The organism is Streptomyces sp. NPDC048258, assembly GCF_043201995.1.
GTDB lineage: Bacteria > Actinomycetota > Actinomycetes > Streptomycetales > Streptomycetaceae > Streptomyces.
The window spans coordinates 1-57,671 of the sequence record NZ_JBICZH010000031.1 but is presented as its reverse complement, the minus strand read 5'-3'; the positions used below and the strand labels follow the sequence as shown (position 1 = coordinate 57,671).

The following is a 57,671-nucleotide window of genomic DNA, read 5'->3' as shown; positions in this document are numbered from 1 at the left end:
CCCCGCCCCCGCCGCGGGGGGCCCCGGCGGGGGGGGGGGGGCGGGGGGGGCCCGGCCCCCGCGCCCCTTCGTCGTGTCTGCGGGGGTTTCGCGCTCTCAGGAGGCCTCTACGGCTACGACCAGGCGGCGACGAAGTACCCCACGCCGTACGGCGCGGCCTCGTACAGCAGGCGCCCGTCGAGGCCCGCGCCCTCGGCGGCGCCGGCCAGCACCTGCCAGGGGGCCCGGCCGGCGGCCTGGAGCTCGGCCGCGAGCTGTGCGTCGCATGCGGCGAGCGCGGCCACGTCGGCGGCGCCCAGGGCGCGGGCGGCGGCGTCGTCGAAGGCGGCGGCGCGCTCGTCGAGGTAGCCGGGGGCCTTCAGGGTCCGGCAGGCGCTGCCGTCGCCCATGACCAGCAGGGCCACCCGGGCGTCGCGCGCGGCGATCTGCCGGCCGGCTTCGAGGCACCGGGCGGTCTCCAGCGGCTCCCCGACCCCGAGCCCCTCGACGGGGGCGGCGCCCCAGCGTGCGCGGCGCAGCAGCCAGGCACCCACGGCGAGGGACGGGGGCAGCAGGCGCGGCCCTTCCTCGCCCTCCCCGAGCCGTACGTCGGCGTCGACGCCGAATCCGTGGAAGGTGCCGCGGGCGCCCTGCGGGTAGGGCCCGCGGTGGTCCTGGTCGGCGGCCCCGACCACGACCAGCAGGTCGGGCCGGGAGGCGGCGAGCACCGCGAGCGCGTCGGAGCAGGCGGTGCGGGCGTCGCCGAGTTCGGCGGCGGCCCCCGCGGCGACCTCCGGCACGAGCAGCGGCGGGGCGGGACAGACGGCAGCGGCTACGAGCATGATCCGCAGCCTAGCCGTACGCGTCCGTGGGGGGTCAGTCGATCGCGCAGCCCGAGGTCGCCGCCGGCAGCGGAGCCGGGACGCCCAGGGTCGGGATGCCGAGCATGACGCCCGCCGGCTGGGCCGGGGCGGCGTTGCGCTTCTCCCAGGCGTCGCCCGCGCGGGTGCGGCGTACGGTCAGGGTCGGCCCCTCGGCCAGCAGGTGGTGCGGAGCGGCGTAGGTGATGTCCACGGTGACCACGTCACCGGGGCGGACCTCCTGCTCGGGCTTCGTGAAGTGGACCAGGCGGTTGTCCGCGGCGCGGCCCGACAGGCGGTGCGTGGCGCCGTCCTTGCGGCCCTCGCCCTCCGCGACCATGACCTCCAGGGTGCGGCCGATCTGCTTCTTGTTCTCCTCCCAGGAGATCTCCTCCTGGAGGGCGACCAGGCGCATGTAGCGGTCCTGCACGACCTCCTTGGGGATCTGCCCGTCCATGTCGGCCGCGGGGGTGCCGGGCCGCTTGGAGTACTGGAAGGTGAAGGCGTTCGCGAAGCGGGCCTCGCGCACGGTGTGCATCGTCTGCTGGAAGTCCTCCTCCGTCTCACCGGGGAAGCCCACGATGATGTCGGTGGAGATCGCGGCGTGCGGGATGGCGGCACGGACCTTCTCGATGATGCCGAGGAACCGCTCCTGCCGGTACGAGCGGCGCATCGCCTTCAGGATCGTGTCCGAGCCGGACTGCAGCGGCATGTGGAGCTGCGGCATCACGTTCGGGGTCTCCGCCATCGCCGCGATCACGTCGTCCGTGAAGTCGCGCGGGTGCGGGGAGGTGAAGCGGACCCGCTCCAGGCCCTCGATCTGCCCGCAGGCGCGCAGCAGCTTGCTGAAGGCCTCGCGGTCGCCGAGGTCCGAGCCGTACGCGTTCACGTTCTGGCCGAGCAGGGTGATCTCCGAGACGCCCTCGGCGACCAGGGCCTCGACCTCGGCGAGGATGTCGCCGGGACGGCGGTCCTCCTCCTTGCCGCGCAGCGCCGGGACGATGCAGAAGGTGCAGGTGTTGTTGCAGCCGACGGAGATCGAGACCCAGGCGGCGTACGCGGACTCGCGGCGGGTCGGCAGCGTCGAGGGGAACGCCTCCAGCGACTCGGCGATCTCGACCTGCGCCTCCTCCTGGACGCGGGCGCGCTCCAGCAGCACGGGGAGCTTGCCGATGTTGTGCGTACCGAAGACGACGTCGACCCAGGGGGCCCGCTTGACGATCGTGTCGCGGTCCTTCTGGGCGAGGCAGCCGCCGACGGCGATCTGCATGCCGGGGCGCTTGGTCTTCATCGGGGCGAGCCGGCCGAGGTTGCCGTACAGCTTGTTGTCGGCGTTCTCGCGGACGGCGCAGGTGTTGAACACGACCACGTCGGCGTCGCCGTCGGAGCCCTCGGGCGCGCGCGTGTAGCCCGCGTCCTCCAGCAGACCGGACAGCCGCTCGGAGTCGTGCACGTTCATCTGGCACCCGTAGGTGCGCACCTCGTATGTTCCCTTGACGTCCACTGCCGTGCTCCGGTCGCTGCTGCTGGTCATGGAACAAGGGTAGGCGGTACCCGGGAGCCCTCCGGTCCCCTCGTCCCGTGACAGGACGGCGGGCGGGTGGCAGGATCGCGGCCATGCCTCTCGTACCGCCCCGGATCAGCAGGCGCCAAGCCCTGCGGGCCCTGGTGGCCGTACTCGCCGTGCTCGGCGTCCTGCTCTGGTGGCTGAAGCCCTTCGGGCAGCCCGAGCTCAAGGGCGAGCTGACCTTCAGCACCGGTGTCAGGACCGGGGTCTACCACCTGTACGGGCAGCTGCTCGAGCCGGAGCTCAGGCGGGACATGCCCGGGGTGAAGGTCCGGCTGGAGACGAGCGAGGGCTCGCAGCAGAACCTCCAGCGGCTGGCCGCCGGGGAGGCGGACTTCACGGTGGCGACGGCGGACGCGGTCGCCAAGTACCGGCAGGAGATGAAGCCCGGGGCGGACGACCTGCGCGGATGTGCGCGGCTCTACGACGACTACGTGCAGCTCGTGGTGCCGGCCGGGTCTCCGGTGCAGTCGGCTCGGGACCTGCGCGGCATGCGGGTGGCGGTCGGCCAGGCGGGATCCGGCGTGCGGCTGATCTCCGAGCGGCTGCTGACGGCGGCCGGGCTGGATTCGGCCAAGGACATCACCCCGGTGTCCATCGGCATCGACACCATGCCGGCCGAGCTGGAGGCCGGCCGGATCGACGCGTTCTTCTGGTCCGGCGGGCTCCCGACGAACGCGGTGCGCGAGCTGTCGGAGCGGTTCGACATCCGGCTCGTGCAGCTCGGCGACCTGGTGGAGGCGCTGCAGGCGAGCGGAAGCCCGGCGCGCTACTACCGGGCGGCGGTGATGCCGCAGGACGCGTACACGCGGGCGCGCAACACCAGCGCGGTGGCGACGCTGGCGGTGCCGAACCTGCTGGTGACCACGGAGAAGACCGACCCCGAGCTGACGGAGCGGTTCACGCGGACGGTGATCCTCAGCCGCGACCGCATCGGGCACCAGGTGCACGCGGCGCAGCTCGTGGACCTCCGGACGGCCATCTACACCGACCCCCTCGCCCTGCACGAGGGCGCGCGCCGGTACTACCGCTCGGTCAAGCCCTGACCTTCACGCCCTGACCGCTGCGCCCTGGCTTCACGCCCTGACCGACACGCCGTGACCGACACGCCCTGACCGTCACGAGGACGGCAGCAGCATGGTCGCCGCGGCGGCCGCGCCGATCAGGCCCGCGTGCGTGCCCAGGCTCGCCGGGACCACCCGCAGGTCCTGTACGAAGGACAGCGTGGCGTAGGCGGCGAGGTGCTTGCGGATCGGGGCGAAGAGGGTGTCGCCGGAGGCGGCCACGCCGCCTCCGATGACCGCGATGTCCGTCTCGACGAGGGTCGCGGTGGCCGCGATGGCAGCCGCCAGGGCGCGGCCCGCGCGGTCGAAGGCGGCCCGGGCGACCGGGTCGCCGGCCCGGGCGGCCTCGGCCACGCCCGCCGCCGTGGCGTCGCCACCGGGCTCCGCGGGGGTCCAGCCCTGGGCCAGGGCCCAGCGGGCGATGGCGGTGCCGGAGGCGATCGACTCGACGCAGCCGTGGCCGCCGCAGACGCACGGCTCCCCGTCGAAGGCGACGCTGATGTGGCCGATGTGACCTGCGTTACCGGTGGGGCCGGGGTGGAGCTGGTTGTTCAGGATGAGGCCGCCGCCGACGCCCGTGGAGACCACCATGCACAGCGCGTTCGCGTGGCCCTGGGCCGCGCCCAGCCAGTGCTCCGCCGCGGTCATCGCCACGCCGTCACCGGCCAGTACGGTCGGCACCTGCGCCCCGTCCGCCCCTCGTGCCCCGCGCGCCGCGAGCTCGGCCTCGACCCGGGCCTGGACCGGGAACTCCCGCCACGCCCCGATGTTGACGGGACTGACCGTGCCCCGGGAGGTGTCCACCGGGCCCGCGCTGCCGATCCCGCAGCGGACCGCGGACGACCACAGGGGCGAGCGGGACAGGTCGGCGACGACCTCGGTCACCGCCGCCATGACGGCGTCCGCGTCCGCGCCGCGCGGGGTCGGGCGACGGGTCGTGGCCGACATCGTGCCGTCGGGGTGCACCAGCGCCCCGGCGATCTTGGTCCCGCCGATGTCGATCGCCACCGTGAGGCCTGCGGTCGCGGCGCCGGCTCGCGGTGGGGCGAAGGGGGCGGTGGGAGTGATCACGGTGGCGGCTCCAGGAAGGGGTCAGGATTCAGTATGCGCCGCGGGCGCCGCCGTACTCTCGCGAGGCTCCAGCCGCGGCTGCTCGCTCTGACGCACCCCGGCCGGCCTTCCCGCGAGGACGGCGAGGAGTTCCTCGGCGGCGAGGCGGCCGAAGCCCGCGGTGTCCCGGACGAGGGCGGTGAGCCGGGGGTGGGTGACCCGGCAGAGCGCGGAGTCGTCCCAGGCCACGATCGAGAGCCGGCCCGGTACGGGGATGCCCAGCTCGGCGGCGACCGCGATCCCGGCGACGGCCATCACGTCGTTGTCGTAGACCAGCGCGGTGGGGGGCTCGGGCTCGGCGAGGACCCGGCGGGTGGCCGCCGCGCCCTCGGCGTCGGAGTAGTCGGTGACCACGGAACGCACCCGGTCGGGTCCGAGGCCGCGCCGTGCGGCCTCGGTCCGCAGGGACTCGATCCGGCGGGCCGTGTGGGCGAGGCCGGGGAGCCCGGCGATGTGGACGATCCGGCGGTGGCCCAGCCCGTGGAGGTGGTCCAGGACCTGGACCATGGCCCCGGCGTCGTCGGCCCGGACCGAGGAGAGGGGGTCCGCGGGGTGGGAGGGATCGTCGGAGGGGCCGCGGGAAGGGCCGTGGTGGGAGGGCGCCTCGCCCACCATGACGGCCGGCAGGGCCAGCTTCCCGAGGAGCTCCGGGCGCGGGTCCGTCGTACGGGGGTCGACGACGAGGACGCCGTCGACCCGCCGCTCGGCCCACCAGCGGCGGTAGACGGCGCATTCGGCGTCGATGTCCTCGACCACCTGGAACAGCAGGGCGGTCCGGGCGGCGGAGAGGACCTCCTGTACGCCGGAGACGAGCTGGAGGAAGAAGGACTCGACGCCGAGCGTGTGCGCGGGCCGGGCGAGGACCAGTCCGACGGCGCCGGAGCGCTCGCCGGACAGGGCGCGGGCGGCGCTGTTGGGCTGCCAGCCGAGCTCCTCGGCGACGCGGCGGATCCGGGCGCGGGTGTCCTGGGAGACCCCCGGCCGGTCGTTGAGCGCGAAGGACACGGCGCTCTCCGACACCCCGGCCTGGCGGGCGATGTCCTTGATCGTGGGTCTGCGGGCCATGGCCAGACCGTACGCGATCCCGCCCTGACGGACCGCCATGACTGGAATTCCGCTGTCCATTTCCCCGCAGTTCCCGGTGTCCGGCCACAACTAAAGCGCATTAGTTTCCCCAGGTTCCGATGAACAGAACCCTTGTGTCAACAGGGCTGAAGCGCATAAGTAGACGGGCTGGAGGCCCTGTTGACTTTCCCCATCCACACCGGCAGGTTGTGGCCCACCCGGTGAATTCCTCAGAACTCCAGGACGCCTTGTGCACGAACACGAGCTCCGATTCGGTGCCAACTACACGCCGTCCCGCGGCTGGTTCCACCACTGGCTGGACTTCGACCTCGACGAGGTCAGGGCCGACCTCGACTCGATCGCCGCGCTCGGGCTGGACCACATCCGCGTGTTCCCGCTGTGGCCGGTGTTCCAGCCGAACCGGACGCTGATCCGGCCGCGCGCGGTCGAGCAGCTCGTCGCGCTCGCCGACGCGGCCGCCGAGCGCGGGCTCGACGTCAACGTGGACGGTCTGCAAGGCCACTTGTCGAGTTTCGACTTCCTGCCCGCCTGGACCCGGACCTGGCACCGGCGCAACCTCTTCGCCGACCCGGACGTGGTCGCCGGCCAGGAGGAGTACCTGCGCGCGCTGGCCGCCGCCCTCGCCGACCGGCCGAACTTCCTGGGCATGACCGTGGGCAACGAGATCAACCAGTTCTCCGGCGCCCCCCACCCCGACCCCGACCGGATCACCCCGGACCAGGCGGCCCGCTGGCTGGAGCGGATGCTCGCCGCCTGCGAGGAGGGGGCGCCCGGACGGTTCCACCTGCACGCCGAGTACGACGCCGCCTGGTACCAGGACGGGCACCCCTTCACCGTCGCCCAGGCCGCGCGGCTGGGCGCGGCCACCGCCGTGCACTCCTGGGTGTTCAACGGCACCGCGCAGCGCCACGGCCCGGCGGGGACGGCGACCGAGCACCACGCGGCGTACCTGATCGAGCTGTCGAAGGCCTGGGCCCTGGACCCGCACCGCCCGGTGTGGCTCCAGGAGGTCGGCGCGCCCGCGCCGCTGATCGGGCAGGAGCGCGCGGCGCGGTTCACCGAGGCCACCGTGGCGAACGCCCTGGACTGCCCGGACCTGTGGGGCGTGACCTGGTGGTGCTCGCACGACGTGTCCCGGGAGCTCGCGGACTTCCCGGAGCTGGAGTACGGCCTCGGCCTGCTCACCAACGACCGCCGGACCAAGCCGGCCGGCGCCGCCCTCGCGCGGATCACCGCGGAGTGGCGGGGCCGCGAGCACCGGCCGCCCGTACGGTCCACCGCGCTGGCGGTCGACGTCGGCGGGGCCGGGACCGCTCCGCGGCGGTCGGTGTGCGCTCCCGGCGGCGTGTTCTTCGAGGCCTGGGCGGCGCTCACCGCGGACGGGGTGCGGCCCGCGGTGGTGCTGGCCGAGCTCGCCGAGGACCCCGCGCACCTTTCCGCGCGCGGCATCACCGAGGTGCTGCGCGTACCCGACCTGACCTGACGCCCCTTCCGGAGGAGCCCGCATGTCCGAGACCGGCAACGGAGTCGACCCTCGTACGGCCGTGCCCGCGCCCGCTTCCTCACGGCCGCCGACCCGCCGCGCGGTGCTGGCCGCCGGGGCCGGGGCGGCCGCGCTGCTGGGCGCCCCGGCCCTCGCGCCCGCCGCCTGGGCCGCGCCCTCCGCGTCCGCCGCCCCGACCCCGCCGACGTCGGCGACGTCGCCGACCCCGGCCGACCTGGCCCCGTACGCCTCCTACTGGTTCCCGGACTCGCTCCCGAAGGGTGCCCCCGGCCCCGGGATCGTGTGGCGCTCGCTCAAGCGGTGGACCCCCGAGAGCGACCCGGACCTCGCCCACAACATGGCGACCGTGCCGCTCGCACCGCGCTTCACGCCGGTGCCCCCGCACCCGGGCGCCCGCGCCGGCCAGGCCCGGATCGCCTCCCTCGTCTCCTTCGGGCCCACCGCGCGGAACCCGTCCCAGGGCTCGGCCACCGCCGACTACTACGCGCTCACGCACTGGGCGTACATCGACGAGCTGGTCTTCTGGGGCGGCTCCTCCGGCGAGGGCATCGTGCTCGCGCCGAACGCGCCCGTGGTCGACGCCGCCCACCGCAACGGCGTCCGCGTCCTGGGCAACGTGTTCCTGCCGCCCGCGCCCTACGGCGGCGAGCTCCAGTGGACCCGCGACCTGGTCCAGCGGGACTCCCTGGGCCGGTTCCCGATCGCGGAGCAGCTGGTGCGGGTGGCGACGGCGTACGGCTTCGACGGCTGGTTCGTCAACGCCGAGACCGACGGCGGCGACAGCGAACTCGCCTCCAGGATGCGGGAGTTCCTGCGGGCCCTGCGGGCGGCGGGCGAGCCGCACGGTCTGCGGATCACCTGGTACGACGCGATGGACACCACCGGCCGGGTCGGCTGGCAGGGCGCCCTCAACGAGCTCAACCAGGAGTTCTTCGAGGACCGTGCCGGGAAGGTCGCGGACACGATGTTCGTGGACTTCCGCTGGACGCCGCAGACCCTGGCCGCCTCCGGCGCGCTCGCGCAGCGCCTGGGCCGCTCCCGCCACGAACTGTGGGCCGCCGTGGACACGGAGGCCAACGGCTGGAATTCCGCCGTCCGCTGGGACGCGATCATCCCGCGCGAAGGTGAACACGTCGTCAGCTACGGCTTCTACCGGCCCGAGTGGACCCGCAACCACCTCACCGACCGCTCCCCCGGCGCCTTCCACCGGGCCGACGACCGGTTCTGGACGGGCGAGTCCCTGGACCCCGCCCGGCCGGCGCCCGAATCGGGCTGGCGGGCCCCCGCCACGGCCGTCGCCGACCGGTCCACGGTCACCGCGCTGCCCTTCGCCTGCGCGTTCAACACCGGGCACGGGGAGCGCTGGTACCAGGACGGCCTGGCCGTCTCCGACACCCCTTGGAACCACCTCGGGCTCCAGGACCGGCTGCCGGGCCGCCGCTGGGTCGTGGACACCGCCGGGGAGCGGCCCTCCGTGACCCTGGACTTCGCGCGCGCCTGGCGCGGCGGCTCCAGCCTGCTGGTCGCGGGCGCCCTGACCGCCCCGGCAGCCGTCGGACTGCACGCCACCCGGCTCCCCGTCACCCGCTCCACGGTCCTGGAGCTGGTGCACGCCACCGAGTCGGGCCCGGTCGCGGTGGAGGTCGGCGTGGCCACCCGCGAGCCGGCCGCTCCGGGCGAGCCGGTCCCGTACACCTGGTTCCGGGCGGACACCCTCGGCACGGGACAGGCCTGGTGCCGGGCGCGGGTCGGGCTGTCGGCACTGGCGGGGAAGACCGCGTACGGACTTGCCGTACGGATCACGGGGCTCGGGAAGAGAGCCGTGGCGTGGCGGCTCGGGTCCTTGTCGGTACGCGACCGCGCCGCCGGTCGGCGGCCGGCGTCTCCTGCCGCCCTGACCGTGGACGCCTCGGCCCGTCACGAGGACCGGGCGTGGCTGCGCCTGTCGTGGCGCCGGGCGGCCGGGCCGGTCCGGCACTACGAGGTGTCCCGCGTCCTGCCCGACGGCACCCGCCGGTTCCTCGGCGGCACCTGTGGCACCGCCCTCTACCTGGCCGCGGTCCCGCGCGCCGGCCGGGAGCGGGCGGCGGCCTTCGAGGTCCGGGCGGTGGACGAGCTGTACGCGCTCTCGGCCCCGGCCCGTACGGCCCTCGCCTGGTAGCGGCCCTCGCCCGGCAGGGGTGTCAGGAGGTGTGGGGGTCGGTGCGGGGCACGGACACCGTCACCCGCAGCCCGTGCGGCGGGTTCTTCTCGTACGTGAGGGACCCGCCGCCCGCGGCGAGCAGGGCTCGGGAGATCGACAGGCCGAGCCCGGAGCCCTTGATGTTCTGGTGGCGGCCGCTGCGCCAGAAGCGGTCTCCGACGCGGAGCAGCTCGTCCTCGGTGAGGCCGGGGCCGCGGTCGGCGACGATCACGCGGACGGTGCGCCCCGCCGCCTCGACGGACACCTCGACTTCCTCACCCGTGGGGGTGAACTTCAGGGCGTTGTCGATGACGGCGTCGAGCGCGCTGGACAGGGCTATCGGGTCGGCCCAGCCGGCGACGGCGGAGCGGCCCGCCTCCGTGAGCCGTACGCCCTTCTCCTCGGCGTACGGGCGCCAGGCGGCGACCCGCTCGGCGGTCAGCGCCCCGATGTCGGTGAGGCTGATCTCGGCGGAGGCGTGCTCGGCCAGCGCCAGGTCCAGCAGGTCGTCCAGGACCTGCGTCAGACGCTTGCCCTCGGCGCGCACGGAGGCGATCTCCTCGTTGCCCTCCGGGAGTTCGAGGGCGAGCAGCTCGATCCGCAGGAGCAGCGCGGCGAGCGGGTTGCGCAGCTGGTGGGAGGCGTCCGCGACGAACGCCCGCTGCTGCTCCAGTACCTCTTCCACGTTGTCGGCCATCTCGTTGAACGACCGGGCCAGGCGCTGGAGTTCCGGCGGCCCGCCGGCGGCCGCGACGCGCGAGTTCATCCGCCCGGTGGCGATCCCGTGCGCGGCGGCGTCCAGGGTCTGCACGGGCTTGAGCACCCAGCTGGTGAGCCTCAGGGCGGCGCCGAAGGCGACGAGCATGGCGGCGGCGAGCCCGCCCGCGATGAGCAGCCAGCCCCTGAGGATCCGGCCGCGCATCAGATCGGTGGGCGACTCGGTGGCGACGACGGCGACCACGTCCCCGTCGAGGACGACCGGGGAGGCGACGAGCAGTTTGCCGTGGGTCTGCCAGGGCCACACCTGCGGCGGGTCGTGGCTGCGCCGCCCGGCGAGCGCCTCCTCGAAGGCGCGGCGGCCCTCGCCGTCCTCGGGGAGCTCCCACCAGCCCGGTGAGCGGGCCATGGCGTTGTCGTCGCGCAGGAAGATGCCGACGCGGATGCCGTACAGCTCCTGATAGCGGGCGAGTTCGTGCTGGAGGGTCTCCTGGCGCTCGTCGGCGCCGGTGGAGCCGGAGCCCCGGGCGTCGACGACGAACTGGGCGAGGGCGGCGAAGCGGGCGCTGTCGTCGATGCGGTCGACGACGACCCGCTGCTGCTGTCCGGCGGCCAGGCTCACCGCGAGCGGGAAGCCGAGTGCGAGCAGCGTGCCCGCCATCAGGATGACGAGCAGCGGGAGGAGCCGGGCGCGCACGACAGGGCCCGCTAGGGGGCGGCCGGGGCGACGAGCCGGTAGCCCACCCCGCGGACGGTCTCGATGAGGGCGGGCATGCGCAGCTTGGAGCGCAGCGAGGCGACGTGGACCTCCAGGGTCCGCCCGGTCCCCTCCCAGCTGGTGCGCCACACCTCGCTGATGATCTGCTCGCGGCGGAAGACGACACCGGGACGCTGCGCGAGCAGGGCCAGCAGGTCGAACTCCTTGCGGGTGAGCGGTACGTCGGTGCCGTCGACGCTGACCCGGCGGGTGGGCAGCTCGATGCTGACGGGGCCGAGCCTGACGACGGCGGGGGTGCCCGTCCCGGTGGCGGCGGCCTCCTCGGAGGCGCCGGTGCGCCGGGCGACGGCGTGGATGCGGGCGAGGAGTTCGCCGGTGTCGTAGGGCTTGGTCACGTAGTCGTCGGCGCCCATGTTCAGGCCGTGGATGCGGGAGCGTACGTCGGCCCGCGCGGTCACCATGATGACGGGCGTGGCGGTGCGCTTGCGGATCTTGCCGCACACCTCGTAGCCGTCCTGGTCGGGCAGGCCGAGGTCGAGCAGGATCACCCCGTAGGGAGTGACGTTGGGCCGGGCTCCGGCGGGCAGCAGGGCCTGGAGGGCCTCCTCGCCGTTGCGGGCGTGGGTGACCTGGAAGCCGTGCCGGGCGAGGATCGCGGACAGGGCGGCGGCGACGTGGTCGTCGTCCTCGACGAGCAGCAGTCTCATGTCGTCCCCCTCTCCTTCTCTCGATCTTCGGATTCCGTACGTTGCAGGGCCACCCTGCATCCACGCCGATGCGGACGCCCACGTCAAGGGGGTTCCGCTCCGGCGCGTCTTCCGTTATCCACCCGGTACGACCGCACCGGGGGCCACGCCGGTGCCGCGCACGGAGCGTATCCGGGTGAGGCCGGATCGTTATGCTCAATTCTCCCTCAGATGTGATGACGTTGTGCACGTCACGTCACTACTGTCCTCCCAACCGAGGAGGACGGAGCAAGAAGCCGATGAGCGGAGTATCAGTGACCAAGGACGTGCAGGACGCGGCCGGTGCCGCGGACGACCTGGTCGTACTGAGCAACGTCAACAAGCACTTCGGCGCGCTGCACGTGCTTCAGGACATCGATCTGAGCATTGCCCGCGGTGAGGTCGTCGTCGTGATCGGTCCTTCGGGATCGGGCAAGTCCACGCTGTGCCGGACCATCAACCGGCTGGAGACCATCGATTCCGGCACCATCACGCTCGACGGCAAGGAGCTGCCCTCTGAGGGCAGGGAACTCGCCCGGCTGCGCGCGGATGTCGGCATGGTGTTCCAGTCGTTCAACCTGTTCGCGCACAAGACGGTGCTGCAGAACGTCATGCTGGGCCAGGTCAAGGTCCGCAAGACGGACCAGGCTGCCGCCCGCGAGAAGGCCGTGGCCCTGCTGGACCGGGTGGGTGTCGGTTCTCAGGCGGACAAGTACCCGGCGCAGCTCTCCGGCGGCCAGCAGCAGCGCGTGGCGATCGCCCGCGCGCTGGCGATGGAGCCGAAGGTGATGCTGTTCGACGAGCCGACGTCGGCGCTGGACCCGGAGATGATCAACGAGGTGCTGGAGGTCATGCAGCAGCTCGCCCGGGAGGGCATGACGATGGTGGTCGTCACGCACGAGATGGGCTTCGCCCGCTCTGCGGCCAACCGGGTCGTCTTCATGGCCGACGGAAAGATCGTCGAAGAGGCCACGCCCGAGCAGTTCTTCAGCAACCCGCGCAGTGACCGCGCCAAGGACTTCCTGTCGAAGATCCTGCACCACTGAGGGTCCGGTCTGGTAGTCATCCGGTGACGGACCACCGCCGGGCCGGTCTCCGCCGCCCCCGCATGCGCCCGTAACGCGTCGCTCGTCGTCAACAACGTCTCATCCGAGGGAAGTTCACCATGAAGATCTCCAAGGCCGCCGCGGCCGCGGCCGTCGCCGTAGCCCTTGCCCTGACCGCGACCGCCTGTGGCGGCAGCGACAAGGCCGCCAGTGACGGCGGTGCGTCCGGTGACGCCAAGAAGGACAAGGTCGTCATCGGCATCAAGTTCGACCAGCCGGGTGTGGGTCTCAAGACCCCCGACGGCAAGTACTCGGGCTTCGACGTCGACGTCGCCACCTACGTGGCCAAGGAGCTGGGCTACCAGCCCGACCAGATCGAGTGGAAGCAGGCCATCAGCGCCGAGCGCGAGAACCTCATCGCCAACGGCGACGTGAAGTTCGTCGTCGCGAGCTACTCGATCAACGACAAGCGCAAGGAGAAGGTCGACTTCGCCGGCCCGTACTTCCTCGCGCACCAGGACCTGCTGGTCCGCGCCGACGACTCGTCCATCACCAAGGCCGAGGACCTGAACAAGAAGAAGCTCTGCTCGGTCGCCGGCTCCACCTCGGCGCAGAACGTCAAGACCAAGCTGGCCCCCGAGGCCGACCTCAAGGAAGCCGCTGGCTACTCCGAGTGCCTCACCGGCCTGGAGAACAAGGCCATGGACGCGCTGACCACGGACAACTCGATCCTGGCCGGCTACGCCGCGCAGGACAAGAACAAGGGCAAGTTCAAGCTGGTCGGGCTGAGCCTGAGCAACGAGAACTACGGCATCGGCCTGAAGAAGGGCGACAAGGACCTCCAGACCAAGATCAACGCCGCGCTCAAGAAGATGGTCGCGGACGGTGCCTGGGAGGCGGCCGTGAAGAAGAACTTCGGTCCGGCCGACTACAAGGCCGAGCCGGCCCCGCAGATCACCGAAGGCAGCTGATTCACCGGTGAGGAGCGTCGCCGCCCGCCTGCCGCGGGCGGCGGCGCGCCTCACCGGCCATCCTGGGGAGAGCGCAGGGCATCGTGTTCGATTTTCTTGATTCCGGGCAGTACGACGTGCTCGGAGCCTTCTGGGTGACGGTTCAGCTCACCCTCTACTCGGCGGCCGGGTCCCTGGTCTGGGGCACCGTCCTGGCCGGGATGCGGGTCAGTCCGGTCCCGCTGCTGCGGGGCTTCGGCACCGCGTACGTCAACGTCGTGCGCAATACGCCGCTGACTCTGCTGATCATCGGCTGCTCGCTGGGCCTCAGCGAGACACTCGGCATCACGCTGGGCGGCGACACGTTCAAGGAGACCGGCTTCCGGCTCGCGGTCCTCGGACTGATCGCCTACACCGGCACCTTCGTCTGCGAGGCCCTGCGCTCCGGTATCAACACCGTGCCCGTCGGCCAGGCCGAGGCGGCCCGCGCGCTGGGGCTGAGCTTCTTCCAGGTGCTCACCCTGATCGTGCTCCCCCAGGCCTTCCGGGCGGTCATCGCACCGCTCACCAACGTACTGATCGCACTCACCAAGAACACCACGGTGGCGGCGACCATCGGCGTGGCCGAAGCGGCCCTGCTGATGAAGGAAATGCTCGAGAACGAGGCGCAGGCAGTCTTCGCCGTCTTCGCGATCTTCGCCCTCGGCTTCGTCCTGCTGACCCTGCCCACCGGCCTGCTGCTGGGCTGGGTGGCCAAGCGAGTGGCGGTGAAGCGATGACCTCCGTGCTGTACGACGCCCCGGGCCCCAAGGCCAAGGCGCGCAACTGGATCTACAGCGGGATCTTCGTCGTCCTGTTCGGGCTCGTCCTGTGGTGGGCGCTGTCCCTCATGGGCGAGAAGGGCCAGCTCGACGCCGACAAGTGGTCCCCCTTCGTCACTGACAGCCAGGTCTGGACCACGTACCTGATCCCCGGCCTGACGGAGACCCTCAAGGCCGGCGCGCTCTCCATGGTGATCGCCCTCCCGCTGGGCGCACTGCTGGGCATCGGCCGGCTGTCCGACCACGCCTGGGTGCGGGGGCCGGTCGGCGCGTGGGTGGAGTTCTTCCGTGCCATCCCGGTGCTGATGCTGATGCTGTTCGGCTCCGCGCTGTACGCACCGCAGTTCCTCGACGTCCCCTCCGAGATCCGGCCGTTCTACGCCGTGGTCACCGGCCTGGTCCTCTACAACTCGGCCGTCATCGCCGAGATCGTCCGGGCAGGCGTGCTCTCGCTGCCCAGGGGCCAGACCGACGCGGCCAAGGCGATCGGCATGCGCAAGGGCCAGACCATGGTCTACGTGCTGATCCCGCAGGCCGTCACGGCGATGCTGCCGGCCCTGGTCAGCCAGCTCGTGGTCATCCTCAAGGACACCGCGCTCGGCGGCGCCCTGCTCGGCCTCGCCGAACTGCTGTCGATGAACCGGCTGATCTCGGCGAACTACAGCAACACAATCGCGACCCTTGTCGTGATCGCGCTGATCTACATCGTGGTGAACTTCGCCCTCACCACCTTCGCCTCCTGGCTGGAGCGCTGGCTGCGGAAGTCGAAGAGGGGCACCGGCGCGTTCGTCGCCGCGGACGTGGCCGAAGTCGACGCGGGCGGCGCCGCCGGCGTGGGCGAGGCTCCCTGACGCCCGGTCAGTACACTGGCGTGACACCTGTGGTGCGGCGGGACTCATCCGCCGCACCACACGGCGTTGTCGCGGCCGGCGTCACTTGACGCAGGCACCTCCAGTGGGTTGCATACGTTCTGTGATCACATACCGGACACCGGGAGCCACATCATGGACCCGGTGATCGTCGTCGGCGCGGGGCCCGTCGGACTGTCCCTGTCCCTCGCCCTGGCCGGCCAGGGCGTGCCCTCCGTCGTGCTCGACGAAGGGCCCGGCAAGGAGGAGTCCCGCCCCGCCCGTACCGTCGTCCTGCACGCCGACACGGCGGCCATGGCCCACCGGCTGGGCTGTACGACCCTGCGCTACGAGGGGGCGTACTTCGCCGCCTGGCGCACCATGCGGCGCAGCCGCCCCGCGCAGCGCAGCACCTTCGACGACGGCCCGGCCCCGCTGCACCTGCCGCAGCACGCCCTGACGCGCGGGCTGCGCGAGGCCGCCACCGCGCACCCGCTCGTCCAGCTGGTCACCGACAGCAGGCTGGACTCCGTGGAGCAGGACGACCGCGGGGTCACCGCGCACACCCGGGGCGCCGAGACCACGTGGTGGCGCGGGAGTTACCTGGTCGGCTGCGACGGAGCCCGCTCCACCGTGCGCAAGCTGCTCGGCATCCGCTTCCCCGGCCGGACCGCCGTGGAACGCTACGCCGTGGCCGCCCTGCGCACCGAACTGCCGTGGCCCGGCGAGGCCTTGCTGCACCGCAACCCGCCGTCCGGACCCGAGGAAGTCACCTCCCGACCGCTGCCCGACGGGGTGTGGCGCCTCGACTGGCTGCTCCCGGCGCGCGGAGAGCTCGTCACCCCCGACGCGCTGGTGACCCTCGTCCGGGACACCCTCGCGGTGTGGTGCGGGGGCACGACTCCCCCGTACGACCTCATCGACACCGGGGTGTACACCCTGCACCACCGCCTCGCGCGGCGCTGGCGCGACGGCCGCGCCTTCCTCGCCGGGGACGCCGCGCACCTGCTGGGCGCCCTCGGTACCCAAGGCGTGGAGGAGGGACTGCGGGACGCCGAGAACCTCGCGTGGAAACTGTCCCTGGCCTGGCACCAGGGAGCCTCCGAGGAACTGCTCGACAGCTACGAGGGCGAGCGGCGCACCGCGGTCGCCGCCCGGCTGCGCGCGGCCGATCAGGCGCTGCCGGCGCTGCGGGCCGGGGGCGGCCTGCGCACCTACCTGCCCGGCTCCTCTCGGTCCGCCGAATCCCTGCTCACCGACGGCCATCTGGGGCGGGGGCCGCTGGGCGCGGCGCCGACGTACGCGCCGCCATTGGCCGTACGCGAGGTCCCGACCGCCACGGAACCGGGTGGTGCGGTGGCGAACGTACCGGTGACCGCGCCCGACGGGGCGACCGTGCCGCTGCGCGACCTGCTGGGGAAGGGCCGGCTGCTGGTGGTCCTGGTCGCGCCGGGCACCGGGGTCTGGGACCGGCGCCACTGGCTCGGGGCCGGGCTGATGCCCCGTCTCGCGGCGGCGGTGAGCGCGCTGCCGGTCCGCACCGATCTGCTGGTCGCGGACAGCTACCCGGGGGCCCCGGCGCACACCGTGCTCCTGATCCGGCCGGACGGGCACCTGGCGGCGACCTTCGCGGGCGTGCGGCCGGCGGAGCTGTACGAGGCGGCGGACGCGGTACGGGCGGGCGCGCCCGTGTCCCGGGTACCGGCGCCCTCGTCCGCCACGACACCGGCGGCGGTGATCGATTGACCGTTTTGCGGTCTCGTGGTTCACTCGCGGACATGACCGGCAACGACGTACGCCTGTGGCGGAGGGTCCATATGGACCTGCTCCGCTACGCGGGCTGCGTGTGTCGCCCTTCCTGCTGATTCGCCCTTTGCCCTGCGCGCCCCGCGCCGTCACCGGCCCGCGCGCACTTCCGCGAACCCCAGGAACGGTCCACTTCCATGTCTGCACCCGCGTACACCCCTGAGCCCGTACTGGCCGGGGGCCCTGGCCCTACGTCCGCCGAACTCCTCGACTTCGCCCTGCGCACCGCGGCCGACGCCGAGATCGTCTCCTCCCTGCCGCTGGACCCGCGGGGCCGCACTTGGATCCGGCTGGACGGCCCCTCCGGCAGCGAGGCGTGGCTGATCGGCTGGCCGCCCGGCACCGGCACCGGCTGGCACGACCACGCCGAGTCGCGGGGCGCGTTCGCCACCGCGCGGGGCCGCCTCACCGAGCACTCGCTGGCCGTACGCCTGCCCTCGGAGGGCTGGCAGTCGCTGCACCTCGCCCCGGACCTGGACCGCAGCCGCAGCCTGGGCGCTGGCACCGGGCGGGCCTTCGGCGAGCACCACGTGCACGAGGTCCTCAACGAGTCCCCGGCCGAGCACGCGATCTCGGTGCACACGTACTACCCGCCGCTCCCCCTGATCCGCCGCTACAGCCGCACCGGCCCGCTGCTGATCCTGGAACACGTCGAGCGTCCGGAGGACTGGCAGTGAGCGCCCCGACCGGCATCGACGAGCTGCTGGAGCGGGTCCGCGAGGGCTACACCCGGATCGACCCGCAGGAGGCCTACGCCGCCTCTCGCTCCGGCGCGCTCCTGGTGGACATCCGCTACCAGGCCCTGCGGGACCGCGACGGCCTGATCCCGGGCGCGCTGGTGGTCGAGCGCAACGAACTGGAGTGGCGCCTGGACCCCCGGGGCAGCCACCGCGCCCCTGAAGCCACGAGCCACGACCTCCAGGTGGTGGTGATCTGCAACGAGGGCTATGCCTCCAGCCTCGCGGCGGCCTCCCTCCACGCCCTGGGCCTCCACCGCGCCACGGACCTGACCGGCGGCTTCCAGGCCTGGAAGGCGGCCGGCCTCCCGGTGGCCGTTCCTTCCTGACGCGCCATTCTTGACGCGCCTCCTTCCTCACGCGCCGAACTCCGTTCCCGCTCCGGACGGGCCGGGAACGGAGCCTGGGGCCGAGCCACCAGGATCCGGGTGGAGCCCGGGTCCTGGCCGGGGGTCAGCCCTTGGCCGTGGCCACGTCCACCGGCGGGACCCGGAGCGCGACCCGGCCCGGGAGGGCGGTGGCCGCCAGGGCCAGCAGCCCGGCCACCCCCACGACGACCGCGTACGCCACCGGCAGCACGGCCGGCGCCGCCACCCCCGTCATGCCCACGCTGAACGCGGTCAGGACGGCCAGCGCGATCCCCGACCCCAGCACCACCCCGATCAGCACCACGGCCACCGCCTCCGCACGCAGCATCCGCAGCACCTGCCTCCGCTTCGCCCCGGCCAGCCGCAGCATCGCGAACTCCCGGACCCGCTCGGCCGTCGACATCGCGAGGGTGTTCACCACCGCGACGGCGGTGAAGGCCAGTACGAGTCCCATCGCCAGCAGGTTGATCTCCGCCCCGGCGTCCTGCCGCTCCGCCCGTACCTCGTCGGCGTCGCGCGCGGACAGCACCGCCACCCCGGGGTAGCCCCGTACCGCCGAGGCCAGTTGCTCCCGCCCGACTCCCGACTCCGCCGCCACCAGGACACTCCCCGCCAGCGGATTGTCCACGTGCGCGGCCACCAGCCCGTGCGGCAGCGTCAGGTCTCCGAAGCCCAGCCCCCGCGCGTACACGGCCGAGACCGTCAGGGTGACCGGTGTCCCGTCGCCCAGCGTCAGCCGCAGCGGGCTGCCCGGCTCCAGCCCCAGCTGGTCGGCGGCGAGTTCGCTGACCGCCGCGTTGCCCTCGCCGAAGCCGGCCAGGCTCCCGGCGGTGACCCGGGGATCCCACGTCCGGGTCAGCCCGGCCGGGGTCACGCCCTGGGCTCCGTACTTCACCAGCCCCACCCGTACCGAGGTGTGCACGATCTCGGTGGCCGCCTCGACCCCCGGGGTCCGGCGGATCCGCTCGGCGGCCTCCGCCGTGACGCCCGGTCCCTGCGCGGCCAGCACCCATCCGGCCCGGATCCCGTCGCGGGCCTGCGCCCGGGCCGCGTCGCCGAGGGTCGGGGTGACGAAGAGCACGGTGCACGTCATGCCGACCAGCAGCGCGAGCGGGGTGACGGCGGAGGCCATCCGGGTGGCGTTGCCGCGCAGGTTCGCGGTGGCGAGGTGGCCGCCCGCCCCGGCGAGCCGCAGCGGACCGGCGAGGAGCGCGGTGGCGCCCCGTACCAGCAGTGGGCCGAGCAGCGAGACCGCGCCGGCCAGGACCACCACGGCGAGGAACGTGACCGGGGTCGACGCCGGTTCGGTGCGCAGCGAGGCGAGCACCACGACCAGCACCGCGCCGCCGGCCAGCAGCAGCATCCCGAGCGCGGTGCGGATCCAGGACGGCCGACGCGGTTCGAGCGCGGCTTCGGCGAGCGCCTCGGCGGGGCGGATCCGGGCGATCCGCCGCCCGGTGATCCGCGCGGCGGCCCAGGCTCCGAGCAAGCTCGCGCCGACGGCGGCGAACATCGGGAAGATGCCGGCGGTGCGCTCCAGGGCCGTGGGGACGACCCCGCTGTCGACGAACCGGCCGTACAGCCAGGCGGCGAGCGGCAGCCCCGCGAACGCCCCGGCGAGCCCGGCGGCCAGGCCGACGAGCAGAGCCTCCCGGCCGATCATGCGCCGCAGTTGCCGGGGGGTGGCGGCGATGGCCCGTAGCAGGGCGAGTTCGCGGTGGCGCTGCTGGACGGAGAGGGCGAAGGTGCCGACGACCACGAGGATCGCGACGAGCAGCGAGGTGCCGCCCATCGCGCCGCCCATGGAGACCAGCTTGATCCGGGCACCGGCGGCGTCGAGGAACTCCACCGGCCCGCGTTCGTCACCCGTCGCGACCTGCGCGGTGTCCGCCGTGGTGCCCTTCAGCGCCTGCTCGACCCGCCCGGCCAGGTCACCGGCGTCGACGCCGGGCCGGGGCAGCACCCCGATCGCGCTGACCTGCCCGTCGCGTGCGGCGAGCCGCTGGGCCTCGGCGTCGCTGAAGAAGAGGGAGCTCTGCTGGGCGAGGTCCCCGTGCGGGGTCGTCGCCACCCCGCTGACCCGGTAGGTCTTCGGCTCGCCGGTGGACTGCACGGCGAGCTCGGAGCCGGGCTTCAGCGCGGCGCGGGCTGCCAGCGCACGGTCGACGACGACCTCGCCGCCGTCCTGCGGGGCGCGGCCCTCGGCGAGCGTGAAGGGGGTGAGGGCGGCGGAGGTCCAGGCGTGCCCGTACGTGGGCTTCGAGCCGTCGGCGGCCTTGACGAGGGGGACGGCCTGGAAGGTGAGCTCGGGCACGGCCCGCTCGACACCGGGCACGGACCGTACGGCGTCCAGGGCGGCGGCGGGGAGCCAGGCCCGCTCGGCGACGGGCTTGGCCTTGTGCTTCGTCTTGGTCTTGCCCTTCTTCTCCTTGACCGTCGTCTCGTGGACGTTCTGGTCGGCGGAGACGAGGACCGGCGTGGCCGCGTAGCGCTCGGTGCCGATTTTGCCGCGGAGTCCTGTTTCCAGGAGCGTCCCGCACGCGGTGACGAGGGCGGCCGCGCACAGCAGCGCGACGAAGGCGCCGAGGAAGCCGGCCTTGCGGTCTCTCAGGGTCTGGAGGGCGTAACGCAGCATCATGCGGCCAACTCTGCTGCCGGGCCTGCCTCTTGGCATTGGCGTACCCCGGCGTGTGCGGCCGGGGGATAGCCCTACCCCGGGTACCCCGGATCGTCGGCGTCCTCGCCCTCCGTCTCCAGCGCGCGGCGGACCACCCGCAGGGCCATGCCCTCCGGGTACCCCTTGCGGGCGAGCATCCCGGCGAGCCGCCGGATCCGCTTGTCGCGCTCCAGGCCCCGGGTGGCGCGGAGCTTGCGCTCCACGAGCTCCCGGGCGGTCTGCTCCTCCTGGTCGGAGTCCAGCTGCTCCAGAGCCTCCTCCACCAGGGTCGCGTGCACTCCCTTGGTCCGGAGCTCCTGGGCGAGCGCCCGCCGGGCCAGGCCCCGGCCGCGGTGCCGGGACTCGACCCAGGCCCCGGCGAAGGCGGCGTCGTCGATCAGGCCCACCTCCTCGTACCGGGAGAGGACCTGCTGCGACACCTCCTCGGGGATGCCCCGCTTGGCCAGTGCGTCCGCGAGCTGCCGCCGGGTGCGCGGCATCCCCGTGAGCAGGCGCAGGCAGATCGCCCGCGCCTGCTCCTCGGGGCTCTGGGGCGGCAGTTCCTGGCGGCGCTCACGGCCGCTCCGGTTCTCACCGCCCCCTTCCTGCTCCCGCACGGGTCAGCTCTTGGCCACGGCGGCCTTGGCCGTCGTCTTGGCCTTCGTCGCAGGGGCGGGCACGGCGGCGGCCGTGGCGTCGGCCGCTGCGGCACCGGCCTCGGCGGTGGCCGTCTCGGCGTCCTTGCGGACCCCCACGCCCAGCTTCTCCTTGATCTTCCGCTCGATCTCGTCGGAGAGGGCGGGGTTGTCGCAGAGGAACTTCCGCGCGTTCTCCTTGCCCTGGCCGAGCTGGTCGCCCTCGTACGTGTACCAGGCGCCGGCCTTGCGCACGAAGCCGTGCTCCACGCCCATGTCGATCAGGCCGCCCTCGCGGCTGATGCCGTGGCCGTAGAGGATGTCGAACTCGGCCTGCTTGAACGGCGGCGCGACCTTGTTCTTGACCACCTTGACGCGGGTGCGGTTGCCGACCGCGTCCGTGCCGTCCTTGAGGGTCTCGATGCGGCGGATGTCCAGACGCACGGAGGCGTAGAACTTCAGCGCGCGGCCACCGGTGGTGGTCTCCGGCGAGCCGAACATCACACCGATCTTCTCGCGGAGCTGGTTGATGAAGATCGCGGTGGTCTTGGACTGGTTGAGCGCACCGGTGATCTTCCGGAGCGCCTGGCTCATCAGGCGGGCCTGGAGACCCACGTGCGAGTCGCCCATCTCACCCTCGATCTCGGCGCGCGGCACCAGGGCCGCCACGGAGTCGATGACGATCAGGTCGAGGGCACCGGAGCGGACGAGCATGTCCACGATCTCCAGCGCCTGCTCGCCGGTGTCCGGCTGCGACAGGATGAGGTTGTCGGTGTCGACGCCGAGGGCCTTCGCGTACTCGGGGTCGAGCGCGTGCTCGGCGTCCACGAAGGCGACGGTGCCGCCGGCCTTCTGCGCGTTGGCCACGGCGTGCAGGGTCAGGGTCGTCTTACCGGAGGACTCCGGTCCGTACACCTCGATCACGCGGCCGCGGGGCAGCCCGCCGACGCCGAGGGCGATGTCCAGCGCGGTCGACCCGGTGGGGATGACCTCGATGGGGTCGTTCGGCTTGTCGCCGAGGCGCATGACCGCACCCTTGCCGAATTGCCGTTCAATCTGTGCGAGCGCGGCGTCGAGAGCCTTCTCGCGGTCGGTGCCTGCCATGGGTTCCACCCGGTTTGCTTGAGTCGATCGCTTCACGCCATTGACGCTAATGCCTGCCACTGACAATGCGCCTCCACGACCGGTTCGGCTGTGGATAACCAATCAGAATGGATGTTCGATTTCCGTGTCAAGCGCGCCCCGCCCGGCCCGCCCGTGCCCGATCATGGCTCAGCAACGAGCCGGACGAGAGGGCAGTACGTGAACAGGGTGGGGAACAGGAAGGCGCGCCGTACGGCGGCAGCCGCGGTCGCCGGTGCGGCGCTGCTGGCCGGCGTCACCGCGTGCGGAACGGGCGACGGGGGCCGGGGCGGGGGCGGGGCCCCGGCCTCCGCGAGCCCGGGCACGGGCGCGAACGCCACGACGAGTCCGGGCCCGGGCTCGGGCGGCCCGGGCTCGGGCGGCCCGGCGGGGCCCGGTGTCGAGCGGCTCAAGGCCCTCGCGCTCGCGCCCGGCGAGAAGGCGGGACGGTACGAGGCCGGCGAGCCGGTCCTCGACGAGCCCATGAGTGAGCTCTACGACACCACCCCCGCGGCCTGCGGCCCGGTGACCAGCCTCGGCAAGGCGGGCCACACGGCCCAGGCCTACGCCAAGACCGGTGTGCCCGGGGAGTGGCAGGCGGTCGGGACCGAGATCCTGCTGCGCTCCTACAAGGACGGCGGCGCCGCCGCGGCGATGAAGAGCCTGGCCGAGGCGGGGCGGCAGTGCGCGGGCGGCTACACCGAGGACCGCGCGCTCGCCGAGGCCAAGGTCCTCAAGGTGGAGCCCGTCGAGGCACCCGCGCTCGGGGACGAGGCGCTGGCGTTCCGCATCGTGGTGCAGGACGTGAAGGACAAGGACATCTCGCTGTACAAGTACCTCACGGTGATCCGCTCCGGGCCGGTGACCCTCGCCTTCCGCTCGGACGCCATCGACACCAAGGACTTCGGCGGAGTGCCGGAGGAAGTGGTCACGGCCCAGTGGGAGAAGTTCACGAAGGGCGGCGGAGCGGCCTCGTAGCGGCGCCGGTCCCGGCTGCTCCCCCTCCGCCCGGCCGGCCGCATACTCACGAGCACGGAACACACGACACAGGGAACACGCAGGGCCGGGGGTAGCCGTGTGGGTCTTCATCTTCCTGGGAGCGGGGGTGCCGCTGCTCGCCGCGACCGTCGTCCGCGTCCTGCTGCACCGCGGGCTCCGGGAGCGGGTGGCGAGCGGCCCGCCCGCCACCCTGTACGAGGCCGCCCACCTGCACGGCGGCCGGCAGTACGTGGCCGAACTGGCCCTGACGGCGCTGCACCTGGCCGGGCTCCTGTCGGTCGGGGCGGACGGCCGGGCCCACCGGGGACCGGGCCGCCCGGAGCCAGCCGCCGCCGACGCCGCCATCGACCCCGTCCAGACGGCCGCCCTCGGCTTCCTCGACGGGGAGGACGACGGGGACGACCCGCCCCACCTGGCCGCGCTCAGGACCCTGACCGCCGACTCCCCCGCCGCCCTCGCCGTCGAGACGGCGCTCGGCCCGGTCCGTGAGCGGCGGAGGCGGCGGCAGAGGCAGGCCGAGTGGGCCGACACGGCCCAGGCGGCGCTGGCACGGACCGCGGGGCTGGCCACCCTCGCCGCCTGCGTCACGGACTCGGCCCGCGGCGGGGGTCTCGGCCTGCGCCCCCTGCTCGCGTTCACCGCCCTCGGGGTGGTGACGGGCCTCCTCAGCCTCCTCTGCGGTCCGCCCCGCGAGCCTTCCGCCCCGACCGGCGTGCCGCCCTGCCTGGTCCCCGGGGTCCCGCTCCCCGCGGAGGCCGCCGCCACCCTCACCCGCGTGGCCCGCGCCGGCGTCTCGCGCCACGACGGTTCCGCACCCCTGGCCGCCCATCTGGACCCCGGACTGACAACCCAAGGTTGACACCCTTCGACTGTCAACCTAGGGTTGCACTCATGACGAACCCTTCAGTGGAACCTGTTCGCATGACCCACCCTGTACGCCTCGACGACCTGATCGAGGCCATCAAGAAGGTCCACACCGACACCCTGGAGCAGCTCAGCGACGCCGTCGTCGCCGCCGAGCACCTCGGTGACGTGGCGGACCACCTCATCGGCCACTTCGTCGACCAGGCCCGCCGCTCCGGCGCCTCCTGGACCGACATCGGCCGGAGCATGGGCGTCACCCGCCAGGCCGCCCAGAAGCGCTTCGTCCCCAAGGCCGACAAGGAGGGCGACCCCGGCCTCGACCCCAACCAGGGCTTCGGCCGCTTCACCCCGCGTGCCCGCAACGTCGTCATGGCCGCGCAGAACGAGGCCCGCGCCGCGGGCGGCACCGAGATCCGCACCGAGCACCTCGTCCTGGGCCTGCTGTCCGAGCCCGAGGGCCTCGCGGCGCTCGCCCTGAACGCCCAGGGGGTCGCCGCGGACGACGTACGCGCCGCCGTGGTCGCCGTACTGCCCCCGGGCCAGGCGGAGGTACCCGACCTCATCCCGTTCGACGCGTCCGCCAAGAAGGCCCTGGAGCTCACTTTCCGCGAGGCCCTGCGCCTGGGCCACGGCTACGTCGGCACCGAGCACATCCTGTTCGCGCTCCTGGAGCTGGAGAACGGCGAGGGTCTGCTCAGCGGCCTCGGCGTGGACAAGGCCGCCGCCGAGGCGACGGTCAGCGACGCCTTGGCAGCCGTACTCGGCGCCGCGGACGGGAAGTAGACGCGGCCGCGTCCTTCGTCAGCGCGTACCGCTTCACGTACGCGCCGAGGAAGGCCTGCAGCGTGGCGACGGCAGGGATCGCGACGAGCGCCCCGACCGCGCCCAGCAGGGCGGTGCCCGCGACGACCGATCCGAACGCCACCGCCGGATGGATGTCCACGGTCTTCGAGGTCAGCTTCGGCTGGAGGACGTAGTTCTCGAACTGCTGGTAGACCACCACGAATCCGAGGACGTACAGCGCGTACCACGGGTCGACGGCGAAGGCGATCAGAACCGGCAGCGCGCCCGCGAGATAGGTGCCGATGGTGGGGATGAACTGGGAGACCAGCCCCACCCACACGGCGAGCGCGGGCGCGTACGGCACACCGAGGGCCGCCAGCAGGATGTAGTGCGCGATGCCGGAGATCAGCGCCATCAGCCCGCGCGAGTAAAGGTAGCCGCCCGTCTTGGTGACGGCGATCTCCCAGGCGCGCAGCACCTCGGCCTGCTTGGCGGGCGGCAGTACGGAGCACAGCGCGCGCCGCAGCCGCGGTCCGTCGGCGGCGAAGTAGAAGGAGAACAGCCCGATCGTCAGCAGCTTGAAGAGTCCGCCGAGCACGGTGGCGGACACGTCGAGCACGCCGGACGCGCTGTTCTGCACGTACTTGCGCAGCCAGTCGGAGCGCAACAGGCTGTCCTGGATGTCCAGCCGGGACAGCTCGGTGTGGAACGTGTTGTTGATCGAGTTGATCACCCGGTCGAGGTAGCCCGGGAACCCTTCCACCATCTCGACGATCTGCCCGGCGAGCATCGAGCCGAGCAGCGCGAGGAAGCCCGCGGTCACGACGAACACCGCGAGGAACATCAGGAAGGTGGCGAGCCCGCGGCGCATGCCGTGGGCCGCCATCCGGGACACCGCGGGTTCGATCGCGAGCGCGAGGAAGAACGCGATCAGGATGTTGACGAGCAGCCCGATGAGCTGGTGGAAGGCCCAGCTGCCGAGCTGGAAGCAGGCGACGAGGGCGAGCACGAGGACCACGGCGCGCGGCAGCCAGCGCGGCATCCGCGCGTCCGCCCCGGCGAGGGCCGTACCGGTCGGGGGGCTCCCGGGCCCGGCGGGCCCTTCGGTGCCCGCCTGCGAGGCAGCGCCCGTGGGGCCGCCGGGGGCGGGAGCCCCGGCCGGCGGCGGCGCGCCCTGGGCGTCCGCGGGCCGGTCTGCGGGCTGGTCGGTCGTCGTCTCATCACTGGCTGCCACGCCGCCAAGTCTGTCCCACCGGCAGCCCGGACCGCGAAGCGGTGCCTCCGGCCCCCGCCCGGCCCGTCAGCGCAGCGAGGCCGGCACGTCCATCGCCGAACACACCGCGCGCCACACGTCCTTGGCCTCCCAGCCCGCGTCCAGCGCCTCTTGGACCGTGCGCCCCCCGAGCTCCGTCATGACGTGGTCCCGCGCGAAGGAGTCGGCGTAGGCCGCGCCGAAGTGCTCCGCCATCCGCTCCCAGAAAATCGTCAACCGCATGCATCCAGTATCCCGCCCCGGAGAGTGCACCCGCCCCGTTCGTCCCCCGTCGCCGCACCACGGCGCCCTACGGTTTCTCGCATGCCTGGAGACGAAGCTCCCCCAGCGGCCGCTCCGGCGGCCACGGCCCCGCTGGCCCGCGCCGAGCAGTTCATCTGGCTCACGGCCCGCGTGCTGGAACAGCGGCGGTTCGCGTTCCACTTCCTCGGCGGGGACGCCGACCCGGTGGACACCGCCCTCGGCTCCTACCTCAACGGCGACGGCGGCTACGGGCACGCCCTCGATCCGGATCTGCGCGGCCCGCTCAGCCATCCCCTGCACACCGCGCACGCGCTGCGCGTCCTGGACAGCCTGGGCCGCTGCGCCGGGCAGCGCATCGAGAGGCTCTGCCGCCACCTGACCCGGGTCTCCACCCCGGAGGGCGCCCTTCCGGTGGTCTCGCCGGCCCCGCGCGGCTACCCGGCCGCCCCCTACCACCCGGTGTACGACGAACCGCCGGGCGAACTGCTGACCACGGGCCCGGTCGTCGGCCTGCTGCACCGCAACCGGATCTGGCACGCCTGGCTCTTCCGGGCCACGGACTTCTGCTGGGACCGGATCGAGAGCCTGCACCACTCGCATCCGTACGAGGTCCAGAGCGCGGTGGCCTTCCTCGACGCCGCCCCCGACCGGGCGCGGGCGGCGGCGGCCGCGGACCGGCTGGGGCGGCTGGTGCGCGAGCGGAGGCTCTCGGTGCTCGATCCGGTACGGCGGGCCGAATACCCGGCGGCCCCCGGTTACGCGCCCGGCGAGCAGCTCTTCCCGCACGACTTCGCGCGGCGGCCGGAGTCGCTGGCGCGCGGCTGGTTCACCGACGAGGAGGTGCGCCGCTCGCTGGACTTCCTGGCCGCCGAGCAGCAGCCGGACGGCGGCTGGCCGGTGCACCGCCGGGCCTGGGCGCCGGGCAGCTCGCTGGAGCGGCGGCCGATCGCCACGCTGGAGGCGCTGCTGACGCTGCGCGCGTACGGGCGCCTGCCGGCCGGGGTCAGCCGCCCAGGGCCCGTACCCCCGCGGTGACGACGACGGCGGCCGCGACCACGACGAGGAACGGCGCCCGCAGCAGCAGCGCGAGCGCGGCGGCCGCGAGCCCGGCGGCGCGGGCGTCGAGGACGAGCTCGTGCCCGGTGCTGAAGGTCTGCTGGGCGGTGAGCGCGGCGAGCAGGGCGACGGGCAGCAGGGCGGAGAGCCGGCGCACCAGCGGCCGCTCCAGGGCCCCGGCGGGGACGAGCAGACCGGCGAGCTTCACGGCGTAGCAGCCGAGGACGGTGAGTCCGATGGCGATCCAGACGTTCACGAGCGGCGTCCCTTCATCCACAGCACGGCGGGCGCGGCCAGCGCGGCGATCAGCACGGGCACCCCGGCGGGCAGCACGGGCAGGAATCCCAGTCCGAGGACGAGCGCGAGCCCGGCGACGGCCCGCTCGGTGGCGGTCTTGAGCATCGGCGCGAGGAGGGCGAGGAACACGGCGGGTCCGGCGGCGTCCAGCCCCCAGGCGGCGGTGTCCCCGATGGCCTCGGCGCCGAGCGCCCCGAGCAGGGTGGTGAGGTTCCACAGGACGTAGAGGCTGAGGCCGGTGACGGTGAAGCCGAGCCGGGCCGACCTGCGGTCCGGCTGGGCCAGCGCCACGGCGGTGGTCTCGTCGATGACCCAGTGCGCGGCAAACGGCCGTACGGCGCGCGGCAGCGCGAGCAGTTGGGACAGCCGCAGCCCGTAGAAGGCGTTCCGCGTCCCGAGGAAGAAGGCCCCGGCGGCGGCGGTGAACGGGTTGCCACCGGCCGCCAGCGCCCCGACCAGGGCGAACTGCGAGGCGCCGGTGAAGACGAGCAGGCTCAGTACGCAGGCCTGCAGCACGCCGATCCCGGCTCCGGCGGCGGTCACCCCGAACGCGAACCCGGACAGCCCGACGGCCACCCCCACCCCGAGCGCGTCCCGCACGACGGCGGCGCGCGGCCGCCCGGCGACGACCCCCTCGGGGGTCTCCTGCATCACCATCTGTTGCTCTGCCACGCCCTGAGACTAGGCGGGGCGGGGTGCCCGGGTCTTGTACGTTCTTGCGCGCGTATCGCCGCGCTCCGAACCCGGATCGCTACGGTGAGTACATGGAGACTGCTCCGACACGCGTTGCTGTACGTCCTTCATATGCCGGGTGGGCCGCGTGGGTGTACTGGGCCCTCCTGATCGCCGGGGGCGTCTTCCTCGGTCTGTACTTCGACAGGCACAGAAAGCTGCCGAGCGAGGTGCCGCTCCAGCTCGCAGGCAGCTGGAGCAAGGCCTGGCTGATCATCTACCAGGATTGCCGGCCCCCCGGAACGCAGCTCTCATGCCAGTTCCAGCCGTTCCGCGACGCCCTCTGGACCGATTCGTTTCAGTTCATCCCCGGATACACACTGACGCTGCTCGCGCTGTTCGGTCTGGGCAGCTGCTTCCTGTACCGCAAGGTGTCGCGGAGGTTGATGTTCCGGGGCCTCGCCGCCACCGGGGTGATGGCCGCGGCGGACGTCTGCGAGAACGTCTTCCTCTACCGGGCCCTGGACGGGATCGGCACGGGCGCGGACGGCGACTGGCAGAAGGCGTCCTGGTGCGCGCTGCTGAAGTGGGCGCTTGCCGGTCCGTTGGCGGCGGTGGCCCTCTGGGTCGCCCTCACTCTGCTGGCCCGAGTCATCTCGTTCCGGGCCAAGGTGAGGAACGAGCCGTCGGCCACACCTCCCGTCGCCCGGGACCCGCGCGTACGGAAGGCCCACGAGCTCGCGAAACGCGGTGTGCCCCGGGACGACCCGGACATCATCACCCCGCCCGCCGCGCCGCACGCGATGACCCCCGTGAGCGAGTGGTCGGATCCCTCCGTCTCGGCGGAGCCGTCGGACAGCGCCAAGGAACGCTGGCGCACCCGCGCGCTCGAACTGCCCGGCCGGAAACCGGCGGAGGTGGGCATCTGCGTCTCCGGCGGCGGCATCCGCTCCGCCTCGGTCACCCTGGGCGCGCTGCAGGCCCTGCGCGAGGGGGGCGTGCTGGCCAAGGCCCGCTACCTGGTGTCCGTATCGGGCGGCGGCTACATGTCCGGGGCGTTCCAGCTGGCGCTCACCGGCCGGCGGCCCGCCCATGCCGCCAATGCCGGTCTCGCCACGGTGCGGGACGTGTTCGCGCCCGGCAGCCCGGAAGAGGACCACATCCGCCGGCACGCCAAGTACCTGGCGGACAGCCCGCGGGAGAGACTGCTGGCCGCGGGCATCGTCTTGCGCGGCCTGAGCGTGTCGCTGGGCCTGCTGGCGCTGGCGTTCGTCGTCGCCGGCGTGTATCTCAGCGAGTTCTACGACCTCGTCCCGTTGACGGATCTGGACCGTCTGCGGACGTACCCGACCGCTTCCTTCCCCGGGCTGTCCGACCAGCTGCACGGAGAGGTGCGTACGCCCCTCATCGCCCTGGTGGCCCTCGCCGCCGTGGTGTCCGTGGCGGCGTCCCTGGTCAGGTCGCACAACGGGAAGTCCCGCCCGCCCTGGGTGCGGACCACCGTGAAGGGCATCCTGGCCCTGGCGGCGGCCGTCGCCCTGTTCGCCGTGGTCCTGCCGACCGTGCTGTGGTTCTTCGCCTGGCTGGCCAACCGTGCGGACATCTTCCCGGAGGGCCCCGAGGGCATCTCGGCCTTCGGTGCGCTGACGGCCGCCGCGACCGGACTGGGCGGTGTGTTCACCGCCACCAAGGGCCGGGTGACGAAGGTGAAACCGGACGGCGACAAAGCGGGTCCGTTCTCGGGAGCCAGATCGATCGTGACCCGGAACGGCACCAGCTGGATCCAGACGCTCGTGGTCTGGCTGGTCCTCACGCTGGTCGCGTTCTTCGGTCTGGCCCTGCTGTCCTGGTCCGCCGTCTACGCGCACAGCTGGAGCGGGTGGTGGCGGTGGGGCCTGGCGGCCGCGCTGCTCCTCTCGGCCCTTCTGGTCGACCAGACCACCTTCAGCCTGCACCCCTTCTACCGGCAGCGGCTGGCCGGCGCGTTCGCGGTGCGCCGGGCCGTGCTGCGCGACGGCTCGGTCGGCGCCCTGCCGTACGACTACAACGCCGAGACGACCAAGCTGAGCGAGCACGGCGGGCAGGTGCCCGGGTTCCCCCAGGTCATCTTCGTCGCCTCGGCGGCCCTGTCCCTGCGCAACCGCACCGCGCCGGGGCGGCCCGCGGTGCCGTTCACCTTCTCCCACGACTACGTGGGCGGCCCCGACACCGGGTGGGTACGGACGACCACGATGGAGAACACGGCCCACCCGGTGGTCGGCCGCGACCTCACCGTGCAGTCCGCCGTCGCGGTGTCCGGCGCCGCGTTCGCCTCCGCGATGGGCACCCAGTCGATGGCCGCGCAGCGGCTGCTCGCCCTGTCCAACCTGCGCCTGGGCACGTGGGTGCCCAACCCGCTGTACCTCGCGGAAGTGGCCCAGCGGGGCCCGGACTGGGTCATGCCGCGGCTGCCGCGGGTACGCCGGCTCCGCTACCAGCTCCAGGAGCTGGTCGGCCGGTACTCGGACAGCAGCCCCATGCTGCTGTGCACCGACGGCGGGCACTTCGACAACCTGGGTCTGGTGGAGCTGCTGCGGCTGCGCTGCCGGACGGTGTACGTGATCGACTCCTCGGGGGACTCGCCTCCGCTGGCCACGACCCTCGCTCAGGCGGTCACGCTCGCCTACGAGGATCTGGGCGTGCAGATCACCTTCGACCAGAAGGAGGTGCTGAAGCTGGTTCCGGGAAGCGCCGAGAAGGTGGAGCCGACGGAACCGATGGCGGCCCTCAACACGCGGTTCTCCGCGAGCTGCCTCGTCAAGGGCGTCATCACGTACCCGGAGGACGTGGAGTTCGAGAAGGACAAGCCGGGCACCAGGCTCGGCACCATCGTCTTCGCGAAGGCGAGCCTGACCCCGGACATGCCGTACGAACTGCTGAGTTACGCCCTCAAGGAGAAGGCGTTCCCGCGACAGAGCACCATGGACCAGTGGTTCGACCACACCCAGTTCGACGCCTACCGCGAACTGGGCTACCACCTCGGAGCCGCGGCCGTGTGGCCCGCTCCGGTCAAGCGGCGCCGCCTGTTCGACCGCGCCGGTAGGCCCCCGGCGGAACACCGACAATCCGGGTGAAGTGCCGGTTCAGGTGCGGCTGGTCGGTGAAGCCGACCAGCACGGCCGTCTCCGCCGGCGGGGTGCCCCCGTCCAGCAGGCGGCGGGCCCGGCGGACGCGGGCGTCGGTCAGCCAGGTGTGCGGGGGCATGCCGTAGCGGTCGCGGAAGGCGCGCAGCAGCGCGAACGGGCTGGTGCCCAGCTCGGCCGCGAGCTGCTCCAGTGACGGCGGGTCCGCGAGGCGTCCCTCCAGGACGGCCCGGGCCCGCTCGGCGTCGGCGGCGCCCGCGCGCCGTACCGTACGGGCGGGCAGCGGGCCCGCGTGCCGGCTGAGCATCCGCGCCACGACGCCCCGCAGCAGCGTGTCGGCCGCCAGCGCGTTCCCCGCCTCGGCGGCCCGGTGGACCTCTGTGATCGCCTGCGAGCCCTGCGGGTCGGCGACCATGTCGGCGGTGAAGCCGGGGGTGCCGCGCAGGGTGCCGATCTCGTCGGCGACCTCGGTGATCAGCGCGCGGGAGGGGTAGAGCGTCGCGTACGCCCAGCCTTCGGGCACCCCGGCCCGCGCGGTGTGCGCCACCTCGGGGTTGATCAGGACCACGCTGCCCGGCCCGGCCCGCACGGTGCCGCCGGGGAGCCCGATCTCCTCGATGCCGCCGGTGACGGCCGCGATGACGTACCCGTCGTGGGCGTGGCGCGGGAAGGTGTGGCGTACGTAGTGGGCGCGAAGCAGGTCCAGCCCGGGCAGTTCCGGGTACTGCCAGTGCCGGGCCCACTCCCGGCGCCCCTCGTCCGTCCCCATCTCCCCATTCTGCGCCCCACCGGGGACGGGTGTTCTCGCAGGTCCGGCCCGTTGTCAGTGCCGGGGTGCACGATGGGGGCATGTCCGGCTCCGCGCTCGCATCGTTCTCCCCCGCGACCCGCTCCTGGTTCACAGGGGCCTTCGTCGCGCCCACTTCCGCGCAGGAGGGCGCCTGGCGGGCCATCGGGGCGGGGTCGGACGTGCTGGTCGTGGCGCCCACCGGCTCGGGCAAGACCCTGGCCGCCTTCCTCGCCGCCCTCGACCAGCTGGCCTCGGTCCCGCCCCCCGCCGAGCCGAGGAAGCGCTGCCGGGTGCTGTACGTGTCTCCCCTGAAGGCCCTGGCCGTGGACGTGGAGCGCAATCTCCGCAGCCCGCTGACCGGTATCCGCCAGGAGTCCGTCCGCCTCGGTCTGCCCGAGCCGGAGATCCGCGTCGGGATCCGCTCCGGCGACACCCCGCCGGCCGAGCGGCGGGCCATGGCCACCCGCCCGCCGGACATCCTCATCACCACGCCCGAGTCGCTGTTCCTGATGCTGACCTCGGCCGCCCGGGACGCCCTCACCGGGATCGAGACCGTGATCCTGGACGAGGTGCACGCCGTGGCCGGGACCAAGCGCGGCGCCCACCTCGCCCTGTCCCTGGAGCGGCTGGACGAGCTGCTGCCGCGCCCGGCACGCCGGATCGGTCTGTCGGCGACGGTCCGGCCGGTGGACGAGGTGGCCCGGTACCTCGCGCCGCGCGGCCGGGTGGAGATCGTCCAGCCGCCGTCGGCCAAGGAGTTCGACCTGTCGGTGGTCGTCCCGGTGCAGGACATGGGCGAGTTGGGCGGATCCCCCGCCACCGAGGGCCGGGAGGGCGGCGACAAGCCGTCCATCTGGCCGCATGTGGAGGAGCGGATCGCGGACCTGGTGCAGGCGCACCGCTCCACGATCGTGTTCGCCAACTCCCGCCGCCTCGCCGAGCGGCTCTGCAACCGGCTCAACGAGATCGCGTACGAGCGGGCCATGGGCGAGAAGCTGCCCGAGGGCTCTCCCCCGGCGGAGATCATGGCCCAGTCGGGCGCGGCCCACGGCGCGCCGCCGCTGCTGGCCCGCGCCCACCACGGCTCGGTCTCCAAGGAGCAGCGGGCCCTGGTGGAGGAGGACCTGAAGGCGGGCCGGCTGCCCGCCGTGGTGGCCACCTCCAGCCTGGAGCTGGGCATCGACATGGGCGCCGTGGACCTGGTGGTGCAGGTCGAGTCCCCGCCGTCGGTGGCCTCCGGGCTCCAGCGCGTGGGCCGCGCCGGGCACCAGGTGGGCGCGGTCTCCACCGGTGTGGTCTTCCCCAAGTACCGGGGCGACCTGGTGCAGGCGGCGGTGGTCACCGAGCGGATGCGCACCGGCTCGATCGAGTCCCTCCGGATCCCGTCGAACCCCCTGGACGTACTGGCGCAGCAGCTGGTCGCGATGGTCGCGATGGACACCTGGCAGCTGGACGACCTCCTCGCGCTGGTCCGCCGGGCGGCGCCCTTCGCCGCGCTGCCGGAGTCGGCGTTCACGGCGGTGCTGGACATGCTGGCCGGCCGCTATCCCTCGGACGCGTTCGCCGAGCTCAGACCGCGCGTCGTCTGGGACCGCGTCGCCGGGACGATCACCGGCCGGCCGGGGGCCCAGCGCCTCGCGGTCACCTCCGGCGGCACCATCCCCGACCGCGGCCTCTTCGGCGTCTTCCTCGCGGGCTCGGACCCGAAGAAGGGCGGCGGCCGCGTCGGCGAGCTCGACGAGGAGATGGTCTACGAGTCGCGCGTCGGGGACGTCTTCACCCTGGGCACCACTTCCTGGCGGATCGAGGACATCACCCGCGACCGCGTCCTGGTCACCCCCGCGCCCGGCGTGCCGGGCCGGCTGCCGTTCTGGAAGGGCGACCAGCTGGGCCGCCCCCTCGAACTGGGCCGCGCGGTCGGCGCGTTCCTCCGCGAGCTGGGCGGCCTCACCGACGAGGACGCCCGGCTGCGCCTGCTGGCGGCCGGTCTGGACGCCTGGGCAGCCGAGAACGTCCTGGCGTACCTCGCCGAGCAGCGCGAGGCCTGCGGCCACGTGCCGGACGACCGGACCATCGTGGTCGAGCGCTTCCGCGACGAGCTCGGAGACTGGCGGGTCGTCGTCCACTCGCCCTTCGGCGCGCAGGTGCACGCTCCGTGGGCGCTGGCGCTCGGCGCCCGCCTCGCCGAGAAGTACGGCATGGACGCGCAGGTCATGCACGCCGACGACGGGATCGTGCTCCGCCTCCCGGACGCCGACCTGCTGTCCATGGACCTCCTGGACCACGACCCCTCCCGTCCCGCCGGCTTCGAGTTCGACGACGAGCAGGCCCCGCTGGGCGCGGCCGATGTCGCCTTCGACCACGGCGACATCAACCAGATCGTCACCGACCAGGTCGGCGGCTCGGCGCTGTTCGCCTCCCGCTTCCGCGAGTGCGCGGCCCGCGCCCTGTTGCTGCCGCGGCGCAGTCCGGGCAAGCGCACCCCGTTGTGGCAGCAGCGCCAGCGCGCCTCCCAACTGCTCCAGGTGGCATCGGAGTTCGGCTCCTTCCCGATCGTGCTGGAAGCCGTACGCGAGTGCCTCCAGGATGTCTTCGACGTGCCCGGCCTGACCGAGCTGATGGGCGACATCGAGGCGCGCCGCGTCCGCCTGGTCGAGGTCACCACCCCCGAACCCTCGCCGTTCGCCCGGTCGTTGCTCTTCGGGTACGTCGCCCAGTTCCTCTACGAGGGCGACTCGCCCCTGGCCGAGCGCAGGGCGGCCGCGCTGTCGCTGGACTCGCGCCTGCTGGCCGAGCTGCTCGGTCAGGCGGAGCTGCGCGAACTGCTCGACGCGGAGGTACTGGAGGAGCTGGAGCGGGAGCTGCAGTGGCTCACCGAGGACCGGCGGGCCAAGGACCCCGAGTCGGTGGCCGACCTGCTGCGCCTGCTGGGGCCGCTGACGGAGGAGGAGCTGGCCGAGCGCGGGGCCGATCCGGCCTGGGCGCGGGAGCTCGCGTCGGCCCGCCGCGCCATCCGGGTCCGGATCGGCGGCGCGGACCACTGGGCCGCGATCGAGGACGCGGGCCGGCTGCGGGACGCACTGGGCACGGCTCTCCCGGTCGGCGTCCCGGAGGCGTTCACCGAGCCGGTCAAGGATCCGCTGGGCGATCTCCTCGCCCGGTACGCCCGCACCCACGGGCCGTTCACCACGGCGGCCGTCGCCACCCGCTTCGGGCTGGGCCCGGCGGTCACCGAGGGCGCCCTGCACCGGCTCGCGGCGGCCGGGCGGGTGGTCCAGGGCGAGTTCCACCCGGCGGGCATCGGCCAGGAGTGGTGCGACGCGACGGTGCTGCGCAGGCTCCGGCGCCGTTCGCTGGCCGCGCTGCGCCAGGAACTGGAACCGGTCCCGCCGACCTCCCTGGCCACCTTCCTCCCGCAGTGGCAGCACCTGGGCGGAGCCCTGCGCGGTATCGACGGCCTGGCCCGGGCGGTCGAGCAGTTGCAGGGCGCCCCGGTCCCGGCCTCCGCTCTGGAACGCCTGATCCTCCCGTCAAGGGTGAGCGGCTACTCCCCCGGCCTGCTGGACGAGCTGACCACCGCGGGCGAGGTGGTGTGGGCGGGTGCCGGCGCCCTCCCCGGCAAGGACGGCTGGATCTCCCTCTACCTGGCGGACGCCGCCCCGCTGCTGCTGCCCCCGCCGCACCCCCTGGAGCTGAGCCCCCTGCACCAGGCGGTCCTGGACCGCCTCTCGGGCGGGTACGGCCTGTTCTTCCGCCAGATCGCCGAGGCGGTCCGCGCGGAGTTCCCCGAGGTGTCCGACGTCGCCCTCTCCGAGGCGGTGTGGGACCTCGCCTGGTCGGGCCGGCTCACCAACGACACCCTGGGCCCCCTGCGTTCCCTGCTGGGCTCGGGCCGCACGGCGGGCTCGACGGCCCACCGGGCCCGGCGGACGGTCCCGCGCGGGCGGTACGGCACGCTCAGCGCGACCGTGTCCCGTACCGGCCCGCCCACGGTCTCGGGCCGCTGGTCGCTCCTGCCGTCCCACGCCCCCGACCCGACCCACCGGGCCCACGCCCTGGCCCGCACCCTGCTGGACCGGCACGGGGTGGTGACCCGCGGCGCAGTCGCGGCGGAAGGGGTGGAGGGCGGCTTCAGCGCGGTCTACCGCGTCCTGTCGGCCTTCGAGGACAGCGGCCAGGCCCGCCGGGGCTATGTCGTCGAGGGGCTCGGAGCGGCCCAGTTCGCGATGGACGGCGCGGTGGACCGCCTGCGGGCCGCCGAGCGGACCCCGCCCCCGCTGGCGGCGGTGGTACTGGCCGCCGCCGACCCGGCGAACGCGTACGGCGCGGCACTGCCCTGGCCGGAGCCGCCCGCCGGGGCCACCCACAAGCCCGGCCGCAAGGCGGGCTCCCTCGTGGTCCTGGTCGACGGCGAGCTCACCCTGTATCTGGAGCGTGGCGGCAAGACCCTCCTGGCCTGGCCGGATCCCGGCGACCCCCGCCTCACCGCCGCCGTCGAGGCCCTCGCCACGGCCTCCCGCACGGGCACCCTCCCCGCCCTCACGGTGGAACGGATCAACACCGCGGCAGCCCTGACCTCGCCCCTGGGCCTGGCCCTGGAGGCGGCCGGCTTCCACGCCACCCCGAGGGGTCTGCGCCTGCGCTCCTGACGGGTTCCGTACGGTCTCGACTCCGCCACGTATGTCTTGGGCATGTCACGAAACCGCTGCCGGACCCGGCTGAGCTGGCAGAAGTCCTTATCCATGCTTTATCAAAGATGATCACAGGCATCGCGTTGGACGATGCGCAGTCATGGGGGAGAAGAAAAGTGAGCACCATCAGCATGCGCAAAACCACCCTGGGCGCGGTCGGCCTGGCGGTCGCCGGAACCCTCGCCCTGACGGGCTGCAAGAACGGCAACGAAGAGCCCGTGGCGCAGCCGTCCTCCCCGGCGGCCCCGTCCGCCCAGCCCTCGCAGCCGACCCAGCCGAGCACCTCGGCGAGCCCCTCGGCCGGCGGCTACGGCGACGCCCCCGCCGGGGCGGCGGGCACGGCCAAGTCCGGCCAGACCTTCAAGCTCGGCGAGGCCGCGACGGTCCCGTTCAGCTACGGAAGCAACAAGGGCGGCCAGATCGCCCTCACCGTCACCGCGATCGAGCAGGGCAACCCCTCCGACCTCGACGCGCTGAAGCTCGGCGACAAGGTGAGCGGGAAGGTCCCGTACTACATCCGCTACACGGTCAAGAACACCGGCACCACGGACCTGTCGTTCTCCTCGGTGGGCCACATCAAGGGCCTGCTCGGGGACGGCAGCGAGGCCCAGGGCCTGTCGATCATCGGCAAGTTCGAGAAGTGCCCGAACGAGTCGCTGCCGAAGGGCTTCACCAACGGCCAGACGCAGAACAGCTGCGCGGTGGCGCTGGCCCCGTCGGCCCAGACGAAGGTCTCCGCGGCCGAGTACTGGGGCGAGCCGTACAACTCGCTGAGCAACAACAAGGGCCTCGTCTGGAAGTAGCAGCGGCCACCCCGCCCTGCGCTCCGACCCCCGGCACACCGGAAGCCACACCTGATCGAGCCCCCGCGGCGGCACCCCGCCGCGGGGGCTCGTCCCGTACGGCCCGGCAGTCCCGCGGCCCGCGCCCCCACGGCCCCACGACCCCCGGGGTGACAATGGGGCCATGCCCGAAGGTGACAGCATCCGGCGCGCGGCCACCCGCCTCCACGCCGCCCTGGCCGGCCGGGAACTCACGCGCTGCGACCTCCGCGTCCCCCGCTTCGCCACCGCCGACCTCACCGGCCGCACCACCCTCGACGTCACGCCCCGCGGCAAACACCTCCTCACGCGCTTCGACGGCGGGCTCACCCTGCACAGCCACCTCCGCATGGACGGCGCCTGGCACGTCTTCCCCGCGGGCGCGAAGTGGCACGGCGGCCCCGTCCACGAGATCCGGGCGATCCTCGGCACCGCCGGCCACACCGCCGTCGGCTACCGCCTCCCCGTCCTGGAGCTGATCCGCACCGCCGACGAGGACCGGGCCGTGGGCCACCTCGGCCCCGACCTCCTCGGCCCCGACTGGGACCCCGACCGAGCGGCCGCCAACCTCCTCGCCGCGCCCGAGCGCCCCCTCGGCGAGGCACTGCTCGACCAGCGCAACCTCGCCGGGATCGGCAACATCTACAAGGCCGAACTCTGCTTCCTGGCCCAGGTCACCCCCTGGACCCCGGTCGGCGCCCTCCCCGGGACCACCCTTCCCCGCCTCGCCGCCGCGGCCCACCGCCTGCTGTCCGCGAACACCGGCGACAGGCCGGGCCCCCGCAACACCACCGGCAGCCGCCGCCCCGGCCAGGACCTCTTCGTCTACGGCCGCACCCACCACCCCTGCCTGCGCTGCGGCACCCCGATCCGCGAGGCCCCCCAGGACGGCCGCCCCACGTACTGGTGCCCCCGCTGCCAATCCGGTCCGACGCCCTAGTTGACGGGCCGTCAGATCCGCTCGTACGGTCCCGGCATGCCCACACCCACAGCCTCAGCCCCGTACGACCTCACCGGCCGCACCGCCCTGATAACCGGTGCCGCCAGCGGCATCGGCCGCGCCACCGCCGTCCTCCTCGCCGGGGCGGGCGCGCACGTGCACTGCGCGGACCGCGACGAAAAGGGCCTCGCCGAGACGGCGGCCCTAGTCGCCGAGGCCGGCCACGGCGCCGCCACCGTCCACCCCCTCGACGTCACCGACCGAGCCGCCCTGCGGGCCGCCGTCACCGCCGCGGGCCCGCTCGACATCGCCGCCGCCATCGCCGGGGTCATGCACACCAGCAGCGTCCTGGAGACCACCGACGAGGACCTCGACCGGATCCTGGACATCAACTTCAAGGGCGTCCTGCGCACCTGCCAGGAAGCCGCCCGGTCCATGATCGCGTCGGGCCGCCCGGGCTCGATCGTCACGATGGCCTCCGGAGCCGTGGACGCCGCCCAGCCCGGCCTGCTCTGCTACAGCGCCGCCAAGGCCGCCGTCGTCCAGCTGACCAGGACGCTCGCCACCGAGACGGGCCCGCACGGCATCCGCGTCAACGCCGTCGCCCCCGGCTGGATCCGCACTCCGATGACCGGCCGCCACGGTCCCGAGGTCCAGGAGCAGACCGAGGCGATGATGGTCCGCATGTCCCCGCTGCGCCGGGTCGGCGAGCCCGAGGACATCGCTCAGGCCGTGCTCTACCTGGCGTCGGACGCCTCGTCCTTCATGACGGGCCAGATTCTTCGCCCGAACGGCGGAGTGTCGATGCCCTGGTAGCCCGGGCGGCCCTGCCGGCCCCGCCACCCGCCCTGCCGGCCCCGCCACCCGCCCTGCCGCCCCTTCCGGCCTTGCGCACCGGACCCGGGACACAGTGCACCGGGAGCAGCCCCAGCCCCCACCCGCCCACGGCCACCGCGCCTTCCACGGGCCCGGACTCCGCGGGCGCCAGGACCAGCCGCAGCACGGCCCACCACCACAGCACCCCCACCGCCAGCGCGAGGGTCGAAGCCACAGGCATGCGCAGTAACCGCCGCACGGCTACCTCCCTGGGGGTACCCCCAGACGGAGTCTGGGGGAGGGCCGGGACCCGGACGGCCCCATCCTCCCGCACCCCTCCCGCCGCCGCACCCAGAACGGCCGGGAGCCCCGGCCGGTGCCTGACGCACCGGCCGGGGCTCCGGCCACACTCACACGCTCACGTACTCGCTCACGCGGCTACGACATTCACCGCTTCCGCAGGCGCCTTGATGGTCACCCGCTCCGGCCCCGTGACCGAAGCCATGGAGACCGAATTGAGCATCGGGCGGACCGGCACACTCACCGGTTCGCTTGCCGCGGCCGACTGTGCCAGCTCGGCCAGCGACAGTTCATCGCTGACTTCGCGCATCAGCTCGGACATCCGTACGTCCAACGCGTCGCAGATCGCGGAGAGCAGCTCGGAGGATGCCTCCTTCTGCCCCCGCTCCACCTCGGAGAGATAGCCGAGCGAAACTCGGGCCGACGAGGAGACTTCGCGCAGAGTACGGCCCTGGCGCTGGCGCTGCCGACGCAGCACGTCACCCAGCAGGCGACGGAGCAGAATCATCGGTGGCTCCCTCCTCTGACCGTGTAGCCGCATCCTTCACGCCCCACCGTACCGCCTCGCGCCGCGGCCGTGCGGGGAGCGATGTCGTGTTCACTCAGGGCTGCAAACATCAAATCCCCCCGTTCTGTTCCGTATCCTGCCCCCGCGCATTCCCACGGAGTTGGCCTGAGAGAAGTTCGAGCACTGTCCGTGCACTCTCCCTACGGATTTCCGCACGGGAGCCGTTCAACCTCAGCTGGACCGTTTTCCTGCCCCACGGCCCGTCCACGGCGACGAAAACCGTGCCCACCGGCTGCCCGTCCTGCGGGTCCGGGCCGGCCACCCCGGTCGTCGCGATTCCCCACGATGCGCCCATCACGCGCCGCACCCCGGCCGCCATCTCCGCCGCGACCTGGGCGTTCACCGCGCCTTCGGCGGCCAGCAGCCCGGCGTCCACCCCGAGGACCCGGTGCTTGAGCTCCGTGGCGTACGCCGTGACCGATCCGCGGAAGGACCGCGAGGCCCCGGGGACGGCGGTGAGCTCGGCGGCCACCATGCCTCCGGTCAGCGATTCGGCGACGGCGAGGGTCTGATCACTCTCCGTGAGCAGCCGCAACACATCCGTGGCGGCGGCGGCCAGCGCCGCCGTCCCGGCTTCCCCCTCAGCCACCGGAAGAATCCCCCGCCGCGTCCGTCACGTCGCGGCCCGCTCCGCGGCGAGGCCCTTGCGGCGCAGTACGACCGCCTGCCGGATGTAGTCCAAACCGGTGACGACGGTCAGCACCACGGCGAGCGCCATCACCCAGAAGCGCAAGGTCGCCAGCGGGCCGGTCAGCGCGAGCACGTACATGCCCACGGCCGTGCCCTGCGCCAGGGTCTTCAGCTTGCCGCCCCGGCTGGCCGGAATCACTCCGTAGCGGATCACCCAGAAACGCAGGAGCGTGATCCCGAGCTCCCGCCCGAGGATCACCCCGGTCACCCACCAGGGCAGGTCGCCCAGCCAGGAGAGGCAGATCAGCGCCGATCCCATGATCGCCTTGTCGGCGATGGGGTCGGCGATCTTGCCGAAGTCCGTGACCAGGTTGTACGTCCGGGCCAGGTGCCCGTCGAAGATGTCCGTGATCATGGCGACGGCGAACGCCGCCCAGGCCCAGGCCCGCCAGGCCGGGTCGTAGCCGCCCTCGGCGAGCAGCAGGAAGACGAAGCCCGGTACCAGCACGAGCCGGATCATCGTCAGGATGTTGGCGATGTTCCACAGGCTGGCCTGATTGACCGCCGCGGCTCCCAGCTTCGCGCCGGGCGCGGGCCGGCGGCCGGTCCCGCCCGCCGCAGATGCCGGGACTCCGGTCATCCGGCCGCCTCCTCAAATTCCGTGCCCAGGGGCTCGGCCACCAGATCCACACCCAGGGTGCCGACCACCTTCGCCGTGACGATACGCCCGGGCACCAGTCCCGTGCCGTCCGTGAAGACGACCTGGCCGTCGGTCTCGGGAGCCTGGTGGGCGGCGCGCCCGTAGGCACCCTCGCCGTCCTCCGCCTCGTCCAGCGGAACGACGGTCTCGACGAGTACCTCCAGGGTCTCCCCGATCCGCTCCTCCGCGCGCTGCGAGGTGAGCTCCTCGGCGAGCCGCTGCATGTGCGCGAGCCGCTCGGCGATGGTGTCCTCGTCCAGCTTGTGGTCGTAGGTGACGGCCTCGGTGCCGTCCTCGTCGGAGTAGCCGAACACGCCGATGGCGTCGAGGCGCGCGTGGGTGAGGAAACGCTCCAGCTCGGCGAAGTCCGACTCCTTCTCGCCGGGGAAGCCGACGATGAAGTTGGACCGGACGCCGGCCTGCGGGGCCTTGGAGCGGATGGTGTCCAGCAGCTCCAGGAACCGGTCGGTGTCACCGAAGCGGCGCATGGCGCGCAGCACGTCGGGGGCCGAGTGCTGGAAGGACAGGTCGAAGTACGGGACGACCTTCGGGGTCGAGGTCAGTACGTCGATCAGGCCGGGCCGCATCTCGGCCGGCTGGAGGTAGCTGACGCGGACGCGCTCGATGCCGTCCACCTCGGCCAGCTCCGGCAGCAGGGTCTCCAGCAGACGGATGTCGCCGAGGTCCTTGCCGTACGAGGTGTTGTTCTCGGAGACCAGCATGATCTCCTTGACGCCCTGCTCGGCGAGCCAGCGGGTCTCGCCCAGCACGTCGCTGGGGCGGCGGGAGATGAAGGAGCCGCGGAAGGACGGGATGGCGCAGAAGGAGCAGCGCCGGTCGCAGCCGGAGGCCAGCTTGACCGAGGCGACCGGGCTCTTGTCCAGGCGGCGGCGCAGGGGCGCGCGCGGCCCGGAGGCGGGGGCGAGGCCCTCGGGCAGGTCGGCCGGCGCCTCCGCCACGGGCTCCTGGGCGTGGCCGGGAAGTGCCACCTCGGCGTCCTGGCGCGCCGCCGGGCTGATCGGCAGCAGCTTGCGCCGGTCGCGCGGGGTGTGGGAGGCGTGGATGCCGCCGTTCAGGATGGTCTGGAGGCGGTCGGAGATGTCGGCGTAGTCGTCGAAACCGAGGACTCCGTCGGCCTCGGGGAGCGCTTCGGCGAGTTCCTTGCCGTAGCGCTCGGCCATACAGCCGACGGCGACCACGGCCTGGGTCTTGCCGTGATCCTTGAGATCATTGGCTTCCAGCAGGGCGTCTACGGAGTCCTTCTTGGCGGCTTCGACGAAGCCACAGGTGTTGACGACGGCCACGTCCGCATCGGCGGCGTCCTCGACGAGCTCCCAGCCATCCGCCGCCAAGCGGCCTGCGAGCTCCTCCGAGTCCACCTCGTTACGGGCGCAGCCAAGAGTGACAAGGGCGACGGTACGGCGTTCGGGCATGGACTCAAGACTACTTCGTCCCGGCGGCGGCCCCCGCCTCAAGTCCCCCTACAGCAAGATCCCCGGGGCCGGCGGCGGACACCGCACAGCACCCCGGGGATCCGGATCAAAGCGTTCCGCCCTAGGGCGGCCTCCGGTCAGCCCGCCTGGGGCTGACCCTGGAGGGGGTCTTCCTTCGTGTATGTGAGACGTTCCACCTGACCCGGCTGGAAGTCGTCCTTGATCTCCTTGCCGTTCACGAAGAGCTTCACGGCCCCGGCGTCGCCGAGCACGAGGTCGACGGACTCCTTGTCCGTGAAGGTCTTGGACTCACCCTGGACGAGGGTGCCGTCGAAGAGGAGCCGGCCGGTGGAGTCCTTCGCGGAGATCCAGCTCTCGCCGGTGTCGGCCGTCAGGACGACCGTGACGAGGTCCTTGGGCGCGGCGGCGATGGCGCTGTCGGAAGGCTCCGGCTTGGGCGCCTGCGGGGTCTGTGGGGGCTGGGCAACCGGCTTGCCGCCGGACTGCTTGGGCGCGGGCTTCGGGGCGACGGAACCTTCCGCCACCGGCTGCTTGGCCTTCTCGTCGCCGCCGCCGAAGGCGGTGAAGCCCACGAAGCCGATCACGGCGACGATGGCGGCGACCATCGCGGCGGTCCAGTTGGGCCGCTGCTTCTCGGGGCGGATCCGCTCGGCTTCGAACATCGGCGCGGCGGGGGTGGGTGCCGGCCGGCCCCCGTGGGCCGCGTCGTAGGCCTCGACCAGGGGTTCCGGATCGAGGTGTACGGCGCGGGCGAGCGTACGGATGTGGCCGCGGGCGTAGACATCGCCGCCGCAGCGCGTGAAGTCGTCCTCTTCGATCGCGTGCACGATCGGGATGCGCACGCGGGTGGTGGAACTGACCTCGTCGACGGTGAGCCCGGCGGCGATCCGGGCCTTCTTGAGGGCCGTCCCGATGGACGGTTCTTCGACGGAGCGTTCGACGATGCGGTCCTCGGACCGGTCGTCGGTCGAAGGCCGCTCTTCTTCGGGGGAGTTGGAGTTGCCGATGGACACAAGGGCGCCTTTCGAGCGTGTAGCCACCTGCTGGATGTCCAGTCTAGGGGGGTGACGAAAGGGTGGAGCAACCGGAGGATGCACTTCCTACGCCATCCGAATGGCGCGGAAGGGTCCCCTCCGGTGCGGCGGCCCCGCGCCCGGAACCGATCCCGTGCGACGTGCCGCCACCTTCCTTCAACTGGACGCAGGCCCAAGGGAAACGGTTGCCCGCGATTTCCTCAAAATTGCAGCGCCTCACGGTTGTACCTCCCCACGGATGACGGCGAGCACTCCGTCCAGCTCATCGGCCTTCAGCAGGACGTCGCGCGCCTTCGAACCCTCGCTCGGGCCGACGATCCCGCGCGATTCCATGAGGTCCATGAGCCGCCCGGCCTTGGCGAAGCCCACCCGCAGCTTGCGCTGGAGCATCGAGGTGGAGCCGAACTGGGTGGAGACGACCAGCTCCGCCGCCTGGCACAGCAGGTCCAGGTCGTCGCCGATGTCCTCGTCGATCTCCTTCTTCTGCTTCTGCCCGACCGTGACGTCGTCCCGGAAGACGGGCGCCATCTGGTCCTTGCAGTGCTGCACGATCCCGGCGATCTCGTCCTCGGTGACGAAGGCACCCTGCAGGCGGACCGGCTTGTTCGCCCCCATCGGCAGGAACAGCCCGTCGCCCTTCCCGATCAGCTTCTCCGCGCCCGGCTGGTCCAGGATGACCCGGCTGTCGGCGAGCGAGGAGGTGGCGAAGGCGAGGCGCGAGGGCACGTTCGCCTTGATCAGGCCGGTGACCACGTCGACCGACGGCCGCTGGGTCGCCAGCACCAGGTGGATGCCGGCCGCGCGGGCCAGCTGCGTGATGCGGACGATCGAGTCCTCGACGTCGCGCGGGGCCACCATCATCAGGTCGGCGAGCTCGTCGACGATCACCAGCAGGTACGGGTACGGGCTGAGCTCCCGCTCGCTGCCCGGCGGCAGTTTGATCTTGCCGTCCCGGATGGCCTGGTTGAAGTCGTCGATGTGCCGGTAGCCGAAGGCGGCCAGGTCGTCGTAGCGCAGGTCCATCTCGCGCACGACCCACTGGAGCGCCTCGGCGGCCCGCTTGGGGTTGGTGATGATCGGCGTGATCAGGTGCGGGATGCCCTCGTACGCCGTCAGCTCCACCCGCTTGGGGTCCACCAGCACCATCCGGACGTCCTCCGGGGTCGCGCGGACCATGACGGAGGTGATCAGGCAGTTGATGCAGGAGGACTTTCCGGAGCCGGTGGCTCCGGCCACCAGCACGTGCGGCATCTTGGCGAGGTTGGCCATGACGTAGCCGCCCTCGACGTCCTTGCCGAGCGCGACCAGCATCGGGTGGTCGTCCTCGGCCGCGTCCGCGAGCCGCAGGACGTCGCCCAGGTTGACCATCTCGCGGTCGGTGTTGGGGATCTCGATGCCGACCGCCGACTTGCCCGGGATCGGGCTGATGATCCGCACGTCCGGCGAGGCCACGGCGTAGGCGATGTTCTTGGCGAGCGCCGTGATCCGCTCCACCTTCACCGCCGGGCCCAGCTCCACCTCGTACCGGGTGACCGTCGGGCCCCGGGTGAAGCCGGTGACCTTCGCGTCGACCTTGAACTCCATGAAGACGTTGCTCAGCGAGGCGACCACGGCGTCGTTGGCCGCGCTGCGGGTCTTGCCCGGCCCGCCCCGCTCCAGCAGGTCCAGCGAGGGCAGGGCGTACGTGATGTCTCCGCGCAGCTGGAGCTGCTCGGCGCGCGGCGGCAGGGGCTGGGTCTGCGGCGGGGCCTTGGTCAGGTCCGGCACCGACAGCGTCCCGGAGGCCGCGGCGGTGGTGGCGTGCGGCTGACCGGCGGAGGCCGGAGCCTGCGGCGCGGCCGTGGACGGTACGGGGCGCTCCTCGCGCGCGGACGGCACGGGAGCGGTGTGCTCCCCGTCCTCCCGCGGGGCGGAGATCCCCTGGGTGAGGTCGGCGACGAGCGGGGAGGGCGGCAGCCCCCCGTAGACCACGCCGTCCAGCGCGGCGGCGGCGGCCGCGGCCACGTCGACGGCGTCCATCTCCCGGTCCATGGCCCGGCGGGACGGGGCCCGCTTCGGCCGGCGGCGCCGGGCGAGGGCTTCCTCCTCGGCGGCGTCCACCGGGTCGTCGGGGCCCGCGCCTGATCCGGTACGGGCCCGCCACTGCTCCGGGTCGTGCCGGTCGGCGGAGGCGCCCTCGGCCTCCCCGTAGCCCTCGTCGTACTCGTTCGGGGCGATGATCCCGAGCTTGATCCCGAGCCGCCGCAGCCGCTGCGGGATCGCGTTGACCGGGGTCGCGGTGACCACGAGCAGCCCGAAGACCGTGAGCAGCACCAGCATCGGCACGGCCAGCGGCGCGCCCATGGTGAAGATCAGCGGCTTGGAGGCGCCCCAGCCGATGAGCCCGCCCGCGTTCTGCATGGCCGTGGTGCCCTCGTCCCGGCCGGGCGCCCCGCAGGCGATGTGGACCAGGCCCAGGACCCCGATGACGAGGGCGGAGAGCCCGATGCCGATCCGGCCGTTGGCGTCGGTCTGCTCGGGATGGCGGATGAAACGCACCGCCATGACACCGAGCAGGATCGGCACGAGCAGATCCAGTCGTCCGAAGGCACCGGTGATCAGCATGGTCACCAGATCGCCGACGGGACCGCTCAGGTTCGACCAGGTTCCGGCGGCGACGATCAGCGCGAGGGCGAGCAGCAGCAGCGCGACGCCGTCCTTGCGGTGGGCCGGGTCGAGGTTCCTGGCACCCTGGCCGATCCCCCGGAAGATCGCACCGACCGCGTGCGCGCAGCCCAGCCAGAGGGCGCGCACCAGCCGCACCACGCCCCCGGTCGGGGACGGCGCGGGCTTGGGCGCGGCCTTCTTGGCGGGGGCGCGCCTGGCGGCGGCGGCCTTCTTCGCGGGAGGCTTGCGCACGGGAGCCGCCTTCTTCGCCGGCGCCGACGTACGGCCGGTGCGGCCCTTCGCGGTGCCCGCGGTGCTCTGGGAACCCTTGCCGGACGTACGTGAGGCCATGGGCCCGAGATTACCGGTGTCCACGGCGGTGGACACGCGTGCCCACGCCTTCACCCGTTCGTGTCGCCCGTCCCGTGGCCGTTCTGACGCACCACCAGACCTGACGCACCGCCAGACCGCTTGCCGCTCAGCCCTGCAGCGGCAGTACGGGCGCTCCCCCGCCGGTCCCGGGCTCCAGCGCGTCGAGCGCCCGGCGCAGTCCGGTCAGCTTGCGCTCCAGATGGGCCGCGGTCGCCACCACCGCCGCCTCGGCCGAGTCCTCGCCGAGCTGCTTGGTCAGCGCCTCGGCCTGCTCCTCGACCGCCGCGAGCCGCGCGGAGAGCTCGGCCAGCAGGCCGGCCGTCTCCTTGCTGCCGTCCACACCGTTCGAACCGCCGCCCTCCAGCTGGAGCCGCAACAGGGCCGCCTGCTCCCGCAGCTGGCAGTTCTTCGTGTACAGCTCCACGAAGACCGAGACCTTGGCCCGCAGCACCCACGGGTCGAAGGGCTTGGAGATGTAGTCCACCGCGCCCGCCGCGTAACCGCGGAAGGTGTGGTGCGGACCGTGGTTGATCGCGGTCAGGAAGATGATCGGGATGTCCCGGGTCCGCTCCCGCCGCTTGATGTGCGCGGCCGTCTCGAATCCGTCCATTCCCGGCATCTGCACATCCAGCAGGATGACCGCGAAATCGTCCGTCAGCAGCGCCTTGAGCGCTTCCTCCCCGGACGACGCCCGGACCAGTGTCTGATCGAGCGCGGAGAGGATGGCCTCCAGCGCCAGCAGATTCTCCGGCCGGTCGTCGACCAGGAGGATCTTGGCCTTCTGCACCATGCCCTGTCCTCCTCGCCCCGGCATGGGGCCTCCCCGGCTCCTGGCTCCGGCCTGTACGCCGGGCCCCGCCCCAGAGGACGGCATCCTTGCGCCGTCCGTCCTTGTGCCGGTCATCGTAGCCCCAGTCCCGAGATCGCCACACCCTGTCACCAAGATGTCACTGTGCACGAAGCAGAAACGTGGTGGGAGAGCAGAAGGTTCCCCGTTTACCGACCTCCCACACCGCCTCGGGCACGGTCAGTCAGCAATCGGAGTCGATCCGCTCACCCGGTGATCACTTCCCGCGCATCCACTGCTCCATCACCGACAGCAGATAGTCCGGGTCGACCGGCTTGGTCACGTAGTCGGAAGCACCGGAGTCGATCGCCTTCTCCCGGTCCCCCTTCATCGCCTTCGCCGTCAGCGCGATGATCGGCAGCCCCGCGAACTGCGGCATCCGCCGGATCGCGGAGGTCGTAGCGTAGCCGTCCATCTCCGGCATCATGATGTCCATCAGCACGACCGTCACGTCGTCGTGCTGCTCCAGGACCTCGATGCCCTCCCGCCCGTTCTCCGCGTACAGCACGGCCAGCCCGTGCTGCTCCAGCACGCTGGTCAGCGCGAAGACGTTGCGTACGTCGTCGTCCACGATGAGCACCTTCTCGCCGTGGAAGTCGTACGTCCGGGGCGCGGCCGGGAGCTCCGCCTCCGCGTTGCCCCAGGCGTCCTCGGCCCCCACCGCGCCCGGCTGCCCCGGGACCGCCGTACGGGGCTCCAGGTCGCTCAGCGACTTGCGCCGCCGCCGGAACAGCGCGGCTCCGCCCTGACCCTGCCCGGCCTGCTCCGAGCCCGGCAGACCCGCCCGCTCGGCCCGGGCCGGCTGAGCCTGAGCCGGAGCCATCGGTACGGGCGCCACCGGGGCCGCCGGCAGCGCGGGCCTGGCGTCCTCGGCCGGCCTGCGGTACAGCTCGGCCCGGCCGCCGCCGGGCGTGGGCGGCGCGTACCCCTGCGGGGGCAGCTCGCTCGGGTGCAGCGGCAGGTACAGCGTGAAGGTGGATCCGCGACCGGGCTCGCTGGCCGCGTGGATCTCCCCGCCCAGCAGCCGGGCGATCTCCCGGCTGATGGACAGGCCCAGGCCCGTACCCCCGTACTTGCGGCTGGTCGTCCCGTCGGCCTGCTTGAACGCCTCGAAGATCACCAGCATCTTGCTCGCCGCGATCCCGATCCCGGTGTCGGTCACCGAGAAGGCGATCAGGTCCGCGTCGGCCTCCCGCAGCGAACCGGCCTCCAGCAGCTGCTCGCGGATCGCCGTCGGCACATCGGCCCCGGCCGGCCGGATCACCAGCTCCACCGCCCCGGTGTCGGTGAACTTCACCGCGTTCGACAGCAGGTTGCGCAGCACCTGGAGCAGGCGCTGCTCGTCGGTGTGCAGCGTGGCCGGCAGCTCCGGGGAGACCCGTACCGAGAAGTCGAGCCCCTTCTCCGCGGTCAGCGGCCGGAAGGTCGCCTCCACGTAGTCCACGAGCTGGACCAGCGCGATCCGCGTCGGCGAGACGTCCATCTTGCCCGCCTCGACCTTCGACAGGTCCAGGATGTCGTTGATCAGCTGGAGCAGGTCCGAGCCCGCGCCGTGAATGGTCTCGGCGAACTCCACCTGCTTCGGGGAGAGGTTCTCGTCCGCGTTGTCGGCGAGCAGCTTGGCCAGGATCAGCAGCGAGTTGAGCGGGGTCCGCAGCTCGTGCGACATGTTCGCCAGGAACTCGGACTTGTAGCGCATCGAGACCGCGAGCTGCTCGGCGCGCTCCTCCAGGACCTGCCGGGCCTCCTCGATCTCGGTGTTCTTCACCTCGATGTCCCGGTTCTGCTGGGCCAGCAGCTCGGCCTTCTCCTCCAGCTCCGCGTTGGCGGCCTGGAGGGCCTTCTGCCGGTTCTCCAACTCGTCGGAGCGCTCGCGCAGCTGCTCGGTCATCTCCTGCGACTGCTTCAGCAGCATCTCCGTCTTGGAGTTGACGCTGATGGTGTTGACGCTCGTACCGATCATCTCGGCGATCTGGCTGAGGAAGTCCTTCTGGATCTGGGTGAAGGGCGTGAAGGACGCCAGCTCGATGACGCCGAGCACCTTCCCCTCGAAGAGGACCGGCAGCACGATCACGTGCGCGGGCGGCGCCTCACCGAGCCCCGAGGAGATCCTCAGGTAGCCGGGCGGGGTGTTCTCGACCAGGATCGTCCGCTTCTCCTCGGCGACGGTCCCGATCAGCCCCTCCCCGGGCCGGAAGGAAGTGGGCATCTGGCCTCCGGCGTACGCGTAACTCCCGCGCATCCGCAGCTCGTACGAGCCGTCCGCGCCGCCCTCCGTCCCGATCTCGTTGGTACCGCCGGCCGGCAGGGCCAGGAAGAACGCGCCGTGCTGCGCCGAGACCACCGGGGTGAGCTCGCTCATGATCAGCGAGGCCACGTCGTCGAGCTCCCGGCGCCCCTGCATCAGCGCGGAGATCCGGGCCAGGTTGCCCTTGAGCCAGTCCTGCTCCTTGTTGGCCAAGGTGGTGTCGCGCAGGTTGACGATCATCGTGTTGATGTTGTCCTGCAGGACCTGGATCTCGCCCGCCGCGTCCACGTCGACCTTCAGGCTCAGGTCGCCGCGGGTCACCGCGGTGGCCACGGCCGCGATCGCGCGCACCTGCCGGGTGAGGTTCCCGGCCATCTCGTTCACGGACTCCGTCAGGTCCCGCCAGGTGCCGTCGACGTCCCGGACGCGCGCCTGGCCGCCCAGGATGCCCTCCGTACCCACCTCGCGGGCCACCCGCGTCACCTGGTCCGCGAAGGAGGACAGCTGGTCGACCATCGTGTTGATCGTGGTCTTGAGCTCCAGGATCTCGCCACGGGCGTCGATGTCGATCTTCTTGGTCATGTCGCCCTTGGCGATGGCGGTCGTGACCATGGCGATCTGCCGCACCTGACCGGTGAGGTTCGAGGCCATGAAGTTCACCGAGTCGGTGAGGTCCTTCCACGTCCCCGACACACCCGGCACGTGCGCCTGGCCGCCGAGGCGGCCCTCCGTGCCCACCTCGCGGGCCACCCGCGTGACCTCGTCGGCGAAGGACGACAGGGTCTTCACCATCGTGTTCACGGTGTCGGCGAGCTGCGCGACCTCGCCGCGCGCCTCGACGGTGACCTTCTTCGTCAGGTCGCCGTTGGCGACGGCCGACGAGACCTGGGAGATGTTGCGCACCTGCGACGTCAGGTTGTTCGCCATCAGGTTGACGTTGTCGGTGAGGTCCTTCCAGATGCCCGTGACCCCGCGCACCCGGGCCTGACCGCCCAGGATGCCCTCGGAACCCACCTCGCGGGCCACTCGCGTCACCTGCTCGGCGAACGAGGACAGCTGGTCGACCATCGTGTTCACGGTGGTGACGAGTTCGAGGATCTCGCCCTTCGCGTCGACCGTGATCTTCTTCGAGAGGTCGCCCGTCGCGACCGCCGTCGTCACCTCGGCGATGTTGCGCACCTGCGACGTCAGGTTGTTCGCCATGAAGTTGACGGACTGGGTGAGGTCCTTCCAGGTGCCGGAGACACCCTTCACCTCCGCCTGACCGCCCAGGATGCCCTCGGTACCCACCTCGCGGGCGACCCTCGTCACCTGCTCCGCGAAGTTCGAGAGCTGGTCGACCATCGTGTTGAGGGTGTTCTTCAGCTCCAGGATCTCGCCCCGGGCGTCCACGTCGATCTTCTGCGACAGGTCACCGCGCGCCACCGCCGTGGCGACCTGCGCGATGTTGCGCACCTGCGAGGTCAGGTTCCCGGCCATGCCGTTCACCGAGTCCGTCAGGTCACGCCACACGCCGGCCACCCCCGGCACCTGCGCCTGGCCGCCGAGGCGGCCCTCCGTACCCACGTCCCGGGCCACCCGGGTCACCTGCTCGGCGAAGGCCGAGAGCTGGTCGACCATCGTGTTGATGGTGTTCTTCAGCTCCAGGATCTCGCCCCGGGCGTCCACGTCGATCTTCTGGGAGAGATCGCCGCGCGCTACCGCCGTCGTCACCTGGGCGATCTGGCGCACCTGGGAGGTCAGGTTCCCGGCCATGAAGTTGACGGAGTCGGTGAGCTCCTTCCAGGTGCCGGACACCCCCTCCACCCGGGCCTGGCCGCCGAGGCGGCCCTCCGTACCCACGTCCCGGGCCATCCGCGTGACCTGGTCGGCGAAGGACGACAGCTGGTCCACCATCGTGTTCACGGTGTTCTTCAGCTGGAGCATCTCGCCGGAGACGTCCACGGTGACCTTCTGCGACAGGTCGCCGTTGGCCACCGCCGTCGTCACCTGCGCGATGTTGCGGACCTGACCGGTGAGGTTGCGGAAGGCGGTGTTCACCGAGTCGGTGAGGTCCTTCCACGTCCCCGCCGCACCCGGCACCTGCGCCTGACCGCCCAGCTCGCCCTCGACGCCGACCTCACGGGCCACGCGCGTCACTTCCGCACCGAAGGACTGGAGCTGGTCCACCATCGTGTTGACGGTGTTCTTCAGCTCCAGCATCTCGCCGGCCACATCGACGGTGACCTTCTGCGACAGGTCGCCGTTGGCCACCGCCGTCGTCACCTGCGCGATGTCCCGCACCTGCGTGGTCAGGTTGCGGAAGACCGTGTTCACCGAGTCGGTGAGGTCCTTCCACGTCCCCGCCGCACCCGGCACCTGCGCCTGGCCGCCGAGCAGACCCTTCGCCCCGACCTCGCTGGCCACACGCGTGACCTCGTCCGCGAACGTACGCAGCGTCTCGGTCATCTGGTTGATCGTTTCGGCCAGCTGCGCGACCTCGCCGCGCGCGCTCACCCGGACCTTCTGCGACAGATCGCCGTTCGCGACCGCCGTCGTCACCTGCGCGATCCCGCGCACCTGGGCCGTCAGGTTCCCGGCCATGGTGTTGACGGAGTCGGTCAGGTCCTTCCACACACCCGCGACCCCGGGCACCTTCGCCTGGCCGCCCAGCTCACCCTCGGTACCCACCTCGCGGGCGACCCGGGTCACCTCGGAGGAGAAGGAGGACAGCTGGTCCACCATGGTGTTCACGGTGTTCTTCAGCTGGAGCATCTCGCCGGCCACGTGCACCGTGACCTTGCGCGAAAGATCGCCCTTGGCCACCGCCGTCGTGACGAGAGCGATATCACGCACCTGAGCGGTGAGCCGGTACGCCATCGTGTTGACGGAGTCGGTCAGATCCTTCCAGGAACCGGACATTCCGCGCACCTGGGCCTGACCGCCGAGCTTGCCCTCGGTACCCACCTCCAGCGCCACGCGCGTCACCTCGTCGGTGAACGCGGACAGCTGGTCGACCAGGTTGTTGACCGTACGCCCGACCTTCAGGAACTCCCCGCGCAGCGGATGCCCGGCCCCCTCCGGGGCCTGCGTCCGCAGGTCCATGCGCTGGTCCAGATCGCCCTCGGCCACCGCCGACAGCACCCGGCCCACCTCGGACACCGGCCGGGCGAGATCGTCCACCAGCTGGTTCGAGGCGTCGATCGCGGCCGCCCAGGAGCCCTCACAGGCACCTGTTTCCAGCCTTTCGCTCAGCTTGCCCTCGCGGCCCACCATCCGCCGTACCCGGGACAGCTCCCCGGTCAGGTGCAGATTGCGGTCGGCGACCTCGTTGTAGACGGCGGCGATCTCCGCCATCACGCCCTCGCCGGACACCGTCAGCCGCTTGCGGAAGTTTCCGTCCCGCATCGACACCAGGGCCGTGAGCAGCCGGTTCAGGGCGGCGGTATCGACCTCTGTCGTGCCGCTTCGCCGGGACCGCCCGCCCTTCGGCCGCGTTCCCGTACGCCGCACCGCTGCGCCAGACTCCACCGTGTCCCTCCCGAAAGGGTCGACCGCTGTTCCACCGGGCGTCGTGTGTGCCTGCCCGGCTCTTCAAGCCTGCCCAGTGTTTCACCCTGGCCGAACCCGGCCATAACACTTCGGCACCATCGCACACCGGCCGTACCCTGCGGGTGGATTCCCCGACGACGGCACCATGCCGACCGCGAAGGTAAGTAACCTGGCACCCGATGTCCAACCGCGTCGAAGGAGAATCGTGATCACGGCACGGGCGGCTGCCAGCTTCGATCCCCTCGGGCGCTCGGTCGCCGCTGCCCGCGCGTTCGTCCGCGACACCCTGCAGGGCTGGGGCTTCGCGGACATCGTCGACGACGCGGTGGTGCTCACCAGCGAGCTCGTCACCAACGCCGTGGTCCACGCCGGAACCCGGGCCGAGGTCCTGTGCCTGCGCGCCGAGGACGGCGTACGGGTCGAGGTCGCCGACCGGTACCCGGAGCGCGAGCTGCCCCTGCAGCACCCCGGCGAGCGCCCCTACGCCGACCCCGACCGCGAGAACGGCCGCGGCCTGATGCTGTGTGCCGCCCTCGCCACCCGCTGGGGCGTCGAGTACACCGCCACCCACAAACACGTGTGGTTCCGCCTCGACCTCCCAGACCGGCCGGTCGGTACCCGATCCGCGGGGCCCGTCGTCCCCGACCAGCTGCTCCCCCTCGCCGACAGCCGGGTCCGCGTCGCCGTCCTCCAGATCGACTCCGCCGACACCGTCTCGGCCTGGAACGAGGACGCCGAGCACATCTTCGGCTACCCCGCCGAGAAGGCCGTCGGCCGCCCGCTCGCCGAGCTCGCCGCCTGGCCCCAGACCCCCGGCACCGGCACCGGCGTCGCCGAGGCCCTGCGCCTGTCCCGCTGGGAGGGCAGCTACGGCATCCGCGGCGCCGACGGCCGCGTCATCCCCGTTTACGCCTCGCACCTGCGGGTACGCGATGCCCACGGGGAGCCCTCCATCGTCTGCCTCCTCGTCCACGACGACGAGCGAGCCCTGCTCCAGACCCCCGTACGGGTCCCCACCGACGGCGGTCAGCTCACCGAGCCCCGCCCCGCGGACCCCTTCGAGGTCTTCATCGGCTCGCCCGCCCCCGACGACCTCGACGGCCTCCTCCAGCGCACCGTCGAACGGGCCCGCGACCTCCTCGACGCCGACGCCGCCTTCCTGCTGCTGGCCACCGACGACGAAACCGAGCTGGAGGTCCGCGCGACCACCGGCCTGCCGTCCACCCGCCAGCGCTTCGCCCGCGTCCCCGTCGAGGCCGGCACCAGCCGGTACGGCTCCGCCCGCATGCCCGCTGTCCACGACGACCTGGCCGCCGTCCCCGGAGCCGTCCCGCTCCTGGAGTCCACCGGCATGCGCTCCGTCGTGACCGTGCCCCTCAAGGTCGAAGGCCGGCTCACGGGCTCCCTCGGTGTCGCCGCCGAGGTCCCCGGCCGGTACTCCAACGAGCAGGCCCTGCGCCTCCAGTTCGCCGCCGACCGCATCGCCCTCGCCGTCGAGTCCGCCCGCCTCGGCGAGCTGGAGCGCCTGCGCCGCGGCTCCCTCTCCTTCCTCGTCGAGGCCTCCGACCTGCTGGCGGGCACCCTGGACAGGGACCAGACGCTGGCCCTCATGGCCCAGATGACCGTCCCCACCCTCGCCACCTGGTGCGCCGTCTACACCATCGCCGACCAGTCCTCGGACCCGTACCTCTCCTACGTCCTCCACGAGGACGAGGAGCGCATCGACGGCCTCAAGGACCTGCTCTCCCGGGTCAGTCCGCCCGAGCCGGTCCGGGAGGCCGGCGCCCGCCCCTGGCCGGAGACGGCTCTCGCGGTCGGCGGTGAGACGGTGGTCCTCCCCCTCCTCGCCCGCAACCGCGTGATCGGCATGCTCACCCTCGGCAAGCCCAGCGAGGAGCACTTCCGCCAGGAGATCCTCGAACTCGCCGAGGACCTCTCCCGCCGCGCCGCCCTCGCCCTCGACAACGCCCGCCTGTACTCGGAGCGCACGGCCATCAGCCGCTCCCTCCAGCGCAGCCTGCTCCCGCCCGGCTCCCCCGCGATCCCCGGCATGGAGGTCGAGGTCATCTACCGCGCGGCCGGCGAGGGCAACGAGGTGGGCGGCGACTTCTACGACGTCTTCCCGATCCGCGACGGCGCGTACGGCTTCGCCATCGGCGACGTCTGCGGTACGGGCCCCGAGGCGGCCGCCGTCACCGGCCTGGCCCGCCACGCCCTGCGCCTCCTGGCCCGCGAGGGCCTCGGCGGCCCGGCGGTGCTGGAGCGGCTCAACGCGGCCATCCTCGACGAGGGCGCCCGCAGCCGCTTCCTGACCCTCCTCTACGGGGAACTCCACCCGCAGCCCGACGGCGGCGCCCTGATGAAGGTCGTCTGCGCCGGCCACCCGCTCCCGCTGCGCCTGCGCCCGAACGGCGAGGTCACCCCGGCCGCGGACCCGCAGCCCCTGCTGGGCGTGATCGACGACCTGGACCTCTACGAGCAGACCCTCACCCTGGACCCCGGCGACGTGCTCCTCTGCGTCACGGACGGCGTGACCGAGCGCCGCGAGGGCACCCGCATGCTCGGCGACGACGGCCTCGCGGAGGTCCTCACCACGTGCACGGGCCTCACCGCGGGCGCGGTCGCCTCGCGCGTCCTGCGCGCGGTGGAACGCTTCGCGGCCGAGCCCGCCTCCGACGACATGGCCATCCTCGCCTTCCGCGTCCCGCACCAGCGCGAGGGCGACTAGCCACCGGCCTCTGGCCACGGGGGGCACGGTGTGCTCAACTCACCACCGTGGACACAGCCTTGACCAGTGTGGTGGCCGTCGCAGGCACCTTGATCGGCTCCTTGAGCACCTACCTGTTCCAGCGCCGTACGGCGGAGCGCGCGGAGGCCGTGGCCCGCCGGGAACGGCTGCGCCAGGAGCGCCTCGCCGCGTACAGCGGCTACGCGGCGGCGGTCACGGATCTCAAACGCGCGAAGATCACCCTGTGGTTCCGCCAGCGACGCTCCCCGCGCGACGAAGAATCGCTGCTGGCGGCCCTCTTGGAGAGCGACCGCCTGGGAGCCGCGGCCGAAACAGCCGCGTTCCGCCTCCAGCTCGTGGCCGACGATCCGCAACTGCGCCGACTGATGGAGGCCGTATCCGCCAAGGTCGGTGAGATCACCCACGCGGAGGACCGCCAGGCGCTCATCGCGATCGAGTCCGAGTTCGAGCAGGCTGTACGCACGTTCATCAACGAGGCGGCCGGCCAGCTGCGGTGAAGGAAGCCGTGAACGCAAAAAGGCCCCCGCCAATAGGCGGGGGCCTTCTTTGTTGGAGCCCTTTAACGGAATCGAACCGTTGACCTTCTCCTTACCATGGAGACGCTCTACCGACTGAGCTAAAAGGGCGGGTTGTTCGGCGGCGTCCTACTCTCCCACAGGGTCCCCCCTGCAGTACCATCGGCGCTGAAAGGCTTAGCTTCCGGGTTCGGAATGTAACCGGGCGT

At 72.6% G+C, this 57,671-nt stretch carries 44 protein-coding genes, 1 tRNA gene and 1 rRNA gene; 22 read left to right on the top strand and 24 right to left on the bottom strand.

Annotation, left to right across the window (positions count from 1 at the left end):
- Window positions 1-113: 113 nt before the first annotated feature.
- A complete protein-coding gene (locus ACGFYQ_RS38450) occupies window positions 114-821 on the bottom strand; it encodes a class III extradiol dioxygenase subunit B-like domain-containing protein (RefSeq protein WP_393751439.1) in 708 nt (235 codons plus the stop codon).
- Between the two features lie 34 nt (window positions 822-855).
- Window positions 856-2,373, bottom strand: a complete 1,518-nt coding sequence (miaB, locus tag ACGFYQ_RS38445; RefSeq protein WP_393751437.1) for a tRNA (N6-isopentenyl adenosine(37)-C2)-methylthiotransferase MiaB — start codon at window positions 2,371-2,373, stop codon at window positions 856-858.
- Between the two features lie 83 nt (window positions 2,374-2,456).
- On the opposite strand from miaB, the gene ACGFYQ_RS38440 reads away from it, so the two are divergent.
- Window positions 2,457-3,452 (top strand): TAXI family TRAP transporter solute-binding subunit, encoded by a 996-nt coding sequence (locus ACGFYQ_RS38440; RefSeq protein ID WP_393751435.1) that lies wholly within the window; start codon window positions 2,457-2,459, stop codon window positions 3,450-3,452.
- 72 nt (window positions 3,453-3,524) lie between these two features.
- Here the strand turns inward: ACGFYQ_RS38440 and ACGFYQ_RS38435 are convergent, their stop codons facing one another.
- Together ACGFYQ_RS38435 and ACGFYQ_RS38430 are read right to left on the bottom strand one after the other, a co-directional pair.
- Window positions 3,525-4,541: an ROK family protein gene (locus tag ACGFYQ_RS38435; RefSeq protein ID WP_393751433.1), complete on the bottom strand. Its 1,017-nt coding sequence runs from the start codon at window positions 4,539-4,541 to the stop codon at window positions 3,525-3,527.
- 21 nt (window positions 4,542-4,562) lie between these two features.
- On the bottom strand, window positions 4,563-5,684 hold the full coding sequence (locus ACGFYQ_RS38430) for a LacI family DNA-binding transcriptional regulator (RefSeq protein ID WP_393751431.1): 1,122 nt from the start codon (window positions 5,682-5,684) through the stop codon (window positions 4,563-4,565).
- A gap of 211 nt (window positions 5,685-5,895) precedes the next feature.
- On the opposite strand from ACGFYQ_RS38430, the gene ACGFYQ_RS38425 reads away from it, so the two are divergent.
- Window positions 5,896-7,149 carry a glycosyl hydrolase gene (locus ACGFYQ_RS38425; RefSeq protein WP_393751429.1) on the top strand — a complete coding sequence of 418 codons (1,254 nt, stop codon included), beginning with the start codon at window positions 5,896-5,898 and terminating at the stop codon, window positions 7,147-7,149.
- Window positions 7,150-7,171: 22 nt separating this feature from the next.
- Entirely contained in the window at window positions 7,172-9,331 is a 2,160-nt protein-coding gene (locus ACGFYQ_RS38420) for an endo-beta-N-acetylglucosaminidase (RefSeq protein WP_393751427.1), read from the top strand.
- Between the two features lie 22 nt (window positions 9,332-9,353).
- Here ACGFYQ_RS38420 and ACGFYQ_RS38415 read toward each other — a convergent pair whose 3' ends face one another.
- A complete protein-coding gene (locus tag ACGFYQ_RS38415) occupies window positions 9,354-10,766 on the bottom strand; it encodes an ATP-binding protein (RefSeq protein ID WP_393751424.1) in 1,413 nt (470 codons plus the stop codon).
- Between the two features lie 11 nt (window positions 10,767-10,777).
- The gene (locus tag ACGFYQ_RS38410) at window positions 10,778-11,494 is read right to left on the bottom strand and encodes a response regulator transcription factor (protein ID WP_393751422.1); all 717 of its coding nucleotides are present in this window, start codon (window positions 11,492-11,494) and stop codon (window positions 10,778-10,780) included.
- 278 nt (window positions 11,495-11,772) lie between these two features.
- Here ACGFYQ_RS38410 and ACGFYQ_RS38405 point away from each other — a divergent pair, with 278 nt between their 5' ends.
- The 8 genes from ACGFYQ_RS38405 (at window position 11,773) to ACGFYQ_RS38370 (ending at window position 18,049) form a co-directional block, all read left to right on the top strand.
- Window positions 11,773-12,558 (top strand): amino acid ABC transporter ATP-binding protein, encoded by a 786-nt coding sequence (locus ACGFYQ_RS38405; protein WP_393751420.1) that lies wholly within the window; start codon window positions 11,773-11,775, stop codon window positions 12,556-12,558.
- A 119-nt stretch (window positions 12,559-12,677) separates the two neighbouring features.
- Window positions 12,678-13,529 carry a glutamate ABC transporter substrate-binding protein gene (locus ACGFYQ_RS38400; protein ID WP_393751418.1) on the top strand — a complete coding sequence of 284 codons (852 nt, stop codon included), beginning with the start codon at window positions 12,678-12,680 and terminating at the stop codon, window positions 13,527-13,529.
- Window positions 13,530-13,612: 83 nt separating this feature from the next.
- Window positions 13,613-14,287 (top strand): amino acid ABC transporter permease, encoded by a 675-nt coding sequence (locus ACGFYQ_RS38395; protein ID WP_393751416.1) that lies wholly within the window; start codon window positions 13,613-13,615, stop codon window positions 14,285-14,287.
- Entirely contained in the window at window positions 14,284-15,180 is an 897-nt protein-coding gene (locus ACGFYQ_RS38390; RefSeq protein WP_393751413.1) for an amino acid ABC transporter permease, read from the top strand. The genes ACGFYQ_RS38395 and ACGFYQ_RS38390 overlap by 4 nt, the downstream gene beginning before the upstream one ends.
- Before the next feature lie 153 nt (window positions 15,181-15,333).
- Window positions 15,334-16,923, top strand: a complete 1,590-nt coding sequence (locus tag ACGFYQ_RS38385; protein ID WP_393751411.1) for an FAD-dependent monooxygenase — start codon at window positions 15,334-15,336, stop codon at window positions 16,921-16,923.
- 32 nt (window positions 16,924-16,955) lie between these two features.
- Window positions 16,956-17,042 (top strand): putative leader peptide, encoded by an 87-nt coding sequence (locus ACGFYQ_RS38380; protein ID WP_311318651.1) that lies wholly within the window; start codon window positions 16,956-16,958, stop codon window positions 17,040-17,042.
- A 78-nt stretch (window positions 17,043-17,120) separates the two neighbouring features.
- Entirely contained in the window at window positions 17,121-17,660 is a 540-nt protein-coding gene (locus ACGFYQ_RS38375; protein ID WP_393751409.1) for a cysteine dioxygenase, read from the top strand.
- Window positions 17,657-18,049, top strand: coding sequence for a rhodanese-like domain-containing protein (locus ACGFYQ_RS38370; RefSeq protein ID WP_393751407.1), 393 nt, complete (start codon window positions 17,657-17,659; stop codon window positions 18,047-18,049). Before ACGFYQ_RS38375 ends, ACGFYQ_RS38370 begins: the two co-directional genes overlap by 4 nt.
- Window positions 18,050-18,173: 124 nt before the next feature.
- On the opposite strand, the gene ACGFYQ_RS38365 is transcribed toward ACGFYQ_RS38370, so the two are convergent.
- The 3 genes from ACGFYQ_RS38365 to recA all read right to left on the bottom strand — a co-directional run bounded on the left by ACGFYQ_RS38365 (window position 18,174) and on the right by recA (window position 22,483).
- Complete coding sequence (locus tag ACGFYQ_RS38365) at window positions 18,174-20,726, bottom strand: FtsX-like permease family protein (RefSeq protein ID WP_393751405.1); 2,553 nt, start codon at window positions 20,724-20,726, stop codon at window positions 18,174-18,176.
- Between the two features lie 71 nt (window positions 20,727-20,797).
- Window positions 20,798-21,361, bottom strand: a complete 564-nt coding sequence (gene recX / locus ACGFYQ_RS38360) for a recombination regulator RecX (RefSeq protein ID WP_393751403.1) — start codon at window positions 21,359-21,361, stop codon at window positions 20,798-20,800.
- Between the two features lie 3 nt (window positions 21,362-21,364).
- Entirely contained in the window at window positions 21,365-22,483 is a 1,119-nt protein-coding gene (recA, locus tag ACGFYQ_RS38355; RefSeq protein ID WP_393751401.1) for a recombinase RecA, read from the bottom strand.
- Between the two features lie 207 nt (window positions 22,484-22,690).
- On the opposite strand from recA, the gene ACGFYQ_RS38350 reads away from it, so the two are divergent.
- The 3 genes from ACGFYQ_RS38350 to ACGFYQ_RS38340 all read left to right on the top strand — a co-directional run bounded on the left by ACGFYQ_RS38350 (window position 22,691) and on the right by ACGFYQ_RS38340 (window position 25,147).
- On the top strand, window positions 22,691-23,479 hold the full coding sequence (locus tag ACGFYQ_RS38350) for a hypothetical protein (RefSeq protein ID WP_393751399.1): 789 nt from the start codon (window positions 22,691-22,693) through the stop codon (window positions 23,477-23,479).
- Between the two features lie 97 nt (window positions 23,480-23,576).
- Window positions 23,577-24,359, top strand: coding sequence for a TIGR04222 domain-containing membrane protein (locus ACGFYQ_RS38345; protein WP_393751397.1), 783 nt, complete (start codon window positions 23,577-23,579; stop codon window positions 24,357-24,359).
- A gap of 32 nt (window positions 24,360-24,391) precedes the next feature.
- Window positions 24,392-25,147, top strand: coding sequence for a Clp protease N-terminal domain-containing protein (locus ACGFYQ_RS38340; protein WP_393751394.1), 756 nt, complete (start codon window positions 24,392-24,394; stop codon window positions 25,145-25,147).
- Here the strand turns inward: ACGFYQ_RS38340 and ACGFYQ_RS38335 are convergent.
- Window positions 25,101-26,381 carry an AI-2E family transporter gene (locus ACGFYQ_RS38335; RefSeq protein ID WP_393751392.1) on the bottom strand — a complete coding sequence of 427 codons (1,281 nt, stop codon included), beginning with the start codon at window positions 26,379-26,381 and terminating at the stop codon, window positions 25,101-25,103. The genes ACGFYQ_RS38340 and ACGFYQ_RS38335 overlap by 47 nt on opposite strands.
- A 66-nt stretch (window positions 26,382-26,447) precedes the next feature.
- On the bottom strand, window positions 26,448-26,642 hold the full coding sequence (locus tag ACGFYQ_RS38330) for a DUF3046 domain-containing protein (protein WP_393751390.1): 195 nt from the start codon (window positions 26,640-26,642) through the stop codon (window positions 26,448-26,450).
- Window positions 26,643-26,723: 81 nt separating this feature from the next.
- Between ACGFYQ_RS38330 and ACGFYQ_RS38325 the strand changes: the two genes are divergently transcribed.
- Window positions 26,724-27,698, top strand: a complete 975-nt coding sequence (locus ACGFYQ_RS38325) for a hypothetical protein (RefSeq protein ID WP_393751388.1) — start codon at window positions 26,724-26,726, stop codon at window positions 27,696-27,698.
- Here ACGFYQ_RS38325 and ACGFYQ_RS38320 read toward each other — a convergent pair.
- Window positions 27,667-27,975, bottom strand: a complete 309-nt coding sequence (locus ACGFYQ_RS38320) for an AzlD domain-containing protein (protein ID WP_376681669.1) — start codon at window positions 27,973-27,975, stop codon at window positions 27,667-27,669. The genes ACGFYQ_RS38325 and ACGFYQ_RS38320 overlap by 32 nt on opposite strands.
- Window positions 27,972-28,673, bottom strand: coding sequence for an AzlC family ABC transporter permease (locus ACGFYQ_RS38315; protein WP_393751443.1), 702 nt, complete (start codon window positions 28,671-28,673; stop codon window positions 27,972-27,974). Before ACGFYQ_RS38315 ends, ACGFYQ_RS38320 begins: the two co-directional genes overlap by 4 nt.
- 167 nt (window positions 28,674-28,840) lie before the next feature.
- Between ACGFYQ_RS38315 and ACGFYQ_RS38310 the strand changes: the two genes are divergently transcribed.
- Window positions 28,841-31,801 (top strand): hypothetical protein, encoded by a 2,961-nt coding sequence (locus tag ACGFYQ_RS38310; RefSeq protein WP_393751385.1) that lies wholly within the window; start codon window positions 28,841-28,843, stop codon window positions 31,799-31,801.
- On the opposite strand, the gene ACGFYQ_RS38305 is transcribed toward ACGFYQ_RS38310, so the two are convergent.
- Window positions 31,737-32,579 carry an AraC family transcriptional regulator gene (locus ACGFYQ_RS38305; RefSeq protein WP_393751383.1) on the bottom strand — a complete coding sequence of 281 codons (843 nt, stop codon included), beginning with the start codon at window positions 32,577-32,579 and terminating at the stop codon, window positions 31,737-31,739. The genes ACGFYQ_RS38310 and ACGFYQ_RS38305 overlap by 65 nt on opposite strands.
- Window positions 32,580-32,659: 80 nt before the next feature.
- Between ACGFYQ_RS38305 and ACGFYQ_RS38300 the strand changes: the two genes are divergently transcribed.
- From ACGFYQ_RS38300 to ACGFYQ_RS38285, 4 genes are all read left to right on the top strand, one after another.
- The gene (locus ACGFYQ_RS38300; RefSeq protein ID WP_393751381.1) at window positions 32,660-37,249 is read left to right on the top strand and encodes an ATP-dependent helicase; all 4,590 of its coding nucleotides are present in this window, start codon (window positions 32,660-32,662) and stop codon (window positions 37,247-37,249) included.
- 158 nt (window positions 37,250-37,407) lie between these two features.
- A complete protein-coding gene (locus ACGFYQ_RS38295) occupies window positions 37,408-38,094 on the top strand; it encodes a hypothetical protein (RefSeq protein WP_393751379.1) in 687 nt (228 codons plus the stop codon).
- A 163-nt stretch (window positions 38,095-38,257) separates the two neighbouring features.
- Window positions 38,258-39,052: an Fpg/Nei family DNA glycosylase gene (locus ACGFYQ_RS38290; protein ID WP_393751377.1), complete on the top strand. Its 795-nt coding sequence runs from the start codon at window positions 38,258-38,260 to the stop codon at window positions 39,050-39,052.
- Window positions 39,053-39,868 carry an SDR family NAD(P)-dependent oxidoreductase gene (locus tag ACGFYQ_RS38285; RefSeq protein ID WP_393751375.1) on the top strand — a complete coding sequence of 272 codons (816 nt, stop codon included), beginning with the start codon at window positions 39,053-39,055 and terminating at the stop codon, window positions 39,866-39,868.
- Between the two features lie 430 nt (window positions 39,869-40,298).
- On the opposite strand, the gene ACGFYQ_RS38280 is transcribed toward ACGFYQ_RS38285, so the two are convergent.
- From ACGFYQ_RS38280 to ACGFYQ_RS38245, 8 genes are all read right to left on the bottom strand, one after another.
- Window positions 40,299-40,676, bottom strand: coding sequence for a helix-turn-helix domain-containing protein (locus ACGFYQ_RS38280; protein ID WP_202199433.1), 378 nt, complete (start codon window positions 40,674-40,676; stop codon window positions 40,299-40,301).
- A 109-nt stretch (window positions 40,677-40,785) separates the two neighbouring features.
- On the bottom strand, window positions 40,786-41,295 hold the full coding sequence (locus ACGFYQ_RS38275; protein ID WP_393751441.1) for a CinA family protein: 510 nt from the start codon (window positions 41,293-41,295) through the stop codon (window positions 40,786-40,788).
- 54 nt (window positions 41,296-41,349) lie between these two features.
- Window positions 41,350-42,006, bottom strand: coding sequence for a CDP-diacylglycerol--glycerol-3-phosphate 3-phosphatidyltransferase (pgsA, locus tag ACGFYQ_RS38270; protein WP_393751372.1), 657 nt, complete (start codon window positions 42,004-42,006; stop codon window positions 41,350-41,352).
- Window positions 42,003-43,499 (bottom strand): 30S ribosomal protein S12 methylthiotransferase RimO, encoded by a 1,497-nt coding sequence (rimO, locus tag ACGFYQ_RS38265; protein WP_393751370.1) that lies wholly within the window; start codon window positions 43,497-43,499, stop codon window positions 42,003-42,005. The genes pgsA and rimO overlap by 4 nt, the downstream gene beginning before the upstream one ends.
- Before the next feature lie 137 nt (window positions 43,500-43,636).
- Complete coding sequence (locus ACGFYQ_RS38260; protein WP_393751368.1) at window positions 43,637-44,533, bottom strand: helix-turn-helix domain-containing protein; 897 nt, start codon at window positions 44,531-44,533, stop codon at window positions 43,637-43,639.
- A 237-nt stretch (window positions 44,534-44,770) separates the two neighbouring features.
- A complete protein-coding gene (locus ACGFYQ_RS38255; protein ID WP_393751366.1) occupies window positions 44,771-47,551 on the bottom strand; it encodes a DNA translocase FtsK in 2,781 nt (926 codons plus the stop codon).
- Between the two features lie 127 nt (window positions 47,552-47,678).
- The gene (locus tag ACGFYQ_RS38250; RefSeq protein ID WP_362391085.1) at window positions 47,679-48,362 is read right to left on the bottom strand and encodes a response regulator; all 684 of its coding nucleotides are present in this window, start codon (window positions 48,360-48,362) and stop codon (window positions 47,679-47,681) included.
- 274 nt (window positions 48,363-48,636) lie between these two features.
- The gene (locus ACGFYQ_RS38245; RefSeq protein ID WP_393751363.1) at window positions 48,637-54,177 is read right to left on the bottom strand and encodes a HAMP domain-containing protein; all 5,541 of its coding nucleotides are present in this window, start codon (window positions 54,175-54,177) and stop codon (window positions 48,637-48,639) included.
- Window positions 54,178-54,343: 166 nt separating this feature from the next.
- Between ACGFYQ_RS38245 and ACGFYQ_RS38240 the strand changes: the two genes are divergently transcribed.
- Together ACGFYQ_RS38240 and ACGFYQ_RS38235 are read left to right on the top strand one after the other, a co-directional pair.
- Entirely contained in the window at window positions 54,344-56,926 is a 2,583-nt protein-coding gene (locus ACGFYQ_RS38240) for a SpoIIE family protein phosphatase (RefSeq protein ID WP_393751361.1), read from the top strand.
- Between the two features lie 47 nt (window positions 56,927-56,973).
- Window positions 56,974-57,444 (top strand): hypothetical protein, encoded by a 471-nt coding sequence (locus ACGFYQ_RS38235; RefSeq protein WP_393751359.1) that lies wholly within the window; start codon window positions 56,974-56,976, stop codon window positions 57,442-57,444.
- Between the two features lie 53 nt (window positions 57,445-57,497).
- On the opposite strand, the gene ACGFYQ_RS38230 is transcribed toward ACGFYQ_RS38235, so the two are convergent.
- Window positions 57,498-57,573: transfer RNA gene (locus ACGFYQ_RS38230), tRNA-Thr, on the bottom strand.
- Between the two features lie 5 nt (window positions 57,574-57,578).
- Window positions 57,579-57,671 (bottom strand): 5S ribosomal RNA (gene rrf / locus ACGFYQ_RS38225); the annotation flags it as partial.

Bases quoted from the DNA above. Each gene is read 5' to 3' on its own strand.
- ACGFYQ_RS38330 (WP_393751390.1), bottom strand. From the start codon at position 26,642: ATGCGGTTGACGATTTTCTGGGAGCGGATGGCGGAGCACTTCGGCGCG.
- ACGFYQ_RS38250 (WP_362391085.1), bottom strand. From the start codon at position 48,362: ATGGTGCAGAAGGCCAAGATCCTCCTGGTCGACGACCGGCCGGAGAAT.
- ACGFYQ_RS38305 (WP_393751383.1), bottom strand. From the start codon at position 32,579: ATGGGGACGGACGAGGGGCGCCGGGAGTGGGCCCGGCACTGGCAGTAC.
- ACGFYQ_RS38450 (WP_393751439.1), bottom strand. From the start codon at position 821: ATGCTCGTAGCCGCTGCCGTCTGTCCCGCCCCGCCGCTGCTCGTGCCG.
- ACGFYQ_RS38325 (WP_393751388.1), top strand. From the start codon at position 26,724: ATGCCTGGAGACGAAGCTCCCCCAGCGGCCGCTCCGGCGGCCACGGCC.
- ACGFYQ_RS38375 (WP_393751409.1), top strand. From the start codon at position 17,121: ATGTCTGCACCCGCGTACACCCCTGAGCCCGTACTGGCCGGGGGCCCT.
- ACGFYQ_RS38255 (WP_393751366.1), bottom strand. From the start codon at position 47,551: ATGGCCTCACGTACGTCCGGCAAGGGTTCCCAGAGCACCGCGGGCACC.
- recA (WP_393751401.1), bottom strand. From the start codon at position 22,483: ATGGCAGGCACCGACCGCGAGAAGGCTCTCGACGCCGCGCTCGCACAG.
- ACGFYQ_RS38365 (WP_393751405.1), bottom strand. From the start codon at position 20,726: ATGATGCTGCGTTACGCCCTCCAGACCCTGAGAGACCGCAAGGCCGGC.
- ACGFYQ_RS38400 (WP_393751418.1), top strand. From the start codon at position 12,678: ATGAAGATCTCCAAGGCCGCCGCGGCCGCGGCCGTCGCCGTAGCCCTT.
- ACGFYQ_RS38440 (WP_393751435.1), top strand. From the start codon at position 2,457: ATGCCTCTCGTACCGCCCCGGATCAGCAGGCGCCAAGCCCTGCGGGCC.
- rimO (WP_393751370.1), bottom strand. From the start codon at position 43,499: ATGCCCGAACGCCGTACCGTCGCCCTTGTCACTCTTGGCTGCGCCCGT.
- ACGFYQ_RS38290 (WP_393751377.1), top strand. From the start codon at position 38,258: ATGCCCGAAGGTGACAGCATCCGGCGCGCGGCCACCCGCCTCCACGCC.
- ACGFYQ_RS38410 (WP_393751422.1), bottom strand. From the start codon at position 11,494: ATGAGACTGCTGCTCGTCGAGGACGACGACCACGTCGCCGCCGCCCTG.
- ACGFYQ_RS38405 (WP_393751420.1), top strand. From the start codon at position 11,773: ATGAGCGGAGTATCAGTGACCAAGGACGTGCAGGACGCGGCCGGTGCC.
- ACGFYQ_RS38300 (WP_393751381.1), top strand. From the start codon at position 32,660: ATGTCCGGCTCCGCGCTCGCATCGTTCTCCCCCGCGACCCGCTCCTGG.
- ACGFYQ_RS38315 (WP_393751443.1), bottom strand. From the start codon at position 28,673: ATGGTGATGCAGGAGACCCCCGAGGGGGTCGTCGCCGGGCGGCCGCGC.
- ACGFYQ_RS38380 (WP_311318651.1), top strand. From the start codon at position 16,956: ATGACCGGCAACGACGTACGCCTGTGGCGGAGGGTCCATATGGACCTG.
- ACGFYQ_RS38340 (WP_393751394.1), top strand. From the start codon at position 24,392: ATGACGAACCCTTCAGTGGAACCTGTTCGCATGACCCACCCTGTACGC.
- ACGFYQ_RS38280 (WP_202199433.1), bottom strand. From the start codon at position 40,676: ATGATTCTGCTCCGTCGCCTGCTGGGTGACGTGCTGCGTCGGCAGCGC.
- ACGFYQ_RS38420 (WP_393751427.1), top strand. From the start codon at position 7,172: ATGTCCGAGACCGGCAACGGAGTCGACCCTCGTACGGCCGTGCCCGCG.
- ACGFYQ_RS38385 (WP_393751411.1), top strand. From the start codon at position 15,334: ATGGACCCGGTGATCGTCGTCGGCGCGGGGCCCGTCGGACTGTCCCTG.
- pgsA (WP_393751372.1), bottom strand. From the start codon at position 42,006: ATGACCGGAGTCCCGGCATCTGCGGCGGGCGGGACCGGCCGCCGGCCC.
- ACGFYQ_RS38240 (WP_393751361.1), top strand. From the start codon at position 54,344: ATGCCGACCGCGAAGGTAAGTAACCTGGCACCCGATGTCCAACCGCGT.
- miaB (WP_393751437.1), bottom strand. From the start codon at position 2,373: ATGACCAGCAGCAGCGACCGGAGCACGGCAGTGGACGTCAAGGGAACA.
- ACGFYQ_RS38390 (WP_393751413.1), top strand. From the start codon at position 14,284: ATGACCTCCGTGCTGTACGACGCCCCGGGCCCCAAGGCCAAGGCGCGC.
- ACGFYQ_RS38430 (WP_393751431.1), bottom strand. From the start codon at position 5,684: ATGGCGGTCCGTCAGGGCGGGATCGCGTACGGTCTGGCCATGGCCCGC.